Consider the following 55,279-nt stretch of genomic DNA (forward strand, 5'->3'; position numbering starts at 1 on the left):
ATGCTGGCGGCTGGCGATACCTTTCGCGCGGCCGCCGTTGAACAGCTCAAGATCTGGGGTGAGCGGACCGGCGCCGAGGTGATCGCCAGGGATACCGGTGCAGATGCCGCCGGTCTTGCCTTCGACGCCATGAAAGAAGCGCAGGAGAAGCAGGTTGACGTCCTGCTCATCGATACGGCCGGCCGGCTGCAGAACAAGACGGAGCTGATGGATGAGCTTGAGAAGGTCATCCGCGTCATCCGGAAACACGATCCCGAGGCTCCTCACACCGTTCTATTGACGCTCGATGCGACAACCGGCCAGAACGCGCTGAACCAGGTTGAGATTTTCGGCAAGGTGGCCGGCGTCACCGGTCTCGTCATGACCAAGCTCGACGGAACCGCCCGCGGCGGTATTCTGGTTGCGATTGCAGCCAAACACGGCTTGCCAGTGCATTTCATCGGCGTCGGTGAGGGTGTCGAAGACCTGGAACCATTCTCCGCGCAGGACTTCGCCAACGCAATCGCGGGTCTCGCCTGACAAGCGTTGACCAGGCGATTGGGGTTTCCAAAAGCTGATCCGCTCTTTGTTCTGTCGTCGCAGCTCTCGGCGCGAGCTAGTACATATGTAGCCCGTCGAAATCCGCCTTTCCAATCTTCAGGCCTGCATGACGCAAACCGGCATAGGCCTGCGTGAAGTGGAACAGCATGTTTGGAAAGGCAAAACACGCAACATAGTCCGTTGCGCGTTGTGTCAGCTCCGCTTCACCTGCGGTGTGCGTAACGTTGCTGTCCCAATCGATCGCCGGGACCCGATTGATCGCGCTCAGGACATCCTCATGCAAAGACCGGAGGCTCTGCAGGCTGCAAGGCTCAACGATTTCCGGCACGGGGTCCCCCGTCGGCAGGCACAACGCGCGCGCTGCGAACTGAATGGCGACCGCGAGGTGAAACCCTGTATCGAATGCATCCGGCGCAAGTTGAACAGCGAGCAACTCATCGCTGTTCGGCTGCTCGGAAACAAGATTCAGGAGCTTGCCTGACTGTTCCAGGTAGTGTCCGATTGCAGCCACGAGCGCTTCGCCGGGTCCGTTGTCCTCACTCATCCCGTTCTCCGTATTTTTCTACCTCGTTGGCGAATGCCTGAAATGGGTCGTACACACTCTTGCAATCCGTTCGTACCAATGCCCGTTTCGAGCTTACACGGGCGACAGGCCGACGACGTCACTTGAGCCTGTAGAACAATTCTCTTTCGTTGCTGAAATTCAGTTGATCCGCGTATCCGATCTCGTCCGCCTCAACCTTTTTAAGGAGCGATTGCATCGCAATGTTGTTTGCTTCGGTCGAGATATACAATCGAACATATCTGTCGTCCTGGATGGCGTGCTCGATCAACTGTCTTCCCACACCGTGATTGCGAAACTCCGATTTCACGCAGAGGTAAGCGACAAAAGGCCAGTTCAAAAAGCCTTTTGGTGAAATGCGGAGATACCCGATCGCTTCTGAGCTTTCGGCGTCGGCGACACGCAATTCTCCGGCTTGCAGGTCAAGGCGCCGGTCTCCCATGAATTCATCGTACTGACGGATAATGGGATAGTCGGAAAGGCGTCCGGATCTAATGCGGTACATGCTTTAACGATCCACGAAATCCTGTTCAGATGCAATGATCGCGCTGTTTGCGACGTCGCAAATACAGGCTTTCCTCAAGCTTGTTTCTTGCGTTCTCTGAAGGCGGCGGTCTTGGCGCGATTGCCGCAGATCTTCATGTCGCACCACCGGCGTTTCTTGTTTTTTGTAATGTCGGAGAACCAGAACGTGCAGGTTGGCCCACCACAATTTCGCGTCAACCGGCAATCCGTTTCGCTCAAAAGAGCTGCAATCTGATGCGCAATCGGAACCAGCAGGTCTTCAGCCTTCGTGGTCTCATATCCGCTGGAAAGTTGAAGCTGCGCTTCGTCGGGGTCTCCCGGTTGGAGCTGAAACCGATAGGTGCCTTTCGACAGGATCCGGCCGATCAGATCGATTTCGTCCGGTGCCAGCTGCCAACCGGAGAGTCCGTCTTGACGGACAATGAGATCGCGAAACCATTCACGCAGTTCCCGCGCGTGCGCCGCGGTTTCGTCGAGATCATTCGGGCTGGTTCTTTCCGCGATGCCAGACGCCTCGGCTTCGCTTAACAGGCCCGCCGCCGTCATCCACGACAGCAAAGCTGTGCCATCGCTGATCCACTCGATCTGGGTGCCGTGCGGGGCGCCCACGCTATTGAGAAAATCCAGCGCCGGGTGGTCGGCGATGAGGATTGGGGGCGGATTTTTAGGCTCGCTCAAATGCTTTCCTGACATCTTCACGGGTTTTTGAAACCTGCAAACAGACATTTTGATGGTTATCGATATTGTTTGTAACCGTCAAACATGTATTTAGATGGTTGTCTAGTTTCGATATCTCATCGCAAGGAGTTTTCCGTAATGACCAAGATCCTGCATATCAACGCGTCGCCGCGCGGTCCGAAATCTCAGTCGGCTCTTCTGGCTGACGCCTATCTCAGGGCGCGCGCGCTAAGGGAGCCGGCGGTCCAGGTCGACAGCCTGAACCTTTGGTCGGAAGATCTGCCGGAATTCGACGGCGACAAAAACGCTGCCAAACTGTCCTTCTTCGGCGTTGGAGAAATGGATGCTGCGGGCAAAAGCGCGTGGGACCAGGTTGTTGAGGTCACGCAAAGGTTCATCGAGGCGGACGAATATGTCTTCAACGTTCCGATGTGGAACGGCGGTATTCCCTACAAACTGAAGCACTATATTGACGTGATCACGCAACCGGGTCTCCTGTTCGGATTTGAACCGGAACGGGGATATTTCGGGTTGCTGGAGAACAAGACGGCACATGTGTTTTACAGTTCAGGGGTTTATGCACCCGGCGCCGACAAGAAGTACGGCGAAGACTTCCACTCGGCCTACATGGATTGGTGGTTTGGACTTGTGGGCATTGAAACCGTTGTGACCACGCGGCACCAGCCAAGCATTCTGACCATGACCCCGGACGCTGATCTCGAGACCGCCATCGCGCGCGCGAAGGCGGCTGCCTGATCCGGCGCGTTAGAGACTTCTGTTGCCCCGGAAGACCATTGTGCTGTCCGGGGTGACCGGCGGTCAGTCGAAGACGTTGATTTGCTTATGTAAATCCTCCGGTCGCTTGCCTGCCTTCCGGCCTGCAAACCACCAGTAGGCGCAGCCGGAGGCGATGCCACTGGGTAGAAAGACAAGAGACTGCGTGAGTATTTGCAGGTCCATACGCAGTGAGATTACCGGAAGTACGAAAATGCTCAGCAGACTTGAAAATGCGACATAGAACAGCGGATTTCTGATCGCATTCCTCTCGGACGCCATGATCAGGAAAATCGATGGAATGATTGTGAGTGCCCCGGTGACCAAGAGAACAACCCCAAAGATCAGCAAATGCGCAGCATTTATGCCCCCAGGGCCGCCGGGCTGAACGAAGTTCAGCGTCAGGATGATCGTTGCACTCGCGACGGCCAGGCTAATCAGATATCCGCGAACGGTTCTGCCACGCACGGAACGACCTCCTATGAACCGCCCGGTTCCCATCCATTCGGGGCCATTTCAAATCCCTCGAACTGAAAACCGGGCGCAACCGTACAGCCAACCAGCGTCCAAGCGCCCAGGGATCGGGCCTGCTGCCAGCCGGCACGTGGCACAATGCCTTGAGGGCGCTCGCCGGCGACAAGGTCATTTCCGAGCTGGACGACGCTCTTGATCTTGCCATCGGCACTGATCGACAGTTCCAAAGGAGCGCCTGCGTACCAGTGCCAGGTTTCCACGGCATCGACCTTGTGCCACCGCGACAGCACGCCTTCGGGGAGGAGAAAGTAAATCAGGGTGGAGGCTGCCCTGCCGTGGGCGTCGGTCTGGTCGTCCCGGAATGTCTCGACAAAATACCCGCCTTCCGGATGAGGCTGCATTTTCAGTAGGTCAACGACCTCATTGGCGGTCAGACTGGATGAAAGTGACATTGGAATGATGAATTCACCAAGAGATAAAACGGGTGGCTGCCCGCAATTGATACAGAAAACTCACGTCTCGGAACAATAGGCAAGATCGTCAATCGTTTCCCGAAGCGCGGCCACGACCTCATCATAAAGGAGTTGCATGTCAAGCTTGTGGCCGCCGCCGTGATGCATTGGAATTGCCTCTGCCTGGCTGACAATGCGATGTACGACGTCCTGCGCACGCTGTTCGGCCGTGCGCGACGTGGACGCCGGAATGTTTGCGGGTGTCATGGTATCTGCCCTCACATGATCACAATGGGAACCATATGGGGACACAAACCTGGGTTTTAAGGCTTAATGCGCAGAAATGGTTTGAGTATTTTTGCCGATTGAACGATTGGCAAAGAAACAGGCTTACGCATTATCTTTTCGTGTGCGGATCTCCGTAAAAACATCTGCGGCAGATTTACCCGACATCCCGAGTGCCTCCGCAACGGATGCTTCACCTGCTCTCAAAAACGGGTTTGTTGCCTTTTCCAGGGCCATGGTCGTCGGCAGGGTCGGTTGGTTGCCGGCCCGCAATTGTTTCACCTCTTCCGCTCGTGTCTTCAGGTCCGCGTTGCCTGGTTCTATTGTGAGTGAAAAGGCGGCGTTTGCTTCGGTGTATTCGTGGCCGCAATAGATATTCGTGTCGTCGGGGAGTTCCTGCAAGAGCTTGGCAAGGGACGACCACATCATTTCCTTGTCGCCTTCAAACACCCTCCCGCACCCGAGAGAAAACAGGGTGTCGCCCGTGTGAGCCATCCTGATCGACGGAATGTACCAGGAAATCTGATCGAGCGTGTGGCCCGGCGTTGCAATCGCCTTGATCTCGTAAGGACCGCATTTAATGTGATCGCCGTCTTCGACGAAGCGGTCCAACTGGGCAATTTTCTGGCGAGACCTGGCAGGGCCATAGACTGACGCACCTGTCTTTTGCTTCAACTCACCCAGCCCCTGCACGTGATCCCAATGGTGATGCGTGATGAGAATGTGGGTAAGCGTCCAGCCCTTCTTCTGGAGCGCCTTTTCATAAGGCCCGCTGTCGGGGACATCGAAAGCGATCGTCGTGCCACTCTCGCTGTCGTGAACCAGCACGCCGAAATTGTCGCTAAGGCAGGGAAACTGGTGGATCTCGGTTGTGTCGTTCAAGGTCATGACGAAGGCTTCCGAAGTGATTGACTTGTTGATTGCCACAGTGGCAAACAGGAAGCCGGAGGGCAAGACGGGAAGCCTGTGCTTTCGGTCCTCGCAGAGGAGCAGTCCGCCTCAAGCCAGTTCGAACCCGATTTTAGGCCCGTGCCCCTATGTATCTCGACGTCGTTCATTTGCGCGCATTTTACGATTTACCGCTCGGGCGCCTGCTCAGAAGCCTGATCGGTGCACCTATTCGGGACATGTGGCCGGACCTGAACGGGCAAAGGCTCTTGGGGCTTGGATATGCCGGGCCGTTCATGCGTCCCTATCTCGATATGGCGGAACGCGCAATTGCGGGCATGCCGGCCCCGCAAGGTGCCGTACCCTGGCCACGGGAACGTGACAGCGCTTGTGCGCTGGTGGAAGACGGGGCGCTTCCGTTTCCGGACATTTCCTTCGACCGGGTCATAATGGTGCATGCGCTCGACCATTGCTCGGATCCCGAGGCGATGCTCAAGGAGGCCTGGCGCCTGCTGTCGCCCGGCGGCAGGTTGATCGCCGTCGTACCGAACAGGCGCGGACTTTGGGCGCAATCGGAACTCTCGCCATTCGGATACGGCCGGCCCTATTCCAGCGGCCAGTTGAAGGACCTGCTCAAAAGCTGTCAGTTCAACGTCGTCGACGACAAGGAAGCCCTGTTCATGCCGCCGTCGAAAGCGCGCCCGATCCTTCGTGCGGCTAGGACCTGGGAAGGGATCGGCCGCCGGATCTGGCCTGTTTTCGGCGGGGTTTTGGTGGTGGAAGCGGAGAAGGTCGTCTTCCAAAGCCTACCGGCCGACGGCAAACGGAGCCGTTTCAGAGTGCTGCGTCCGGTCTTCATTCCCGAAGGCGTTGCCACCGGGCTGAAGCCTGTCCGGGCCGTGCGTCCGCAGAGCGTGCAGCTGTCGCGGGATGCTCCGGAATGGCCTTGAGGTCTTGAAGTGGCGTCCGCCCCGACCTTTCGGAAAAAGGCTCCTGTCGGCCATTCAAACATCGGGCGATCGTAAAACAGTGCAGGTCACCGTTTCAGGAGAAATACGGCCTGTTCCGCTACGATGTTCCACACCCACCAGGGCGCGTTGACCGGGATCTTGTTGCCAGTTGCGCTCAGAGCAATGGCCTTTTCCACATCCGCATCCAGCGCGTGGCAAAGTTCGACAAAGTCACGCAGTGAACAGAAGTGGATGTTCGGGGTGTCGTACCACTCATAGGGCAGGTACTTCGTGACCGGCATGCGGCCGCGGAACAGCAACTGCATCCTGTTGCGCCAATGCGCGAAATTCGGGATCGACACGACCACCTGTTTGCCGATGCGCAGGAGTTCGCGCATCACTTTCTTCGGCTCGCGGGTTGCCTGCAATGTCTGGCTCAAAATGACGACGTCAAATGCATCGTCCGGATAGTCCGACAGATCCTTGTCGGCATCGCCCTGGATGACTGAAAGTCCGCGTGCAACGCAGCGGTTCACGCCTGCCTGGCTCAACTCGACACCGCGGCCGTCGACCTGACGCTCATGCACGAGGTGATCGAGCAGCGCACCGTCCTCCGAGCCGATGTCGAGAACGCGCGCGCCGTACGGCACAAGGGAGGCAACAACCTTGTGATCACCCCGAACTTCGCCGGGGCGCGTCTGCCTGGGAGCAAGGTTCATGTCAGCGGGCCTCCCCCGGCGCCGGAATGCCGCGCGCGTGGGCGGCGCCGATCATGAAGCCCTGGATGGTCTCAAACATTTCCGGCACGTCCAGAAGGAACGAGTCGTGGCCACGATCGCTTTCGATCTCGACAAAGGAAACATTTGCGGCAGCTGCATTGAGCGCCTTCACCACGCTGCGGCTTTCCGATGTCGGAAACAGCCAGTCCGAGGTAAACGACATCACGCAAAATCGTGTCTTCGTGTTTGCGAAGGCATTTGGCAGCGTGCCGCCAAATTCCTGAGCGAGATCGAAATAGTCCATTGCACGCGTGACATAAAGATAGGAATTGGCATCAAAGCGATCGACAAATGTCATGCCCTGATGGCGCAGATAGCTTTCGATCTGGAAATCGGCATCGAAGCCGAAGGTGAGGTTTTCGCGGTCCTGAAGATTGCGTCCAAATTTCTGGTGCAGGGACTCGTCGGACATGTAGGTGACGTGAGCCGCCATGCGGGCAATCGCAAGACCTTTGGTCGGCCGGACACCGCCAACAATGTAGCTTCCACCCCGCCAGTTTGGATCGGCCATAATCGCCTGACGGCCGACTTCGTGAAAGGCGATGTTCTGAGATGTGTGCCGGGCCGCAGCGGCGATCGGTATGGCGGCAAACACGCGCTCCGGATAACTGGCTGCCCATTGGAGCACCTGCATTCCGCCCATTGAGCCGCCGATCACTGCAAACAGTGTGTCGACACCGAGGTGATCGACGAGACGCGCCTGCGCACGCACCATATCGCGGATGGTAACCACCGGAAGATCGAGGCCGTAAGGAGCACCTGTCTCTGCGTTGAGGGTCGCCGGACCCGTCGTGCCGAGGCAGCCACCCAGCACGTTGGCGCAGATAACGAAATAATGATCCGTATCGATAGGTCTGCCGGGCCCGACCATCAGATGCCACCAGCCCGGCTTGCCGGTCACGGGATTGGTGGAAGCGACATATTGATCACCAGTCAACGCGTGGCAGATCAGGATGGCATTCGAACGGTCAGCGTTTAATGTGCCGTAGGTTTCGTAAGCAATCTGCCAGGGTCCGAGCCGGATGCCCGAATCCAGCTCCAGCGGCTCTTCCGCCGGAAACCGCACGAGCTTGCTGGACGGCGTCTCCGCTTCATTCGCCTTCACAGTATCGCGTGCTGCCGGATTGTGACTGTCAGCTGGCATGATCAATTGGGCAATCTTGTTGTTTCGACTCTCAAAACGCGCCGATTGTGTCAGTTTGCAGCTGTCTGCGTTTGAGGATCCGTATGGAAAAGCGGTTCGGCACTACAGACAGACTGGCGACCTAGCCGCGCCTTGCTTGCCGAGTCAATGATTTCTTTTGCGTTTGGGCGATCACATGCCTATGACTATGCGCCGCTGACGAACAAACCAAGGCTGGAACCCCACATGCCGCAAACACCGGACGGTGCAACGACCGATGTTGACCTGCGCGCGCGCGTTGACGAAATCGACACGCGCATTCATCAGGCGTTGATGGAGCGTGCAGAGCTGGAGACGGCAATTCAAGCGGCTCATGGATCTGGTGGCGTAAACGCGGATTTTTTTGATCCGGAGCGGGATGCGGACAGTGTCCGGCAAATGGTGGAGCGGCACCAGGGATCATTGCCCCTGGCTGCGGTCGAACACATCTGGCGGGATATGATCGGGGCATGCTCTGCAGCGCAGACCAGACCCGTTATCTATCTGGATGGCGGAGCCGAACTGACCGAGATGCTCGATCTTGCCCGGTTCAATTTCGGATTTGCGGCTGAACTTGATCCTTGCAGCGATACTGCCGACGTCGTCGACGCGGTCGGCCTGTCGTCAGAAGGGGCTATTGGTCTGGTCGCTTTGACAGACCGGGCGGAACTGCCCTGGTGGCGCGGCTTGAGCGAAGCAGGAGCACGTGTGCGGGCAAGGCTGCCTTTTGTTGTGCTTGACGAACGGCCGGCAGATCTTCCGGCTCTCGTTCTTGCCAGATCGGGAAGTCTTGCGGAAACTGCGGATGTTGCCGTTTATGACGCGCGCTGGTCGGACGTGCTGCCGGGCCGGCTGATGGATCAGGGTATCGAGGTGCTCAGCTTCTTCCGGTCTGCAAACGGCGTTGATGCCCTGCTGGCCATATCCGGGGAATTGACGGAAGAAGACGTTCGGCGCGCCTGTGCTGCTGCGGGCGCCGAACCGGATGTTTTGCGGCGTGTCGGCGGATATGCTGCGCCAATCGATGCCGACGGCGACGCAGATGACGAGTTTGGCGGCGAGGAGCTGCAACGATGAACGAGATGACGCAAATGACGCAAGCCGAGAACAGCAAGCCGGATCGCCCCCAGCCGCGCGCCGGTGTCATGGACATAGCCGCATACGTGCCCGGAAAATCCAAGGGATCGCACGGTAAAACAGTCCACAAGCTTTCCTCCAACGAAACGCCGCTCGGTGCGAGTCCGGCAGCCAAGGTGGCGATTGAAACAGTTGCGAGGAACCTGGAACTCTACCCCGATGGCGCTGCCAATGAACTTCGCGACGCGATCGCGGAAATCTACGGTCTGCACCCCGACCGCATTATCTGCGGCGCCGGATCCGACGAAATCCTGAGCTTTCTTGCCTACGCCTATCTTGGCCAGGGCGACGAGGCGATTTATTCCGAACACGGCTTTCTGATTTACGACATCGCCATAAGGGCCGCGGGTGCGACCCCGGTTGTTGCCCCTGAAACGAACTTGAAGACCGATGTCGATGCCATCCTTGCAAGGGTAACAGACAAGACCAAGATGGTCTTCATCGCCAATCCGAACAATCCGACGGGTACTTACCTGCCGTTTGAGGAAGTCAAGCGACTGCACGAGGCGCTGCCTGCACATGTCCTGCTGGTTCTTGACGCAGCCTATGGGGAATATGTGCGCAAGAACGACTACGAGAGCGGGATCGAGCTGGCCGCAACGGCGCAGAATGTTGTGATGACGCGGACCTTCTCGAAGATCTACGGCCTTGCCAATCTCCGGATCGGCTGGGGCTTTGGCCCGAAACACATTATCGATGCGCTGAACCGGATCCGGGGACCGTTCAACGTTTCGGGGATGGCAATTGCAGCGGGGATCGCAGCGGTCAGGGACCGGGAGTTTGTCACCAGGGCAGTTGAACACAATGACGAATGGCTCCCCTGGGTCAGTCAGGAGCTGGAAAAGCTCGGCTTGAAGGTGACGCCTAGCGTTGGCAATTTCGTGCTGGTGCACTTCCCTGACGAGTCCGGCAAGCGCGCGGCAGATGCCGATGCCTATCTTTTGAAACATGGATGTGTGTTGCGCCAGGTCAGGAACTACGGTCTGCCGAATGCACTGCGCATGACGGTGGGCTCGGAAGAGGCGAACCGCGCCGTTCTCCAACTTCTGAAAGACTTTTTGGGACAAGCCTGAAGGCAGAACAACGACACATGACCGGTGCTCCCCTTTTTGAACGGATGGCCCTGATCGGAATTGGCCTGATCGGATCGTCTCTTGCCCAGGTTGCCCGCCAGCGTGGCCTCGTGAAAGAAATTTCCATCTCGACACGCTCGCCTGCGACCTTGCAGCGTGCAGAAGAACTTGGTTTGGGCGATCATTATTCACTCGACGCTGCGGTCGCCGTTGAGGGGGCCGACCTCGTCGTGTTGTGTGTGCCAGTGGGGGCCAATGAAGCCGTCGCCAAGTGGATCGCGCCCGCGTTGAAACCAGGGGCAATCCTGACCGATGCGGGCTCGACCAAGGAATCCGTTGTTGAACAGGTCAGCCCACATGTTCCCGATGGCGTTCATTTCATTCCGGGTCACCCGATCGCCGGTACCGAGCATTCCGGCCCCGATGCCGGCTTTCCGACCCTTTTCGATCAGCGCTGGTGCATTCTGACGCCTGGCGAAGGTGTCGATGCGGTTGCTCTGGAAAAGCTCAAGGCGTTTTGGCAGGGTTGCGGGTCGGATGTGGATCTGATGGAACCCAAGCACCACGACCTGGTGCTGGCGATTGTTTCCCACCTGCCGCATCTGATCGCCTACAACATCGTCGGGACTGCGGATGACCTTGCCACCGTGACCAAGTCTCAGGTGATCAAGTATTCCGCCTCCGGTTTCCGCGACTTTACGCGTCTCGCTGCATCCGATCCGACCATGTGGCGCGATGTCTGCCTCAATAACAAGGAAGCGATCCTGGAGATGCTGGCACGGTTCTCAGAAGACCTGTCCGCCATGCAACGCGCGATCCGCTGGGGCGACGGGCAGATGCTGTTCGATCTCTTCACGCGCACCAGAGGCATCCGGCGCTCAATCATCGAGGCGGGCCAGGAAACGGACGCTCCGGACTTCGGACGCCACGTTGCAGGAAACCCGGTCAGTTCGAACGATTGACGATGAAGTCTGCCAGCGCCGATAGCGTCTGCGCACCCTTTTCATAGGGCGCGAGCAGCTTTTCGGATTCCACGAGCAGTTTGTTCAATTCGTCACGTGTCCTTTGAGCGCCCCACAAACCGACAAGCGTTGCCTTGCCGGCTTCAGCGTCCTTTCCGGTCGCCTTGCCCATAATTTCCGGGTTGGCTTCGACATCCAGCAGATCGTCTGCGAGCTGGAACGCGAGGCCGATGATCTCGCCGAAACGGCTCATCCGCTCCACGTCTTCTGCAGGTGCGTCGGCAAGGATTGCGCCCGCGCGGCAGGCATAGCGCAGAAGCGCGCCGGTTTTCATGGATTGCAGCAAGCGGATTTCGGTCTCGGTGCGTTCCCGGTGCTCAGATTCGAGATCGAGCATCTGTCCGCCTGCCATGCCGCCAGTTCCCGAGGCGCGTGACAAATCCCGTGAGAGCCGCAGCCGCACGGCGGGGTCGCCATGAACGGTCTCGCCGCCAATCACGTCAAAGGCAAGCGTCAGGAGCGCATCGCCCGCCAGGATCGCCGTTGCCTCGTCGAAGGCCTTGTGCACCGTCGGTTGGCCGCGGCGAAGGTTATCGTCGTCCATGGCAGGCAGGTCGTCATGGATCAGCGAATAACAGTGTATCAGCTCCAATGCGCAGGCCGCCTGAAGAATACCGTCGTCGTCGCGCGCGAAGAGCCTGGCGGTTTCGATGACGAGAACGGGTCGCAGACGCTTGCCGCCGTTGAGCGCACCATGGCGCATGGCAGAAAGGAGGCGTGGCGGGCGCGCGATTTCTTCCTCAAGCGCATTTTCTTGCAGGAGCTGGTCCAGAGCGGCTTCGACGCGGCTTGCTTGCGCTGCCAGATGCTGCTTGAGGTCAAATGTCACAGTAATCTCCAGGCGGTCTTATGCCATTGCCGTCGTTGGTTGGGGCGCTGAGGGATCCAAGTTTCCTGTTCATGCCCCAGGTCCGGTTTCCCTGAAACCAATTCTCTTTGTCGTCAAGGCTGGAAATTAAAAAATTGATCAGTAAAGCCTTTTGTCCGACGGTGGGGCCCACACCGATCGGACGTTAATCCCGGAGACCTGTCCATGAAATTGCTGTCGAGCCTGTTGCGTTCCTTTATCAAGCGCGGACGTATGCGTGTGATTGATGCCGATGGCGGGGTGCATGAGTTCGGTTCCGGGCAGGACGGCCCGACGGTTACGATCAGGCTGCATGACAAGAAGCTTTACCGATCCCTGTTTCTTAACCCCGAGCTTGCTGCGGGGGAGGCTTACATGGACGGCACGATGACAATGGAAGAAGGGTCCACGTGCTACGACTTCATGTTCCTGTTTTCCATCAACCGGGCACCGTTAGGGGCTCACCCGGTTCAGGGGCTCCTTCGCAAGGGCTGGAAAGCGCTGAGGCGCCATCATCAAAAGAACAGTGTCGAACGTGCGAAAAAGCAGGCCCAGCATCACTACGATCTTTCCACCGAGCTTTATCGGCTGTTTCTCGATGACGGATTGAACTACAGCTGTGCCTACTACACATCCGAAGACGCAAGCCTTGAAGCCGCGCAGGACGCGAAGCTGACCCATCTCGTTGCCAAACTGGATCTTGAGGACGACATGGAAGTGCTCGAAATCGGCGGTGGCTGGGGCTCGCTCGCAATCCGCATGGCGCAGGCCGGTGCGCGCGTGACCTCACTGAACGTCTCGCCCGATCAGATGAAGATTGCACAGGAACGCGTCGAGGCAGCGGGCGTGGCGGACCGCGTTACGTTCGTTTTAAAGGACTATCGCGAGTTCGAGGGTCAGTTCGACCGCGTGATTTCCGTTGGAATGATGGAGCATGTCGGCATCGGCCATCTCGACGCCTATTTCGGCAAGGTGCGCGATTGCCTGACGGAACGGGGCTTTGCTGTCATTCATTCGATCGGCCGGATGACACCGCCCGGAACAACAGGCCCCTTCATCCGCAAATATATTTTCCCCGGTGGATACGTGCCTGCCTTGTCGGAAGTTTTTGCGTCCACCGAACGCCTCGGGTTATGGGTCTGCGACGCGGAAATCCTGCGGCTGCATTATTACTATACGATCCGTGACTGGCGCGTGCGATTTGAAACGCAGCGTCAGGCCGCGTCCGAGCTTTACGATGAGGCGTTCTGCCGGATGTGGGAGTTTTACCTGTGTGCCGTTGAACTCGGCTTTCTGCATGGATCGAACATGGTGTTCCAGCTGCTTTTGTCGAAAGAACGCGATGCCGTGCCGATCATACGGGACTTCATCGTCGACAACGAACGGAAGTTGAATGGCGCGACGTAAGACTGTGACGGGAAAGGGAACGGGTGCCAGGTCCTCAGGGTCACGCACGTTCTGGCAGCTGCTTCGCAGACGTGCGCTGCAGCTGCTCCTCGTTCTGGTCCTGCTTCCGCCCGTTCTGACAGTCATTTATTCCGTCGTGCCACCTGTCAGCACGCTGATGATTGCCCGGTATGTCCAGTTTTTGTGGGTCGACCGGCAATGGGTACCGCTGGACGAGATCTCGCCAAATCTGGTCAGGTCGGTCATTACTTCCGAGGACAGCGGGTTTTGCACCAATAACGGTGTCGAGTGGGACGCGCTCCAGGATCAGGTCGAGGCCTTGAGCGAGGGAGAGCGGCCGCGAGGTGCCAGCACGATCACCATGCAGACGGCAAAGAACCTTTATCTATGGGGCGATCGCTCCTACGTCCGCAAAGCGCTGGAGCTGCCGCTTGCTTTGATGCTGGATGCGATCCTGTCCAAGAAGCGGGTTCTGGAAATCTATCTCAATATCGCGGAGTGGGGCGAGGGCATCTTCGGCGCCGAAGCCGCGGCGCAAGCGTGGTTCGGCAAACCCGCAAAGGACCTGACGCGCACGGAGGCGGCCCGCCTTGCAACCGCGCTGCCCAATCCGCTGGGCCGGAATCCCGCCAGACCGTCAGCCGGGCACAGACGGCTGGCGGCGACCAATCTTGCACGTGTTCGTTCGGCAGGACCGATTTTCGGCTGTGTTTTGGCCAATTAACCATCGGGGATTCCATTCACCGTTGCGAATGACCCAAATCAGCAAAGAAAATTTTGTCTTTGGGGTGGCAAAACGCGGAGGTTGCCTGTATAACGCCGCGCATTCCAACACGTTGCGTGACGCCACGCCCCGGGCTAACCCGGTCCGGGCCGCGCGGTTATGGACCACGGAGAAAAAACAAAATGGCCGTTCCAAAGAGAAAAACCTCGCGCATGAAGCGCGGTTTTCGCCGTTCAACGGACGCCCTGAAACAGCCGACTTACGTCGAGGACAAGGATTCTGGCGAACTGCGTCGCCCGCATCACGTCGACCTGAAGACCGGCATGTACCGGGGCCGTCAGATCATTGCCCCGAAGGACGACGCATAAGCGTTTTCAGGGTGGATCGCCCGATGGCAAACCAGGATTGAGGCTGGCCTTGTTTCGACAGGCCGGCCTTTTTCTTTTGCCTTGAAATCGCTCATCTGATCGTGTCATGTCGCCGCACTTCGCCCTCATCGGGCTATTTTCATCGGGAGCCGCGCCATGCGCCTTTTTTCGGCAATTCCTTTCACGCTTTTCTCGCTGCTGATCTATAACGGCTTTGCTTTTACCGCCGGAGCCGAAAACCCCCTGTTCTGGTCGCAACCCGTGATTTCGATTGCGATGGTGTCCGGGGCGACCTTCGAGTTGCTGGCCAGCGATATTCTGATCACGCTTGGGCTGTTTTTTCTGTTCATCGAAATTCTGAAGGCAACCCGCATCGGTACGACCGCGCTGCTCGACCACATGTTTTCCGTCGTGGTCTTCGTCGCTTACCTCGTCGAATTCCTCGTCCTGCAAGAGGCCGCGACGTCGCTGTTCTTCATCCTGATGGCAATTTCGCTGATCGATGTGATTGCCGGCTTTTCGATCTCCATCACCGGCGCCCGCCGCGACGTCTCGTTCGGGCACGAGGGACACTAGTTTCAAGCGGAGAAAAACCTAAGCGTCCTTGGCCTCATCTGTAATCGCGTATTTCTGGATCAGCGGAAGCTGGGTCAGCGTGAACACCAGGGTGATCGGCATGATGCCGAAAACCTTGAAGTTGACCCAGAAATCGGTCGAGAAGCTGCGCCAGACGATTTCGTTGATAATCGCGAGCACGAAGAAGAAAATGCCCCAGCGCAGGGTCAGCTTGCGCCAGCCTTCGTCCGTCAACTTGAACGCGCTGTCAAACACATAGCCTAGGAGCGCCTTGCCGAACAAAAGACCGCCGAGCAGGACTGAGCCGAACAGGCAGTTGACGATTGTCGGTTTCAGCTTGATGAAGAGTTCATCGTGCAGCCAAAGCGTCAGGGCACCGAAGACAAGGACGACGACACCGGAGACAAGCGGCATGATCGGCAGGCGGCGGGTCAGCCAAAGCGAGACCGTGAGCGAAATCGCAATGGCGACCATGAAAGCCGCCGTCGCCAGGAAAATCGGTTCGCCGACGGTTTGAAGCACTGGAAACGCCTCGGCAATTTGTTCGCCGCGCGAGTTGAACAGGAAAAACACCGCCAGAGGACCGAGCTCCAACGTCAGCTTCAAAAGCGGTGAGAGTTCCTTGCGCGTCGGATCGTTCGGGGCGTGTTCTAATTCCATATTGCCAGAAGCTCCTGATCAGGTGTTCCCGGGAAATAGGGGCAAGGGGGGGGCGAGGTCAAGGCTCAAAGGATTGCAGGTTCGCAAAATTCCGCCGATCTTGTGTTTTCTTCCGGCGCCCACATCAATGTTCAGAAGCGCGAAAAAGCGATGGTTTGTTACGCTCCATCAGCTACCGGCAGGTCTCAAGTTTGGCGGGGTTGGCGGCACTGTCTACCTGTCTGAAACTGTCTGCGAGAAAGGTCACGTTTCATTCCTTACGCTGAAGTGACATGCCTAGCTGGCGTGAATCTGTTATCAGATTGGTATTCGGTTTGAAAAGAACACACAGGTCCTCGAAATGCGGGCTGTCCTTTGCCTCACACTGCTGATGCTGCTCGTGCACCCTTCCTGGGCGGCAAAGCAAGTTGCGTGGGACGATCTGATCGATGCCGAGGCTGCTGAATTTGACGATCCCTTTGCAGCGTTGAGTATCTTCGAACTGAGATCGCTCGGGACTGTGATCCGCTTGCGGAAACAGCTCACTGCACAAGGCATCGACGACGAAAAACGCCGCCGCATGAAGGAAAGGCTCGATCGGGAAGAGGCCAAGCTGGCGGTTTCCGGGGTCGAGACGGACTGGCTTCTTTCGCAAAGAAAGCGGATTGCCAGGAAACGCGCGGCTGCATCTTTGGCAGGAAATCAGGATCTGGACGGCCAAAACATCGTGATACCGGGCTATGTCATTCCCGTTCTCGACGCCGGCAGCGAGACATCGGCAACCGGCTATCTGGTGCCTGAGCGCGGGATGTGCAGCCACATGCCGGCCCCCGATCCGAACCAGATGATCCGCTATAAACTCGCAACCGACTGGCAGGCGGATTCAATTTACGAGCCGGTTCAGCTCAAGGGAACACTCAGCATCCGCCCGACCAGACAGGAAATCACCCTGCTTGACGGTCAAATCGAAATGATTGCCGTATTCGATATGACCGTGACCGAAGTCGTCCCGCTTGCCGGGAAAGGACCGCAGCCGGATGCGCGGTCCTTCCTGAATTTTTTGCATCCCGACACGCGGGCGGAGTGAGCACCGGCGGAAACCTGGCCGGTGCTCGACAGTTCGCGAAAATCACTCTTGTGCGGCGTGCTGATGCCACATGTCCGTAACGACTTTCCAGCCGTCGTCACTTGGCTTCAGCACGTAGAGATAGGTACCGGTCGCATCCAGTCCGACGCTCTCCATCTTGGCATCGACAGATCCGATCATAACGGCAAGCGTGCCGTCATCGGATACAAACAGTGTGTCGACGGAGTGGGTCACCTCGCCCTTGTTGGTTGCCACGAATTCAAAGAGCTTGCGCGGTTCTTCCAGTCCCTTGACGGCAGGTTTGCCCTGCTCGATCCAGATCGTGTCTTCCGCATAAAGATCGAGGACGGCGCTGGCATCGTGGGTTGCGATCGCCTCGTTGAAACGATCATTGAGGGTGTGGAGTTCAGAAACAGCATCACTGTCCTGCGCGGTCGAGGCCGTTGCGGCGGCAAAAAGGGTTGCGGCGCAGGCGATGCCCGCGATTGTTTTCCTGATGGTCATGTTGATGTCTTTCGGAAGGGTTTTAATGCGGTCCGGAGTCGGGGTCCCGGACCAGTGCGGCAACTTCAGGCAGCGTCAGACAGAGGTCTTGTCAGAATGACTTCGCGTGTAATTTGCCAGCGGCCCTGCAAAAAGGTCAAATCGATCCCAAGCGTGATTTGCATATCCGGCCCTGTCAGCTCGTTCCGCCGTGAGATGAGAACGTGGGCATTCTCGCCCTCGACCGTTATGTGATGGAACTTCGCCCAGGTTCCGATTGACCCGTTGTTTTCCTTCAATGCGGACAGGACAACCTCTTTGAACGCCGCCTTGTCTGACACGCTGACTTTGTCATCCGGGCTCAGCATGATGACCTTCATGTCGTCGTGATAGATTTCGTCGAGAATGACCGTGTTGTTGTTGCCAACGTTGTGGATCAGGGTCTCGATGACCGCTTTGACTTCGCCCGTCCGGGCATTGGTATCAGCCATGGTGGGTTCCTCGCACTGGATAGTTGTTGTCCGGGTTCTTGATGAAATTCAGACCCATAAGCAATGACGGCAGCGCTGGCCGAGCGAATGGGGCGTTTGAGATATCGACCACTTGCAGCTTGCCGCTGCTGTTGACGACAAATACGCCGGGTTCGGCGAATGGCCGGTCTGTTTCCGCGGCGGACCGGGGGTCGGAGACATATAGGCCCAGTTCCCGCATCTGAGATACGCTCAGATCTATGCCCACGGGGAATGAAACGCCGGCTTCCACCGCCTGGTCCTTCGCCTTGTCTGCCGGGTCTGCGGAAACGGCGACGACATCGATGCCGATTTTGGCGAGTTCCGGGACAATGTCGTCGAGCTCTTTCAAGTAGCGCGTGCAGATCGGGCAATGCTTGCCTCGATAGACGACAACCAATTGCCAATCGTGTCCATTCCCCGGGCTGCCAAGGTCCAGTTGTCCGCCGCCCAGTTGCGGGACGGTGATTTTCGGGAAAGTCTCGCCTACAAGAGGCTTTGGATTTGTCATGAACGGCTCCGTGATATATATAATGATCGATACATAAATATCGCGGAGCAGCAGAGTCAAGAGTTATATATTGAACGATACAAAAAAAATGGGCCGCCCACGAACATTTGATAGCCGTCAGGCGCTGATGGCTGCCATGAATGTGTTCTGGGCAAAGGGTTATGACGGTGCGTCGCTCAAGGATCTCACCCGTGCGATGGGCATCAGCGGGCCGAGCATGTATGCGGCGTTCGGCGACAAGCGCGAACTCTTCCTCAAGACGATCGATCTTTATGGCGACGTCGACGGGTGCGCGCCGGTGGTCGTGTTCGAGGGCGAAGAGGATGTCCGCAAGGCCGTCCGCGGGTTCCTCGAAGAAGTCATCCTCTATGCAACAGCGCATGAGAGCGGCGCCAAGGGCTGCTTTCTGGCGTCAAGCGTTTCGGCAAGCATCGGCGAAGTCGATGGCGTCAAGGAACGCGTGGAAAAGGCGATCGACGACACTGACCGGCGTCTGGCGGCGCGGTTTGACCTGGAAAAGGACAAGGGCGTCCTGCCTGCAGACTTTCCGTCGCTGGAACGGGCGCGGCTGCTCTATGACATCCGACAGGGCTACATGTTTCGCGGAAGAGCGGGCTGGACCGCCGAGGCAATGCGACAGGATCTGGATGACCGCGTCAGCATGATTCTTGCGTTGCCCGGGTCAGATTAAAAAAGGGTGCCACGAAGGCACCCTTTTGAAACCATGAAGTCGCGGATATGAGCGATATCAGCCGTTCGCGACGTACTGACCGCCGTTGATTGTCATCACGGCGCCTGTCATGAAGGCAGCGGCGTCGGATGCCAGATAGACGACTGTCTGGGCAATCTCTTCAGGATGACCGAGCCGGCCGACCGGGATGTTCGACACGATGGATTCCAGAACCTTTTCCGGCATCGCCGCGACCATATCCGTGTTGATGTAACCCGGGCAGACGCAGTTGACCGTGATGCCCTTGAAAGCGTTTTCCTGGGCAAGTGCCTTGGTAAAGCCGATGACCCCCGCCTTGGCAGCCGAGTAGTTCGTCTGGCCCATCTGGCCCTTCTGGCCGTTGATCGACGAAATATTGATGATCCGGCCTGATCCGCGTCCGCGCATGCCGTTGATGACCGGATGGGTCATCGTGAACATGGAATCCAGATTGGTGGACAGAACCGTACGCCACTGGTCGAAATCCATCTTGTGGAACATGCCGTCACGGGTGATGCCGGCATTGTTGACCAGTACTTCGACCGGACCGAGTTCGCTCTCGACCTGGGCAATCCCTGCAGCACAGGCTTCCGGGTCGGAGACATCCCATTTAAAGACATGGATTCCGGTTTCCGCCTTGAAGGCTTCCGCCTTTTCCGTGTTGCCGGCGTAGGTGGCTGCCACAGTGTAGCCGGCGTCCTTCAGACCGCGCGAGATTGCCTCGCCGATACCGCGTGTTCCGCCTGTGACCAGTGCGACCTTGCTCATTCACCTTCCTCCTGACTTCCAGTTGGCCCTTTGGAGCTTCCGCTCCCGGCTCTTCAACAGAGTGTTTTCTTCAAAAAAACTTCAGTGCTTGGATCACGGCAGGATGGTTCCGGCCATGATCCTGATCAATTCGCGCCTATCAGCGTTCCAGGCACATGGCAACGCCCATGCCGCCGCCGATGCAAAGCGTCGCCAAGCCCTTCTTGGCGTCGCGGCGGTTCATCTCATGGAGCAGCGTCGTCAGGACACGTGCACCGGACGCGCCAATCGGATGTCCGATGGCGATCGCACCGCCGTTGACATTGACGATATCCGGGTTCCAGCCCATGTCCTTGTTCACGGCACAGGCCTGTGCGGCGAAAGCTTCGTTGGCTTCGACAAGATCGAGGTCGGCTGCGGCCCAGCCTGCTTTCTCAAGCGCCTTGCGCGATGCCGGGATCGGGCCCGAACCCATGATCGCCGGATCGACACCGGCCGTTGCCCAGGACGCGATGCGTGCAAGCGGGGTCAGGCCACGCTTTTCCGCTTCGGCCGCGCTCATGACCACCAGCGCAGCAGCGCCGTCATTGATGCCCGATGCATTGGCCGCGGTGACCGAGCCTTCCTTGGTGAAAGCAGGGCGGAGCTTGGCGACGCTTTCCAGGGTCGCGCCGTGCCGGATATATTCGTCGTCTTCGACCACTTTCTCGGACTTGCGCTCCTTTACGGTGATCGGCGTGATTTCGTCCTTGAACTTTCCGGCTTTCTGGGCAGCCTCAGCCTTGTTCTGGGATGCCACGGCGAATTCGTCCTGCTGATCGCGGCTGATTTGCCACTTCTGGGCAACATTCTCGGCGGTCTGACCCATATGGTACCCGTTGAACGCATCCCAGAGGCCGTCCTTGATCATGGTGTCGATCATCTTGTAATCGCCCATTTTGTAACCGCTGCGCATATACGCTGCGTGCGGCGACAACGACATGTTTTCCTGTCCGCCGGCCATCATGATCGTCGCGTCACCCGTCTGGATCTGCTGCGCTGCGATGGCAACGGTGCGCAGGCCGGAGCCGCAAACCTGGTTGAGGGTCCAGGCTGTCGATCCGTCGGGGATGCCGGCGTTGATTGCAGCCTGGCGCGCCGGGTTCTGGCCCTGGGCCGCGGTCAGAACCTGGCCGAAGACAACCTCGTCGATGTCACCGCCTTCGACACCGGCCTGCTCCAAGGCCGCCTTCATGACAGCAGCGCCGAGATCATGGGCCGGTACATTGGCGAAGGAACCGTTGAAGGATCCGACAGGTGTGCGGGTCGCGCTGACAATAACGATATCGGTGGAAGCGCTCATACTACTCTCCAGGACTTTAGGCCGAACGGCCGTAAAAGGTTGGTACTTCGAAGGCACCTTACGGTCCTTGACTATGGAAGGACTAGAAACTGACCGTCGTATCGTGTCAACCGTATCACTCCTTATCTGAGCGGTCTTTTCGCATTTGCGGCATAATCCTTTCGTCGGCGCACATAAAAAGAGTGGCAAGATCCGATACGATTGGCTTAGTCTCTTATTTGGAGGAGATGACGGGTCTGCGAAGGTCTTGTCGTCACATCGAAAAACTAGCCGTAAGGCTGATAGGCGGAAATGACGAATGGCTAAGACAAGCGAGCCGACAATCATCAAGAAATACGCCAACCGGCGGCTCTACAACACGGGCACCAGCACCTATGTCACGCTTGAGGATCTGGCGGTGATGGTGAAGGGAGAAGAGGATTTTGTGGTCTATGACGCCAAGACCGGGGATGACATCACCCGCTCCGTGTTGACCCAGATCATTTTCGAGCAGGAAGGCAAGGGGCAGAACCTGCTGCCGGTTACCTTTCTGCGCCAGCTGATCCGGTTTTACGGAGACAGCATGCAGGGGCTCGTTCCGAGTTTTCTCGAATACTCCATGACCTCGCTCACCAAAGAGCAGGAGAAACTCCGATCGCAAATGAGCGAGGCCTTCGGTGCGACCGCATTCGAGGCAATCGAGGATCAGGTCAAGCGCAACACGGAAATGTTCGAGCGGGCCATGAAGATGTTCATGCCCTTTCCCGCAGGCGAGTCCGGCGGGGCGACAAATTCCGGCTCGGATGCCAGCGCTGCCAAGAAGGGCCAGTCCGAATCGGGCGAGCTGGATGACATGAAACGGCAGCTTGAAGAAATGCAGAAGAAAATCAATCAGCTGACCGACAAAAGCTGAGTTCGTCGAAGACGGCGCCAAACCGCCGTCTTGCCTGCGCAAATTGATGAGGCCCGGCTTTTTGTGCCGCGCCGCGTTGCTGCCTGGTACCGCCGGACAGGACGAACGGCGTTTCGACGGGCGAGACTGCTAGCCGCAATCCGGGATCAGGCCGACCGTTTCTATACCGGCAACCGCGCAGACTTCGTCATTTTCCGATGTATCGCCGGTGATGCCGACCGCGCCGAGCGTATCACCCGCATTGTTTTTGACCAGAACTCCGCCAGGGACAGGAATGATATTGCCTCCAGCGACGCCATTCAGGGCGTTGACGAAGTGCGGACGCGTCTCGGCGTTGGCGTTCAGCCATCTGGTGCCGGTTCCAACGGCCAGGGCGCCGTTTGCCTTGCCGGTGGCGATTTCAGGTCGCAGGTTGGAAGATCCGTCCTGGCGCTTCAAAATGACCGTATGTCCACCGGCGTCGAGGACCACAACCGTCAGCGGCTTCAAACCCAGTTCGGCCGCTTTTGCAAATGCGGCAGAAGTGATGGTCTCTGCCGTTGAAAGTGATATGCCGTTTGCCATTGTGCGTGTTCCTTCCGGTGTCCCTGTCAACATTCGACTAATTATTTGAAATCAATCAGATTTCGTTTAAGCCGCATAGCAGGTCTTTGGGCCCGATGTACGGCTTGTTCCAAAGCCCGCCGATTTGCGCATTTGCAAGCTTCTCCTTAAGGTGCTGCCCGCAATCATGATTTGCTAGCAGAACAGGGCAATGGCGAATAGGTGGCATCGCTGACAAACTTTTGCGGCGAGACGGAAAAAATGAGCATCGGCTCGGGCAGGAGGAACTCAGTGAAGCGTGATTTTCAGGCACCAGGCCGGTCACCCGTCTATGTGCGCACGGCGGCGGCGGCAACGTCCCATCCCATGGCGACCAGTGCCGCGCTTGAAGTTCTGCAAGATGGTGGCAATGCGGTCGATGCGGCCATTGCTGCCGTTGCGGTTCAGTGTGTTGTCGAGCCACACATGACAGGGATCGGCGGCGATTGCTTTGCTATTGTCACCGAACCCGACGGACGCCTCACGGGTTTCAACGGCTCGGGTGCAGCGCCCAAGGCGGCGACCCCCCAGAAGCTTGCCGAGCTCGGCGTAAGCGAGATCACAGAGACGTCAGTGCATGCAGTGACAGTGCCTGGAGCGGTTCGCGCGTGGGAGACCCTTCTCAAGGCGCACGGGACACGTTCATTCAAGGATCTCTTCAAACGGGCGATCGGGTATGCACGGGACGGGTTTCCGGTTGCTCCCCGTGTTGCCAGGGATTGGGCGCAGGACGTTGAGAAACTGCGCTCCGACGAGATTTCGGCAGCCCGCTATCTGATACACGGCAACGCACCGGAAGCCGGAACCATCTTGAAGTATCCGCATCTTGCGGAAACGCTTGAGAAGATTTCCGAGGGCGGAGCGGACGCGTTCTACATCGGAGACATTGCCCGCGACATTGTCGGGACACTTCAGGACCGCGGCGGTCTGATGACCGAGGACGACCTTGCAGCGTGTCACACAACTGCCGTGGCGCCCGTCATGCGCGATTACAAGGGTTATTCGATTGCGGAGTTGCCGCCGAACGGACAGGGTGTGATTGCGCTCGTCATGCTCGGTATTCTGGAGCATTTCAACCTGGAGCAGCTTGATCCGTTGGGGCCGGAACGTTTCCACCTGGAAATGGAGGCGGCGCGGATTGCCTATGCCGTGCGCGACCAATTCGTCACGGATCCGAACTACATGGATGTCTGCCACACGCGCCTGATCGGTTCGGACTATATCGATCAGCTGGCAAGCCAGGTCGCCGTCAGTTCAAGAATAGCGTCGCTGCCAGAGGCCAATCTGGCGCCGCAAACCGACACGGTTTATCTGACTGTCGTCGATGAAGACGGGCTTTCCGTCTCCTTTATCAATTCGCTGTTCGCCGACTTCGGCTGCGGGATCGTCGCGCCCGAAAGCGGTGTGTTGCTTCACAGCCGTGGCAAATCCTTCAAGGCGGAGCCCGGACATGCGAATTCCATCGATGGCGGCAAACGGCCGATGCACACCATCATTCCGGCGATGGCACTGAAAGACGGCGCGCCCTGGCTGTCGTTCGGTGTCATGGGAGGCCAGTATCAGGCCTGCGGGCATGCACATCTTCTGACGAATATCATTGACTACGGTATGGATGTGCAGGCGGCGATCGATTTCCCGCGCATGTTCTTCGACATGGCCAGTCACGATCTCCAGGCGGAAAGACTGATCCCGGCTTCGACAATCGACGGATTGAGGGCGCTTGGACACAAGGTTGGTCCGGCGCCGGGCCCGATCGGCGGAAGTCAGGCAATCATGATCGACAAGGCCCGTCATCTCCTGACAGCGGGGTCCGATCCGCGCAAGGACGGCCACGCGGCGGGATACTGACCTGCGTCATTACGGATCTTGCCTAAGCCATCAATCAGGTGTTCAGTGCGCCCGGACGCGCCTGAACTCATGAGGTAAACCATGTCATGTATATCGCGCCGGGAGCTGCTGGCCGGTGGTGCGGGCATGCTGGCGACGTTTTCAGCCGGTGGCTTGGTGGCGCACCAGGCACATGCAGCCAGCCACACCCTGAAGATGTCCCGTCTCGACCACAGTATTCTGCCCGGGACGATAACGAAGGACATGATGAGCTTTTCGCCGGACGGGTCTCCACCGGTGCTCCGCTTCAGGCAGGGTGAGAAGGCAACCATCTCGGTTGCCAACACCCTCAACGAAGCGTCTGTTGTGCACTGGCACGGCTTCAGGATCGCAAATGCGATGGATGGCGTGCCTTACCTGACCCAGTATCCGATCGAACCCGGGCAAACGTTTCGATATGAATTTGCGCCACCGGACGCCGGGACCTTCTGGTATCACCCGCATTGCAACACGCTGGAGCAGATGGCGCGCGGCATGACTGGTGTGATGGTGGTCGAAGAGCCGGAAGACCCCGGCTTCAACCAGGATCTTCCGCTCAACATTCGTGATTTCAGGCTTGGCGGTGACGGTCAGTTCATTTCCCTGTTCAAGGCACGAAGCGCCGCAAGGGGTGGCACGCTCGGGACCGTGTCGACGGTCAATTGGCAGGTGGATCCTGACTTTGAGTTGGAGGCTGGAAGTCTTGTGCGGCTGAGGCTTGCCGTTACAGATGTCACGCGCGTTGGGAAATATGAAATTGATGGCGGTGAGGCCGAGGTCATTGCGATCGATTCAAATCCGCTGCCATCCCCTGTCCCGGCCAGGGACATCGAGCTGTCACCGGGACAGCGCGCGGACATCGCGCTGCGCATGCCCGATGAGGACGGCTCCGCTGTGAACCTTGTCCTGAAAAAGAAATTCGATCAGAAGGTTCTGGCGCGCTTTGTCGCCAAGGGCACCAGCCTAAGGCGGGACCTGCGCGAGTTGAAGCCGTTGCCTCCCAACCCCGTCCCGCAACCGGACCTCAACAATGCTGAAGTGATCGAGTTCGTCTTCGGTTGGTCACCGGAAGGCGATGCGCCTCAGGCCAGCATATGCGGTACGCTTGGCTACACCTTCTGGTCGATCAACCGGAAGGCCTGGCCGGGCGATCTCCCCGGTCCGCTGGATCCGTTGGCAACGCTGAAGCTTGGAAAAACCTATATTTTACGGCTACGGAACGAAACGCCGAACGCCCATCCGATCCACCTTCATGGCGTCTCGTTCACGTTGCTGCGCTCGAACAAACGCAAGCTGGCACCGCTCGTGACCGATACGGCGCTGCTGCTTTCCCAGGAAACAATGGATGTCGCTCTGGTTGCGGATAATCCGGGAGACTGGGCGTTTCATTGCCACGTCATCGAACACCAGAAAACCGGCCTTGCCGGTTTTCTAAGGATAGCTGGCTGACGACAGAGTGTCTCAGGCAGACAGGGAGATCGTGTGGCTCCGCTCGTCGTCTTCATACGCCGTTAATGCACTGTAGTGCTGCAGCTGGTTCTCGCGTTCCAGGGGTGTTTCAGCGTGAGTCTCGCCATTTGCCAGCAACTGTGTCGCATATTCAGCATGCGCACCATGGTAGGTCTCGCGCAATGCAGCTGACGCCACATGAAGCGGAACCATTGCCATGTCGGCAAATTGCCTGCTGCCGGTCGACGCAGCGTCTGTTTCGATTGAATGCGTTTCCTGCGGTTTTTGACGGATACGCAGTTCGTGAATGGCAGATACGGGTGTTACTTGCATCTTGATGTCTCCGTGGCGGGCCAGTCCGTGGCCAATCGGGTCGGAGGTCCGGGGTCTTCCGGAACTTCATTCAATATAGGTACCCGTGCAGCAGAAAACTGTGCCGTGCATCACATTTGATGCGTGTTCACGCACGAGTGCTGACGGCGTGAAAAAAAGACCCGGAGCAAAGCTGCTCCGGGCCAGGAACTCCAGTGGTACATCTGGAAACCGAAAAACTTGAAAGCACCGTCGCTAGCGGTGGGTCTTGATCAGGTGTCCCGCCAAACGCTGGCGCGGCAGCGCCGCGGTCGCCCGATAGGCTTCTGAACAGATTTCAGGAACTGTCTTTCTGCGCGGGCGTGGGTAAAGTTCACCGTCGCGGGTCGCAATCAGATGCGCCAGAAACACAGAGTTCGGATGATAGTGCGTAAACAGGGCATCCTGGCTCCGGCCATGCTCCGGCTCCGTCGAAGGCGGCGGTGGCAGATACCCGGCAAAGTCCGGCTGAGCTTCGGCGCGTGCCTCTCCCGTTGCGGGACGCCTGCGCCTCACATTGGAACGGCTTGTTGCACTGACCGGGTTTACTCGCACAAATCTACGCCTCGTTGTTTCAGAATGGCACGCTCGGTGCCGTCATGACTGAAACGTCGCAATCACCATGCCAATATAGGTAGGCGTTAACCTTTTGTCCGCGGAATCCGGCCAAATCATGGTCACAAAAGTTAACGGATTGGTGCGCTACCGGACAGATTTATGTGAGCCGGCGTGATGATAGGCAGCCGGCTTTTGCATTATTGGAAGTATGAATGGGCGAATGCGCCGAGAACGGCGCCGACAAATGCGGTCGCGGCGCTGATTGCGGGAATGGCCCACCAACGCAATTCGCGTTTGTGTTCTATTGCCCTGGAATGCAGCTGAATGGCGGAAGCGATCAGCGTCTCGATCTGGCTGCTGGTGAGGGGTTCCCGCGTGAGCTTCTTTTTTTCGCCTGCCGACAAGGACGAGATTTCGTCAGGTGTCATGTTTCGGTCAGCGTCCGGAGAAAACGTTCGCCCGGTTGCCCATCGCCAGCGAATGCCAACCCAGTTTGCGTCTTCACCATCGTCTTCCGTTGTATTGGTCCGAAAGAACTCGGGATGTTCCCGGCATACCTCAAACCAGTCCTCTCCGCTTTGAGGCAGGCCGAGTTGCGCGGACCAAAGGTCGGCTTTCCGGCTGGTGTGCCTGTCATATGCCCCCATGACCTGGATGGCGGCAATGACGTCCTGCAATCGGTTTTCTTTCAGATAGGGTGACATTGACCAACCCTATTCGATCAAGGAGCTTCTCATCAATTCGCTTCGGGATCCTTCCCGGTCCAGGCCGTTCGGTCGATATCCAGATCCTTGAACTTGTCCGGATCAAGAACCGGCCGGGCAACACCCGCGTTCACCTGTTCCTTGAAGTCGTCAAGAATACGCTTTGCGGTTGGAAACAGCATCATCAACGCGAGCAGGTTCACCACCGCGAGAACTCCCATCAACGGATCTGAGAAGAAGAACACCGCTGTTGCGCCGGGTGCCGTCGCGCCCAGGAAAACCACGCCCATGACCAGAACGCGCAAGATCTGGATTGCAGCGGAATTTCCTGTCATCGACGTCAGGGCGTTTTCGCCGAGATAGTAGTTGTAGATGATCGAGCTGAATGCAAACAGCAGGATCGCAAGCGTCAGGAAATAGCTCGTCCAACCGCCCAGATGCGAGGCGAGCGACTGTTGTGTCAGCACGATCCCGTCGACGGCTTCATCACCGGGCGTATAGACATCGCCAAGCAGAATGATCAGGGCCGTGCAGGTACAGATGATGATTGTGTCGATAAAGACGGAGAAGGACTGGGTTATCCCCTGGCTGATAGGGTGGCGGACATCGGCGGTTGCTGCGACGTTTGGCGCTGAGCCGAGCCCGGCTTCATTGGAAAACAGCCCCCGGCGCAGGCCTTGTGCAAGTGCGGCGCCCATGCCGCCACCGACGGCTTCTTCGAGCCCGAACGCGTTTGCCACAATCATGTAAATGGCGGCCGGCACCTCCGTGACATTTACAAGGATCACGATCAGCGCCATCGCGACATAGCCGACAGCCATGATCGGAACGATCACGTCCGCCACCTTCGCGATCCGGTGAATGCCACCGAAGACGATCAGGCCGGTTACGGCGGTCAGGCCAACCCCCGTCCAAAGGCGGTCGATCCCGAGGCTTTCTTCCGCCGCGCCTGCGACCGTGTTGCCCTGGAACGCGTTAAAACCGAACGCGAAAGACGCGATCAGGCAGATGGCATACAGAACCGCGAGCCAGCGATAGTCCGTACCCAGACCGTGGATGATGGTGCGCGCTGGACCGCCGCGAAATGTTCCATCGCCTTCGGAGCGTTTGTAAAGCTGCGCCAGCGAACACTCGATCAGGCTTGTGCACATGCCGACGAGCGCGACGGCCCACATCCAGAAGACAGCCCCCGGACCGCCAAGAGTAATCGCGACGGCGACACCCGCAATATTTCCGCCTCCAACCCTGCCTCCGACGGACAGAAGCAGCGCTTCACGTGCCGAAATCGCGTTGGGGTCACCGGTCTGGTTCTTAGAAGAAAGGACCCGGAACATTCTTTTGAAAAACCGGATCTGAACGAAGCCCGTCACGACGGTGAAGAAGACACCGATAATCACCAGGAACGGAATGAGCGCCCATCCCCAGGTCAGTGTTTCAATCAAGCCAAAAAAAGACTGAACGAATTCCATGGATCTACCCCTCCATTGAATCGCGTCGGCGCATTTGTTGTCGCGCTCGTACCTGATAGATCCAACAGCGTAGGACCGTCGTGAAGGGTTTTGCAATAAAAAAGGGAAGTGTTTTTAAAAATACAACTCTTGAGTGGCTTCCGGTTCAATCGTTGAGATTGCCTGATGCCAGGTCCGATGAGACGCCAATCATCCGCAGTCAAAGCAAAAAAGCGCGGTCGATGGACCGCGCTTTCTGAAAATCTATTTCGCAATGACCTTAGGCGGCCAGTGCGCCCTGTGCCTTGTCGACCAGGACCTTGAACGCGTCAGGCTGGTTGATGGCGATGTCGGACAGAACCTTGCGGTCGACTTCGACGCCGGCCTTGTTCAGACCGTCAATGAAACGGCCATAGGTCATACCGTGCTGGCGTGTTGCCGCGTTGATGCGCTGGATCCAGAGCGACCGGAACGTGCGCTTCTTGGCCTTGCGGTCGCGGTAGGCGTATTGTCCTGCCTTCTCGACGGCCTGCTTGGCAACGCGGATGGTGTTCTTGCGGCGGCCGTAATAGCCTTTTGCTGCCTTCAGAACTTTTTTGTGGCGAGCGTGGGCGGTTACGCCCCGTTTGACGCGTGACATTTAGATGATCTCCTTCGGGGCTGGCGTTATGCGTACGGCAGGAACTGCTTCACGATGCGGGCATCCTGATCGCTCAGCGTGGTTGTTCCACGGGCGTTGCGGATGAACTTGTTCGTGCGCTTGATCATGCCATGGCGCTTGCCGGCCTGCGCGGTTTTCACCTTGCCGGTCGCGGTCACCTTGAAGCGCTTCTTGGCGCCGGATTTCGTCTTCAGCTTGGGCATTTTGCATCCTTTCCTTGGCGTATCCGCTGAAAGCAGACACTTTCTTTGTTGGAGCATTCAGAGCCGACACGGCATGCCCTTTTCTGCCGGGAGGACCTGCATCGGAATGCAGTAATCCAGTCCACGACGAGCCGGACGACTCTGGACCGGGCGCTTATATGGGAGGTTTCGGCGGATTGCAACCGGATTCAGAGCGGTAACCGCGACTTTTGGGGCCGCGGTTCGCGACAGGAAGGCACACCGTGCCTGCGCCTATTCGCCAATGCTTGGTATCACGCAGCCAGTCTGCATTCCTCCTTGGCTGCCGCTATCCGTTCCGCAACAGTTTCAGCATCGCTCGTCGTGCCCTGCACCGAGATGAACCGGATATCCTCTATCCCTAGAAATGTGAGCAGAAATTTCAAATAGGGTTCAACAAAATTGGCAACGGCAAAAGGTTGGCCTTCAAGATACCCTTCAGCGCCATAGGCACAGACAACGACCGCGCGGCGCGTCCTTGCCAGACCCTGGAACGACCCGTCTTCATAGGAAAAGGTATGCCCCATCCTGACGATCTGGTCGATCCAGGCCTTGAGCGCTGCCGGGACGCTGAAGTTGTAGATAGGGGCGGTGATCAGAAGCGTGTCGGCGTCCTGAAGTTCTGAGATCAGCGCGTTGGAAAGCGCTGTCGCTTCCCTGAGGCCATCTGTCATGTCGGCGGATGGCGTATAAAAGCCTTCGATAGTTCTCTGACTGATCAGTGGGATGGATCCGTCGGCCACGTGCCGGGAAATCACGCGGCAGTCCGGATGTTTTTCGCGAAAGCAGGCTTCAAAGTGGTCTGCCACCGCCGTGGAGTGCGAGCCGGATTGGCGTGAACTGGAATTGATGCGCAAGAGCAGTGTCATTGGAAATCTCCGTTGTGAGATGCCCAAGGCTATTTCTGCGCCTGGTGAAGAAAAACACGATGTCGCGCAGCAGAATCGTGCGTAAACTGCATGAATGGATATTCAATCTCTCAAGACGCTGCTTCTTGTGCGCGATCTCGGCAGCATCGCCGGGGCTGCGCGTGCGCTGAACGTCGATGCGTCCAGCGTGTCGCGGATCGTTGCCAATGTGGAGCGCAGCCTCGGCGTCAGGATCTTCCAGCGCAGCACACGGAAACTGGCACTGACCGAGGAGGGTGGGCGATACCTTGACAGGATCGCGCCGCTGCTCGAGGAGCTTGAAACAGCCGGGGAGGAAGCGGCATCACAAGGAGCGCTGCCTAGGGGAACGCTCAAGATGACCGCATCGGTTGCCTTTGCGCAGGAAGGCATCATGCCTGTGCTGCCTTTGTTTCAGGAGCGCTATCCGGATCTGTCGGTCGAGCTCTATCCGTCCGACTACAACATGGATTTGCTCGCAGAAGGCCTTGACCTGGCGATCCGGCTGGCTGCCGCGCCGAAGGGAGATCTGATTTCCACCAAACTGTTTGCCTCACATTACCGCGTAGTCGCGTCGCCGTCTTATTTGGAGCATTTTGGGCCGGTTGAGGCTCCAGAGGACCTCAAGGATCACAATTGCCTTTGTTTTGCGTTGCCGGGTTTTCGAAGCAGCTGGAAGTTCCGGCAAAGGGGTGCCGCGCCGTTTCAGGTTGATGTCTCGGGCAAGACAGTGATCGCGAGTGCATTGTCGTTGCGCGAAGGCGCGCGCCTCGGCATGGGCGTTGCGCTTCTGGCCAACTGGTTGATCCGGAGCGATCTGAAAGAAGGCCGGCTCATCGATCTTTTCCCGAATTACGACTGCGCGGCGACTGATTTCGATACGGCCGCCTGGATCCTTTACCCGAGCAAGGCCTATTTGCCGCGAAAGGTCCGCGTTATGGTCGACTTTCTGAAAGCGGAAATGCGGTGACTATCGTCGGGCGCAGATGAAACCCCTGTTCTCCGTAGGTGCGATGCTTTGGAGCATCCACCAGCGTAACGGGGTTCAGGAATATCGTCATCCCGGCCAAGCGTAGCGCGAGCCGGGATCGGCGAGGCAAAGACCCGTCGGCTTCTTGAGTGGCCTCCCGGCAGACCCGGGCTCTCCGGCCCCGGATCTCCGCTGCGCTGCGTCCGGGGTGACGAAAGAAGAGTCAAGTTTCGGGGTTTTGGAAGGTGCGGCCAGTTCCAATTTTCTTGTCATCCCTGCGCAGGCAGGGATCCAGTAATCTCTTGTCTGGTCGCTATTATCATTTGCGAGCCACACATATTACTGGTTCCCGGTCTTGCCGTTTGTACGGCAAACCGGGATGACAACCTTTGGATGAACGATCGTACTCCGTTACGGTCCAAGTGAAGAGAAAATAACCTCATCCTGAGGTGCGACGCGCAGCAGAGCCTCGAAGGATGGGCTACACGGGTAGAGTGCTCGCCGCTGATCCTTCGAGACGGGCCTCTGGCCCTCCTCAGGATGAGGCCGTGGCAGAACAGACTTTTTGCCCAATCGACCAGGCACATTAGCGAAGCCGTCTTTGCCGCACGGCGTACAAATTTCCCGGCGTAATCCCGGCCAAGCGTAGCACGAGCCGGGATCGGTGAGGCACAGACCCGTCGGTTTCTTGAGTGGCCTCCCGGCAGACCGGGGCTCTCCGGCCCCGGATCTCCGCTGCGCTGCGTCCGGGGTGACGGAAGCAGAGTTAAGTTTCGAGGCCTGGAAGACGCGGTTAGTCTCAATTTCCTTGTCATCCCTGGGCAGGCAGGGATCCAGTAATCTCTTGTCTGGTCGCTATTATTATTTGCGAGCCACACATATTACTGGTTCCCGGTCTTGCCGTTTGCTCGGCAAACCGGGATGACAAGCTTTGGATGAACGATCGCACTCCGCTACGGCTCAACTGAGGAGAATATAACCTCATCCTGAGGTGCGACGCGCAGCAGAGCCTCGAAGGATGGGCTACACGGTAGAGTGCTCGCCGCCGATCCTTCGAGACGGGCCTCCGGCCCTCCTCAGGATGAGGCCGTGCCTGAACGACCTGCGGTTCAACCTCAGGCGTTCACATCAACGACGACGCGGCCCTTTACCTGGCCCTTGAGAATGTCGGCGCCGAGGCCGGGTAAGTCTTGCAATGTTGCCGGCTGGATCATGGCTTCGAGCTTGTCCATCGGCAGGTCCTTTGCGAGACGCTCCCAGGCGGGAAGGCGGGCTTCGTAAGGCCGCATGACGCTGTCGATGCCGAGCAGGTTGACGCCCCGGAGCAGGAACGGAATGACCGTTGCCGGAAGCGCTGCGCCACCTGCGAGGCCGACGGCTGCGACGGAGCTGCCGTATTTCATCTGGCCGAGCACGCGCGCCAGCATCGCGCCGCCGACCGCGTCGATGCAGCCGGCCCATGTTTCCGCTTCCAGCGGGCGCTTGACGGTCTCGTTGACATCGTCACGGGGCACGACCCGGCTGGCGCCAAGCGATTTCAGGTAGTCCCATGTGCTTTCGCGTCCGGTAACGGCGGCAACCTCATAGCCGAGATTGGCGAGAATGGCCGTTGCGACCGAGCCGACACCGCCGGCAGCGCCTGTCACCAGAACTGGGCCATCTTCCGGCTTCAGGCCGTGGTTTTCCAGAGCCATGACGGCGAGCATTGCGGTGAACCCTGCGGTTCCAATTGCCATGGCATTGCGGGTGGATAGGCCCTCCGGCAGGGGCACAAGCCACTCGCCTTTGACGCAAGCTTTCTGGGCGTAGCCGCCCCACCACGCCTCACCGACGCGCCAGCCGGTCAGAACCACCTTGTCGCCCGGCTTGTACCAGTCATCGGAAGACTCCAGGACCGTGCCGGCAAAATCGATGCCCGGAACATGAGGATAGTTTCTGACCAAGCCGCCGCCCGGCCCGACACAAAGCCCGTCCTTGTAGTTCAGCGTCGAATACTCGACGGCAACGGTAACGTCACCTTCTGGCAGCCGGCTGTCGTCGAGATCCTGAACTGACGCCGACGTTTTGCCTTCGTCATCCTTTTCCACGAGGAGTGCTTTGAAAGTCATAATCTAACTGCCCTGTTAGCTGGAGTTTTCGGTCATTGCCCTGGCATCCTGGCGCAGGACAAATTTCTGGATCTTTCCGGTTGCCGTTTTGGGCAACTCGGTAAAGATAATTTTCTTCGGCCGCTTGAACCCGGCCATGTGCTGGCGGCAGAAATCGATCAGAGCTTCCTCGGTGACCGTGCTGCCTTCTTTCAGTTCAACGAACGCACAAGGGACTTCTCCCCATGTCTCATCCGGCAGCGCGACGACAGCCGCCAGAACCACATCCGGATGGCGGTGCAGAACGCCTTCCACCTCGACGGAAGAGATGTTTTCGCCGCCTGAGATGATGACGTCCTTCAACCGGTCCCGGATCTGTACATATCCGTTCGGGTGACGGACAGCGGCATCTCCCGACTTGAAGGAGCCACCCGACATGGCTTCATCGGTTGCTTCCGCGTTCTTATAATAGCCTTTCATGACGGTGTTGCCGCGAATGACAATCTCGCCCTGGGTTTCGCCATCCCACGGAACGGAAGCGCCGGTCTCCCGGTCCACAACGTCCACCGTTTCGGTCATCGGGAAGCCGACGCCCTGCCAGGACTGCAGTTCGGCCTGTTCGTCCGCCGAAAGATCTTCCCATTCCTCGCGCCACAGGCACTGGACCACATGGCCGTAGGTTTCGGTCAGGCCATAGACCTGCATGACTTCAAACCCGAGAGACTTTGTTGCAGCCAGCACAGCCGCCGGAGGAGGCGCACCAGCCGTCATAATCTTCACAGGCCCGGAGAGCGGTTTTCTGTCCTCTTCTGGCGTGTTCACCAGCATCGACAACACTATCGGTGCACCGCCGAGATGCGTGATGCCAAGCTTGCCGATCAGGTCGAAGACGGCCTTGCCCGTGACCTGGCGAATGCAGACAATGGTTCCGGCCATGAGCGTCAAGGTCCAGGCATGACACCAGCCGTTGCAGTGAAACATCGGCACCGTATAGAGATAGACCGGATGCCGCGGAAGCTCCCAGGCAACCGGTGTTCCCATTGCCATGAGATAGGCGCCGCGATGGTGATAGACGACCCCCTTCGGGCGCCCCGACGTCCCCGACGTATAATTGAGTGCCAAAGCCTGCCACTCATCTTCCGGACCCTGCCAGTCAAAGGCGTGATCGCCGGTGTCGATCAGATCCGAATAGGTTGCGTCTCCGATCCTCTCACCGCCCGGTCCATCCGGGTCGACGATATCGACGACGGGAAGCGACTGGCCGTTGATTTCGAAGGCCTTGCTGACAACACCGGAAAACGCCGTGTCGGCAATGACAAGACGTGCGTCGCTGTGCTCGAAAATATAGGCGACCGTCTCCGGCTCGAGACGGATATTGATGGTGTTGAGTATCGCTCCGGTCAGCGGAACCGCATAGTGAAGCTCAAACAGCTCCGGGGTGTTGGCGGCCAGGACCGACACCGTGTCGCCCCGTCCGATACCTCTCTTTTGAAGGCTTGAAGCAAGGCGGCGCACCCGTGTGTGCACTTCGCCCCAGGTCCGTTCCAGGTCGTTGTAAACAACAGCGGTGCGATCCGGGAAGATAGTCGCCGTGCGTTCCAGGAACGAGAGTGGTGATAGCGGAACATGGTTGGCATCTTGTTTGGAAAATGCCTCGTAGTGCTCCCGCATGTCAGCCTCCCTGACTGGTGAAGGATGTTTCCCAGACCGTCGCGCTCCGCATGCCGTGCGGCGTGTCGACCTGTACCCTCGTGCCGTCGTCCCAATGGGTCATCCGCACCATGCCGATGGCGACATTGGTCCGGTAATCCGGTGAGTAGGCTGCTGAGCTGACCGTGCCGACCTGTTTGCCACCTGCGATGATAGGCCAGAGTTCGTCGCAGGGCGGAACCGGGTCGCCGTCGATCGCAATACTGCGTATCTGCCGGACCGGACCTTCAACGGCAACACGCAGCAAAGCGTCGCGGCCAATGCAGCCGATGGCTGCCTGGGTCTGGCAGAACTTGCCAAGACCGCATTCATGCGGCGTGTTGTTGCGGGTCATATCATTGCCGTAGGACAGCAATTGCCCTTCGATCCGTTCAATGATGTTCGGGCAGCCTGCGCGGACATCAAGATCCTGTCCGGCATCCATGAGGGCGTCCCAGATGGGCTCGCCCAGATGAGACCCGTCGACATAGAGCTCAAACCCGTCCTGCTTCGAATAGCCTGATCTGGCGAGAACGAGCTTTTTTCCCTGAAAGTCGACATACTTGTAACGAAAGAAGCGGATCGACCTGATCTCTTCGCCAAATACCCGCGCGACCAGTTCCTCCGCCTTCGGCCCCTGGATCGCGAGCGGTGACACATCCGGCTCGTCGACATCGACTTCCAGACGCAGTGCGTGTGCAAGGCCCTTGATCCAGAACAGCAGATCGCTGTCGGCAACCGACACCCAGAACTTGTCTTCCGCAAGCTTCGTGGTCACCGGGTCATTGAGCATGCCGCCGGTCTCATCGACCATGGGCGTGTAGTAGCACTGTTCTTCGGTCATCGTGGACAGGTCGCGCGGCGTCAGCATCTGGACCAGGCGTGCGGCATCGGGACCCCAGAGTTCGACCTGCCGCTCGCAAGCGACATCCCAGACCTGAACTTTGGTCTTCAGATGTCGGTAATCGTCTTCGACGGAGTTGAACACCGTCGGAAGCAGCATGTGATTATAGACTGTGTACGCCTTGACGCCTGCTGCCTGTACCCTGCGCGAAAACGGCGTGTATCGCGTACGGCGGGAAACTGAAAGAGCCGGGACCTGCATGCCGGATCCTCCCTATGCGGCCTGTTCGGCGGCTGGTCCGGACCAGTCGATCTGACAGATCTCGGCGCTGCGGCCATCAAAATCCCAAACCCGGCCATAGGCGCGCACGCGGCCCTGCGTGGCCGTTGCGACCGTGATGTCCGGCCCCATCCAGTATTCTGTGTTCGTTACGACGATATCCTCGTCCGGGTTTCCGCCTGGAACCGGCTCGACTTCCCCCTTGATGGCGCGGCCGACGATCAGCCGGCGCTTCTTGCCTTCGTTGGTATAGGAGACAGGCGCGCGTTCCGCGCCGAGGAACTCGCTCACCAAAACGCGGAAGAGGCCCGTCGTGCCCTTTGCCTGGCCTGAAAAGATCTTCAGGAGACCGTCATAGGCGGCATCGCTTGCGCGTTCGTCGATATAGGCGGCAGCCTTCCAGTTTCCCCGTGCCATGAGACCGGGGATTTCCAGCACCAGACCCGCGTTCAGTCCCGAAAGATCTTCGCCCTCGTAATGGCCTTCGTCGATGCGCACGCCGGCCCAAGCCTGACAGTAGCCTTCCGTTGGCGGATGCTTGCCGAGGGAAACCACACAGGGACAGAAGACGGTGCAGTTGCAATTCAGTATCAATTCGCCGCGAATGGACCATCCGGACATGAGATTTCTCCCTGACTAAAGATTCACAAGTGAGAGGACGATCACAACCGCCCCGCCAATTCCAAGAAAGACCCCGAGCGGTGCGCTCAGCCGTGCACCGATCCGGGGAAGCTTTTCGAGCGTCATCAGCACCATGGCCAGGCCCATGAAGGCGAGGTTCATCGTGCCGGCGACGAATGCGAGCAGCATCAATGCCCAGCAACATCCGAGACAGACCGCACCAAGCCGGAGCCCCAGCTGAAGCGCGCCCCGCAGTCCCGGGTTCCAGTGATTGAAGAAAAACGTCATCGGGTTCTGACATGCCGAAAGACAGGCGTTCTTGAGGCTGCTGAACTGGTATAGGCCCGCCAGCGCAATCAAAGCGCCGTTGAGCAGCCCAGACGTCGAGCGGCCCGCCTGGTCGAGGAACCCCATTTGGGCGAGCTGAACCTGCAGAAAGGCTGCCGGCACCGAGAAGCCAACCCACACGGCAAGATATCCGATGACGAGGACCGCAAGTGACTTTCCGCTCGCAGCGTCCGTATGCGTCAGATCCGCGTAGGTTCTGAACGCTGGAAATGCGGTTGGCGCCATCATCGCCAGAGACATCAGCGACCACATGAAGACCGCGGATAGAAAACCGGTATCGGCCACGGTCTGCGTACAGAGGGAAATGAGATAGGCCAGCCCGAAGGCTTCATCGGGCGCGGCAACAGGTACATGCGTTGCGAAGAGAACACCCCACGCAATCAGGACGCTTGCAAAAAACGTCAGCCACAGCGCGCTGTGGCCGGGCAAAAGACGTGCGATTGCCTTCACCCGCTCCTCCCATTTTTATTTGCCGGTTACGCTGCGCTTCCTTAAATTAAAAGTCAAACATTTAATTGTCCGACATTTGTTTTTTTACAATTGACCGCACCGAGGCCTCCCTCTAACGTGTCGGGGTTTCGGTCGAAGAGCATGCGAGGATCCCCGTTGGCGATTGAATTCAATACAATTCAAAAAGAAGGACTTTCGGTCCAGATTGCCAACGCAATCCGAGATGCGATTCTCGAAGGGCGGCTCGCTGGCGAAGAACGCCTGCCGAGCGAAGCCGATCTTGCGGAACGGTTCGGCGTTTCCCGGTCGACCGTCCGGGAAGCTCTGAAACGCCTGGCAGCCCAAAACCTGATCAGAAGCGAGCGCGGATCATCCGGTGGTGCGTTTGTCAATCGGATCACCTGGCCTGAGGCACAGGACAATCTCGTGACCATGACGCGGCTGTTGATCGGCATGAACGACATTCCGCTGGAAGATGCCATTGAGGCACGGTTCGCGCTGGAAACGTCAGCTTTGCCGCTCGCCGCCGATAAATGCTCGGAAATCGATCTGGAAGGCCTTCGCGCGGAGATCGACCGGCAGCGTGACCCGCTGACCAGCGATGAGGCTTTTTGCGCATCCGACGTCGCCTTTCATTCGATCATCGCACAGGCGACCGGCAACCCGCTGTTGACCTTCCAGCTTTCGGCCGCCTTCGAGGCCATGCAGCCCCTCATGAACATGCTTGTCTACCGGCTGAGAGACCGGGAGCGGATCGCCGAACACCATGAAGCACTCTGCGAAGCATTGAAAAGGCGGGATTGCGCTGGCGCGATGGCCAGCCTTGAATCTCTGTTTGCCTATACCAGGGAGCTGGCGGCGCAGCGACGTAAACCCAAGGCCGGTTAAGTGCAAAGAGCATCAAGATGCAGTGCAAAGCCATGCTGGCAGCAGTTGCTTGATGGTGGGCAAATCTGTGTCTGAGCAGGTCCGAACATCTTGGCGCTTATTTTACGAAATGTAATTTGACGCCTTTAACCAATAATTTTCTCAATTTCTCTATTCTTACCATAGACCGACTGAGTAGCGGCGGGGGCTATTGTGAATACTGCTTAGTAACGATACTGCAGTAGTTTACCCCTGACAGAGTATAAGCGGTGTGGGTGAGAGACAATGTGGTTGCGTAAACGGTTCTCTGCTTTAGCGATGTCGGCATTTTTGCTGACAGGCTGTCAATCCGGCGATCTGGCGAACCTGTCCACCTATGGGGACAGTGCCGCGTCGAACCAGGATCTTTCCAAGGTCGCCTACTATCCCGACGATGAGCTTCTGACAAAAGCGAAAGTCCAATTCCGCGAAAAGAACTACGGCAAGGCCTACGCGATCTATAAACGCGCCGTCGAAGTCTATCCAAAAGATCCGGTTGCCTGGATCGGCTACTCGGCATCCGCTGACATGATCGGGCGTTTCGACAATGCAGATGTCGGTTACAAGCGCCTCGCCCGCATGATACCGAACCGTCCCGAATACCTGAACAATGTCGGGTACTCGTATCTTCTGCGTGGCAACCTCGTAGCGGCGAGACGCTATTTCCTGAAAGCATACGACGTCGACCCGAGCAACCAGACGACGGCGAATAACCTGGAACTTCTGCGCAACAGCACATCCTTTGCCAATCGGGGCTGAGCAAAGGATGAGCGCCAAGGTGAACACTGAAAATTCAGCTGATGACGGCGCAGGTGCCACCACGCTGGCGAAAAGCGCGCGGTCAGCGTCTGTCAACTCGTCGCTGACAGCCTTCTTGCAGCGCAATGTCCGTGTGCTGATGGCGCTGAACGCGATTTCCGTGGCAGTAACCGTGCTCCTGTTCGTCGGCCTGTTCTTCACGTGGTCCGCGACGGCTGAACTCAATCAGATCCGTCAGCATCTCAGCGGTCTGCAGGAATTCGAAAAGCGGATTTCCGGCAGTGTCAGCCTGATGAACACGGGAGTTCAGAACCGACTTTCGAAGATCGACCAGCGCCTGAGCCAGATCCAGTCCGGTGTCAGGTTGATGCGGATTGAAAGAGGCGACTCCGACATTCCGATCGACAAGCTGAAAACAAAGATCGACAGAGATATCGACTTTTTCCATTCCACGACTGCCGCGGCCATGTTTTCTCCAGCCTTGTCGGCTCAGGCCGTCAACCGCTTTGAAAGCGCTCGTACAATTCCGAGGGTTACATTCGCACGCCAGCCGGAAGAAGCGCAGGGGTCTGCTCTTTTCCGCCGCGTCGTCACTTCTGACGGCAAGGTCAGGTACGAAAAACGCCAGGGCTCTTCCAACTGACCGGTCGGCCGCCCGGAATCCGCTCAAGCTCCCCCTCCGATCTCCCGTCAAACGCACTTTTATGGTGTGTGCCGGTTGAATATTGATACTTGTTGCAAAGATTCTGCAGGTAAGAAAACTGATGGCCGATGTCTTAATATAGTTTCGGAGTGATAGTTTTCAGTTTTCAGATTTTTTTCACGAGCCGTTAATCGTCAGCATCTTAGTATTGAGGTCAGTAGGGCGGGGGCAATTTCAATATCTTTGTTATTTGTGCTGAGATGTGGAAATAAAAGTGACCTTGCGTGACCTTAAAATTTGCGAATGCCAAAGACGAGGCACGACGTGAAGATATCGTCCATTTTGACAGTAGTGATCTGCGTGATCGTACTTGGCCTTGCAGGCGCTCAGGAATCCAGCGCGCAAGTCGATGAAATGACACTCGTCGTAAACGGCGGAAGTGTTTCAAGGATCACGATGCAGCCCGGAACAACCCGGACCGTCAGAACGAACAGCAAGTTTTCGGATCTCGTTGTCGGCAATCCCGAAACGGCGGACATTGTGCCGCTGTCCGAACAGGTCCTTTACATTCAGGGCAAAGCGCCCGGCCTGACGAACATTTCCATCTATGATGCCTCGAAAACACTTCTTGGCGTTATTGAAGTCCGTGTGCAGTTGAATTTCGATGATGTGGTGCGCGCCATCCGGGCGGTTGCGCCGACCTCTCAGGTGTCCGTATCCAATGTTGGCGACAAAATCCGCTTGAGTGGGGCAGTCAACAATGCAGTCGAACTGACCAAGGTTCTGGAGGTCGCCCAGCAGTTTTCGGAAGCACCGGTGATCAACGCCGTCAGCGTGCGCAGCCCGGGGCAGGTTGCCCTTGAAGTCAGGGTCCTGGAGGCGAGCCGTTCGATTGGCCGGGATCTCGGGGTCAACTGGGTCGGCCGGTCCGACAATGGCAATGTCAGCACGAGCGGTTCGCGCGCTCAGGTCGGGACGGACGGTGACGGTGGTCTGGTCGCGCTCCTGGGGTCCGGTGCCAGCGTTGCGCAGCAGGGGGCGCTTCCGTTCGGAACACTTATCGGAAAGGTGCTGGAAACGGCTGGAATTCGGATCGACACGATTATCGATGCGCTGGAAGGCAAGGGCCTGGTGCGCCGGCTGGCGCAGCCGAACCTCACCACGATCAGTGGCGAGACGGCCCGTTTTCATGTTGGCGGTGAAGTTCCCATCCAGACCGCGGTCTCCAACGCGGGTGGCGTCGCGTCGTCGACGGATTACCGGCCTTTCGGCGTTCGCCTGGAATTCGTGCCCACGGTCCTCGATGCCAGCCGCATCAATCTGCGCGTGATGACCGAAGTCAGCGATATCGACAACTCGATCAATGTGAACGGGAACCCCGGCTTCACCTCGCGGCGGGCCGAGGCGGTGATCGAACTCAAGGACGGCCAGAGCTTTTCAATCGCGGGTCTTCTAGAAAATGTCGACACCCGCGATATCAGTCAGCTTCCCTGGCTTGGCCAGGTGCCGGTACTCGGCGTGTTGTTCCGGTCAACCAGCTTCCAAAAGCGCGAAACCGATCTTGTCATTGTTGTAACGCCCCGGTTGGTGCGGCCCGCTCGTCCCAATGAACCGCTGGCCTCGCCTCTTGATCAGACGCGCCCGACAAATGACGTTGAATTGTTCGCGCTCGGTCTTCTGGAAGTGAACAAGGACATGCTGCGCAAATACAAGGAAGGCGACGGCCTGATCGGTCCCTACGGTCATATTGTCGATCTGGAACTTGAGGATGGTTATGTTTACTCGAAGAACTGATCGGCTGGTTGTGCTTGCGGCTTTTTTGCTGCTGGGCGGATGCGCCGACTACATGAGCCACCGCGACACGGTAACGGTGGGCGCAGGCAACGCAATGGATGCCAATATGGGCATTCATACGATTCAACCCTTCCCTCGGCAGGCCTATAACACGAACCTTCCCGGTGACGGCAAAAAAGCGGTCCAGGCGCAAGAGCGTTACCTGGCGCCTGGCGATCCGGACGTCGTGACCGCCGCCGGTTCCGAAGCGGCAATCAGCGGCGGTTCCTGACGACATCTTGCAACATGCATTCAAATCGAGCCCGGAGACTCTTGTGGTCAAGGTCCCGGCCAGATAGCGCGTTTGTCGACCCGATCCCTCATTCCATCAGCCCGAGATCGACCGCTCTAAACGCACGTGCACTGCAATAGTAAAATTACTTATCCATAATTCGGAATAGTCCAAGGTATGGACAATCGCCGCGGCGACCTGTCTTGTTGTCCGTCCAAAGTCTGACATTCTGCCCAAAACACACCAGACGCAGCACGCTGCCGGGGTGATTTGGGAGGATCAAATGACACAAACCGTTATCCAGGGTGCCATGATTTGGAACGGTGTTGCGGAAGCAGCTTTTCCGGGTACCGTTGTGGTCGAAGGCAATCGTATTGCAAAGGTTATCGAACGCGCGGACCTGCCATCCGGATTGTCCGACAACACGATTGACGGCACTGGAATGACGCTCATGCCAGGCATGGTCGAAGGCCACTGCCATCCTTTTGATGCGGTGGCGGAACAGCGGCCCGTGATTGTCCCCATTTCGGAAAGAGCGGACCGGCAGTGCACTGCTGGTGTCTTGCTTCCCGGAACTCGCGAGGTGACCGGTCTTGAGCTGCGCTCTGGGCTTGCCAGAGCAGCTGATCTTCGTTGTGCGCATTCGGAGAAACCCGCATGACTGACTTAGACGAGCGCAGAACCTGGGACCCTCAGTTCAGGTTCTCGGATGTCCTGGATGATTTTGATGACTGGCTCCGCTGGCGCGACGACACAAGCCGCACTGTCGGACACTCGCATTCTTTCAAACGGGTCGCCTACGGCATGCAGGAAAGACAGTGGGTAGAAATGTCGGAATGCGGTGTGGTGCAAAGCACCGTCGTCCCGGTTTTCATTCATGGAGGATACTGGCGCGGCCTGAACGCAGAGGGTCATCGGTGCGTGCTGCCGGGGCTTTCTTCTTTTGGAAGTAAATGCGCAAATGTTGAATACCGGCTTATGCCGACTGTCAGAATGCAAGACCTTGTCAACGACGCCGCAGCTGCGCTTGATACGCTTTCAGCCCATCATCCGGAAAACATGCGCTTTCTGCTTGTCGGTCATTCCGCAGGTGCACATCTGGCGGTAAGCGCTCTTCAGGGAGCGGAGAAGACCGGCCGGGTCGCAGGTATCGTTGCGGTCAGCGGGGTCTACGACCTTGAACCTGTTGCCAAATCCTTCCTGCAGGATGAAATCGGACTGACCGAGGACGAAATCCGATCTCACAGTCTGATCGGCACTGAGGTGGGTGTTCCTCTCGTTTGCGTTGTCGGCGGCGAGGAGACGGACGAATTCCAAAGACAGTCTCGTGCGATGGCCGACGGTGCCGGGGCTGGACACATAATTGTTCGTGGAGCACACCATCTCAGCATCCTCAGTGACCTGAATTCGCAAAAGAGCCCCTTGATTGATGCGCTGAGCGTCTGGTTAAACAATGCCAGCCATCCTGCAGAAGTGGACACGATATCATCATGACCTCTCAATTGAATCTGCCGGGCGACGGAGTTTTTGTGTTCCGGGCCTGGCGGCCGGACCTGTCTGGTCCCAGTCTGTGCGTATTGCGCGGCGACACCCTGATCGACATTACCTGCGCAGCCGTGCCCACCATGCGGGATCTGCTCGAACTTGACGACCCTGCAGGCTGTGCCGCGGAGTCAGACGGGGTCGCCATCGGCACGGTTGACGAAATTGCCGCCAATTCGATTGAGGCTCCCAATCCGGCGCGGCCCTGGCTGCTCGCACCTGCGGACCTTCAGGCGATCAAGGCCTGTGGTGTCACTTTTGCATTTTCAATGCTTGAGCGGGTGATCGAGGAGCAGGCGAAAGGTGATCCGGCAAAGGCCGAGAAGATCCGCGAACGCTGCTCGACCATTATCGGCGACAGTCTCAGATCCGTCACTCCGGGGTCCGAGAAAGCGGCTCAGCTCAAGGAAGCCCTGATCGCAGAAGACGTCTGGTCGCAGTATCTTGAAGTGGGTATCGGACCGGACGCGGAAGTTTTCACAAAGTCGCAGCCGACCTCAGCCGTGGGTTACGGCGCATCGGTCGGGCTGCACCCGGTGTCGAGCTGGAACAATCCCGAGCCGGAAGTGGTCCTGGCCGTTGACAGTTCCGGAACGGTCAAGGGGGCAACGCTTGGAAACGACGTCAATCTTCGGGACGTGGAGGGCCGTTCCGCGCTGTTGCTGGGCAAGGCCAAGGACAACAATGCGTCCACGTCGATCGGCCCTGCGATCAGGCTCTTCGACACCACCTTCTCGATGGATGACGTGCGCCGTCTTGAGCTTGACCTGACCGTGTCGGGGACCGATGGATTTGAACTCTCCGGTCACTCCACCATGACGGAGATCAGCCGAGACCCGGTGGATCTTGTCGGTCAGACTCGCGGGCGGCACCACCAGTATCCCGATGGCTTCATGCTGTTCCTCGGGACGCTTTTCGCACCGACCGAGGATCGTGACGCTCCCGGTGAGGGTTTCACGCACAAGCTCGGCGATATCGTCAGTATTTCATGCGCGCAGCTTGGAACGCTGCGCAACACCGTCCGGCTCTCGACCGAGTGCCCGGAATGGACGTTCGGGACAAGCGCACTCATGCGCAATCTGTCAAAACGCAATCTAATCTAAGGGACAAGCGGGATGCTAACGGGCAAGAATCTCATCAACGGAGAATGGGTCTCAGGCGAAGCGACGTTTCAGTCGCAGCCGGCTGATGGCGCTCCAAACAGTTTTTCCGAGGCTTCGGTCAACGATGTCGACCGGGCGTGCCGCGCTGCGGACGAGGCGTTCGAGGTATTCAGCACCACGAGCGATCAGGAAAGAGCTGCATTCCTGAACAAGATCGCGGACGAAATCGAGGCGCGGGGGGCGGAACTCACCGAGGTCGGTGGTCAGGAAACCGCGCTGCCCGCAGCCCGTCTTGAGGGAGAGCGTGGCCGCACGACCGGGCAGCTGCGGCTGTTCGCGGAAACGATCCTGAAGGGCGACTATCTGGACAGGCGGCACGATGGCGCGCTGCCGGATCGTCAGCCCCTGCCGCGACCGGAGCTTTTCCTGGTGCAGAGGCCGATTGGACCGGTCGCCGTCTTCGGTGCATCCAACTTTCCCCTGGCGTTTTCCACGGCAGGCGGTGACACGGCATCGGCCTTCGCCGCCGGTTGCCCGATCGTCGTCAAGGGCCACCCGGCCCATCCCGGGACTGGCGAATTGGTTGCCCAGGCTATCGATGCTGCGGTGAAGGCATGCGGACTGCCGGCAGGAACGTTCGGCTTCCTGCAGGGAACGACGCTTGCGCTTGGTCAGGGCGTCGTCCAGCATCCGCTCATCAAGGCCGTCGGTTTTACCGGGTCCTTGAGAGGCGGGCGTGCGCTTTTCGACCTGTGCGCCGCCCGGCCGGAACCGATTCCGTTTTTCGGTGAACTCGGCAGCGTCAATCCGGTTTTCCTTCTGCCGGGCGCCATGGCGGCACGCGCGCAGGCGATCGGAGAAGGTTGGGCAGGGTCTCTTACAATGGGCGTCGGCCAGTTCTGCACCAATCCCGGTGTTGTTGTCGTTCATGCCGGAGAGCAGGCCGACAGCTTTGCCGCAAGCGCCGTCAAGGCTCTTCAGGCCGTTGGCACGCAGACCATGCTGACCGACGGGATTGCGAGCGCCTGCCGTGATGGCCAGGGCCGGATCGGTGCCGTTGCCGGTGTCGAAACGCTGCTCAGTTCGGTCAGCGACAACCGGGGGGCAACGCCGGCGGTTTACCGGGCCAACGCCGAGACCTTTGTCGGAGCCCGCGACCTGCAGGAGGAGGTTTTCGGGCCCGCCGGTGTGATCGTCACCGTCAGGGATGACGGGGAAATGCGGTCCGTCGCGCGCAGTTTCGAGGGACAGCTGACGGCCACATTGCAGATGGAAGAAAGCGATGCGGCGCTGGCAAAGTCGCTCATGCCGATCCTGGAACGCCGTGCAGGCCGTATTCTGGCGAACGGCTTCCCGACCGGTGTCGAAGTGGCCGAAGCGATGGTTCACGGCGGACCTTACCCGGCCTCGACCAACTTTGGAGCGACCTCCGTCGGCACCATGGCGATCCGCCGCTGGCTGCGGCCGGTCTGCTATCAGAACCTGCCGGCTGACTTGCTGCCCGATGCGGCCAAGGGCTGAGGTCGACTGCCGCCGGATTTGGTCCGGCGGCAGTCATTGATGACTTAACCGCGGCCCACGAAAGGCATGTTCGTCGCCATTACCGTCAGGGTGAGAACATTGGCGTCGAGCGGCAGGCTTGCCATGTAGACCACGGCGTCGGCGACGTGCGCCGGATCCATGGTCGGTTCCGGTGCCAATTCGCCGTTTGCCTGGGGGACACCGCCGCTCATCTTTGCGGTCATGTCGCTGGCGGCGTTGCCGATATCGATCTGGCCGCAGGCGATGTTGAACGCCCGCCCGTCGAGCGATGTCGACTTTGTCAATCCGGTGATGGCGTGTTTGGTCGACGTGTAGGGCGCTGAATTCGGCCGGGGCGTCGTCGCCGAAATAGAGCCGTTGTTGATGATGCGTCCACCGCCGGGTTCCTGCGCCTTCATCAGCCTGAAAGCCTGTTGCGTGCACAGGAATGCGCCGGTCAGGTTTGCAGCGACAACGTTGCTCCATTCCTCGAAGCTGATTTCTTCCAGCGGAACGGGGGAATTTCCGATACCGGCATTGTTGACGAGAAGGTCCAGCCGCCCGAATTCGGCGCGCAGCTTTTCAAACAGCGCACTGACCGATCCGGGATCGCCGACGTCGCATGTCATCCAGGACACCTTGTTTCCGGTCTCGCGCTCCAACTCTTCCGCTGCAGACGCCAGAACCTGATCGCGCCGGCCCGTGATGACAACATGCCAGCCCGCGGCGCTGAGACCCTTTGAGACGGCCTTGCCGACGCCGGTGCCGCCGCCGGTTACGAGGGCAATCCTGTCGGCGGTGCTCGTTGAAGTGTCGGTCATGGGATTACGCCTTCCAGTTCGTCTTCAATGTGGATCTTGATGATGTCGTCAAAACGTGTTTCCGCCTCGAAGCCAAGGCCCAAAGCCCGGCGGGCATCGAAGTTCCTTGGCCAGCCCGCGACGATTTTCCGGATATCCGGATCCGGTTCCCGGCGGATGAGGCTGGCTGTCCTTTCGCCGGCAATCCGGCGCAAGGCTTCAATCTGTTCGCCGACCAGCGCCGACAGGCCCGGCATGGTCAGGTTGCGCCGGGCACCCAGCTCGGAGGTGTCGAGCGAGGCTGCGTGCGCGCAGAAGCCGACAGCGGCGCGCGGGCTGGCAAACCAGTGGCGGACATCCTCTTCAACGGGCAGAACGGCTTCCTCACCGACAAGGGGCTCGCGCAATATGTTTGAGAAGAAGCCCGAGGCAGCCTTGTTGGGTTTTCCGGGCCGGATGCAGATCGTCGGGAGGCGGATGCCGATCCCGTCCAGGAATCCCTTGCGGGAATAGTCAGCTAAGAGCAGTTCGCAGATCGCCTTTTGCGTGCCGTAGCTCGTCAAAGGTGTCGTGAAAAAGTCATCGCCGATCCTGTCCGGAAACGGCTGGCCGAAGACGGCGATAGATGAGGCAAAAACGACACGCGGTATGTAGGGTTCGCGGGCGCCCTCGCTACGGATCGCTTCGAGAAGATAGCGCGTTCCGTCCATGTTGATGGCATAACCCTTTTCGAATTCAACTTCTGCCTCGCCCGAAACAATCGCGGCCAGGTGAAAAACGAGATCCGGCCGCCCGGCGATCAGCGAAACGGCATCTTCCTGCCTGGCCAGGTCCACGGTCCGGACTGTCGCGACAGACTGAAGCGATGCGGGAACCGGCGGTTCTACCACATCGGCCAGTGTCAGTTTTTCAACGTCTGCCCGGAAAAGACCGGGCTCTGCTGCAAGCCGTTCCACAAGCTTGCGCCCGACCATTCCTGCAGCACCCGTGACGAGAATATGCATATCCGGTGATCCTCCCTGCCGATGCGACCCGGCATTCCTGCCAAAAAATCCGGAAGAGCTCCGGCGCTTACGGCTTCGGCGCGCAGGATATTGCCCGATCAGGGTCGTCCGCAAGTGATTGTGACAAAGGAAAAAATGCTGGTGACCCGGACAGGATTAGAATCTGTGACCCTCAGATCAGCAAATAGGTTATCGACGTTTTCGCAATTTTCCTGAAATGCGATCACTTCTTATATCTAGTTGAGTACATTGATCTTTCTTCCTGATTTTTTGGGGCCGCTTCCATAGATTTGCCTGCACTTGGAATACGTCCAGCCGAGGCAATCACCAATGAACAGAGCCAAATTGTGAACGAGGACAATTAAGGGGCAGGATATTTCACACAAGGCGCAAAACTGCGCACCGAAATCGATAGGTGATTATCAGAAACCGCAAGAAGCGCGCTTTAGGAACGACTACTTCATTCATCGGTAGTATTAGGGAAATTATTAAACCCTTGCTGGCGTCTGTGCGAATGGATTAAGCTTTAGTATTCTACCAGAGACCACGATTGTGACCAGGTTAACACTTCACCCACGCGCGGCCCCAAGGAACAAGATACGTGTCTGGCTCTGCATCGACGGTGCACCGGAGCAAAGTTCAGCGGTACCTCTTCAGTGGAAAATAAACGAAGAGGTCGTCGAGCCGGAGATCCTGCGCCCCCTCTCCACATCACATAACTCTGGAACAGTCTTGCTCACTGGGGTCTTTGAGATTTCGGTTGATGAAGACAGCGGTCCGTTCAATCGGGTATCGCTTACCACGTTTGGTGAGACAGTTGAGCTGAGGGTAAAACAAGCTCCCCGGGAGATTCCGAAGGATACCTGGTTCCGTGTGTTGCTATGTTCCTGCTTCCACCAAGCTGAAAATCGTCAAGCTCTCGTTTCGCAAACCTTTTTGAATATTCCTGCACCCGAACGTCAGGACCTGTCTTTGTTCATGGGCGATCAAGTCTATCTCGATCTTCCAACGCTCAACAACTACCCGGACAACGAGGCCGAACTGGCCGACAGGTTTGAGCGATATTATCGGACAAATTGGACCTCATATCTGGGCCTCGATACGATATTGAAAACTGCGCCAAGCGTGTTTTGCCCTGACGATCACGAATACTGGAACAACTTCCCGCATCGATCGCCAATTATTCAGAATTCGTGGAAACAAGCGTCGCGAGAGCGCTGGAAAAGCGCAGCTGATCAACTTTATGACGCCTTTCAGTGCGCGGCACCAGCTGAGCGCGGCGACAACATTGAAATCGACATCGACCCTGTTTCCATTCTGGTTTTGGATCAGCGAACGCATAGGCAAGAAGATCGTAGCGCAACCCTTACTCCCGAAGGACTCCAGCGACTGAACGATTGGGTGGACCGGCTGATTGCGGAGAAAAAATTCGGCGCTGTTGTCACGGGGCAATCGCTCCTGGATAAGCCAGTTGGTGAATTCAAGGGAGCCGTTGCGGACTGGATGCTTCCCAACTACCGCGACTACGAAAGCATTGTTAAAGCTCTTGAACGCCTATCAGATGCAGGTCGACCTGTTTTGTTGCTGACCGGGGATGTTCATTGGGGACGGGTCACTGAGGTCAGACAAGCCGGGCGCACCAAGTTCATTGAAATCATCTGCTCACCTTCGTCACTGGTCACCACGATCGGGAACGATCAGCTCAAAAGTATCGGTGCAGGATTTCGCAGATTTTTCAAAGGCGAGGAAACACGTTGGCCACGCCACTCATCCGCGCCGGATCCTGAGCCATATTTTGCTCAACGCGTTTTCGGCAAACGCTATCAGACAAAGGTCGTCTACAAACACCAAGGCAATCAACTTTCAATGCTCGCACTGCGCAGAGCTGCCAACACGCTCGAAGCAAAAGTCACCTACTACGAGGTCCATAAGCGACCGAAGGAGCCCAGGCCAGTATCTCTCGGGCTGCTTTAGATGACAGGTTTTCAGGAGAGTTCAGATGCTCAATATCATTGCCTCATCAGCCAAGGAATTGAATCCCGATTTTGTCCAGACAGCCAGGCATCGAAACGAAGACAATGTGAAATGGGTAGAGAGAAATCTCAAGAAACTTGCAGCTGAAGATGGCGCGAGGGGCATGTCCTATCTTGTTCTGATCGGCGGCACTCAGAAGTCCTACTTCCATACCCGTGTCGCACAGGGACATTTAAGAAATGACATGAGCCCAAGCCACTGGTCGCACGTTGTGCTGCTGCAAGGATCGGGACCCACCAAAAAGGGTGCGATTTGGGAGATTGCGCTGGAACCCGCAGAGGGATTTGGCTACCCGCCGTCCGACAACGCGGTCGAAGAGGCTCATCTATCCAACTACGCCAGCAAAAATATGTTTCCGAACATCGCGGTCCTGAGAGTGCCGGTGAAGTTGAGCGAGATGAAGAAAACCATTCTGCAGTTCAAGAAACAACGCGTAGATCTTGATTGCGTCGAACTACTTTTGCTTTGGCTTGGCTATGTCTGGGGAGTTGGAAGAGCCGATAACCCATTGTTCGACGGATACGGGCTTCCGTCTGCGGCATTCATCGAAGCACTTTGTTCGGCTAACGGTTACGATCTGACACCAGGTCTGGAAAGTCGAGCTAGCTGCCCTGAAGCAATTTGGCAAGCGGCACGCTGGTGGCATGAATTTCAAAAAGATCAGCAAGGTGCAGCCCCATTAAGGGGTATGTGGCACACAGAGCATTATCTCGGAAAGTAGTCTCCAACATAAATCGCGGCGCTTAGCCGGACACTACGACAGTCTTGAAATCGGCGCAGAACTGGATTCTGTCATCGGACGCAACTTGCGCTGCGTAAAATTCGTCCAGTAGCTAACCAGTTGAAAAAACTGGTGAGCCCGGCAGGATTCGAACCTGTGACCCATAGATTAGGAATTTTGAATTCTGAGATTTCGCGGGATTTACCAGGATTTTGCGAGATATCAAAAAATAGCTTGAACCAAAGGGCTTTTGTTGCGGAAACGTCTTGTGCATTCCTGTTGCTGTTGACCGCCCTCCCGACGTTGAAGAATTCAAAACCTACGCACCTTAAAACCGTGAGACGATGCGGCTAGCGCTGCGATCGTCGAAAAATCCGCGCAAAACGAATTCGTCGACCCAGACACAGGTCGCTCCGGCGATGGATCCCGCGCCTTTCATCGCCTTCGGCAAACGTCCCGAGCTGTCGTAGATCAGATAAAGCGTGATGCCAAAGAGCTTGTTTTTTCCCAAAACGGAAACCCAATGCCCAATTGACGGGCTCACCACATTGCTGAGCGCAACCATGGCAGGGGATCGCCCCGCATTTGTTCGCTCATCCAGGAATTCAATCAATTTGTCTTCAGTTGCGAAATTGCCTGGGTTCATGTCGTGCAATCGAAACCCCCCTGCGCCTAGGCTTTCCAGATACCGCGCAGCATCCAGGACATGGAGGTCTTTTCCGGTGTTTTCCTTCCCGTGGTCCTTCACATCAATCGTTTCGTCAAATTCATCGCGCGCCGCCAGCGCATCGTCGCGGTCAAAGCTGATCGAGGTCGCGCCGAGCGCGGACTTTACGGTTTCCGCAACGGCGTAGCCGGCAAAATAGCCACAATCCGCGCCACCGGGCAGACTCTGTTTTGCATGCATGAGGTTGGGTCTATTGTTAAGCGCGGCCTTCAGTATTTCGCCCTCAGCGCGCTTCATGACCACATCAAGGGCGGGCCATGTCTCTTTTGTGCCCACGATCCCGTCAATTGTCGGCAGCTTGAAATTGTCCTGAAAAATAACAACGCGCCCTGCAGTGAGACGGCCGTATTTCCCATCCGGATCCAGTAGCAGATCGCTGTCCTTCAGATCACTGAAGGTCTTATGACCCATTTTAGACAAGGCTTTGCTGCTTGGAATATAGCGTTTATGCAGGTTTTGCACTTTTGCGATCAGATTCAGATCTTTTTGGAGCAATTCGACTGTATATGACTCCGTATAGTTCTTTAGCAACGGCCAGTATTTAGGCCCATCAAACTCTGGCATTGCCCACGTCCTTTCAATCAATTCGTCTGCAATAAATTTGCGTCAATCGCTGCACCGGTCATTTGGGAACAGACTAACCTCAAGACGGGGAACATTCAGTGGAGCAGGTCACACTTTGTAGAGATATGATGAGATTTTCCAGCAGTGATTTGGTGCGGGCCTGCTTCGCTTGAGCTACGCAATGGTTCCACTCAGCAGGCCATGACCAAAAACCAAACACCGGAAAAAACGTGAACGGATCCTGCGCTTGAACAGCCCGGATCAGGGGGCTGGGTCACACCGGCCGGATTGTTCGTCTCAATCTTTTGATTTCATAACGGGCGTATGTGCGGTTTGAAGATCAAGGGCTAATATAGCGGTATTGATTTTGTTGGTTTGACGTATCGCCTTTGTGGAATTGGATCGGGACGCTGAACCAATTTTTTAGCCACGGAGCATTGTCGCATACCGTTTGAAGTCAAGACCACCAACTTCCGCTGGACCTCACTTACGCGATGTGAAATTCATCCACAGACTAAGATATTGAAAAATATGGTGACCCCGACAGGATTCGAACCTGTGACCCTCAGATTAGGAAGCTGTTTTCTTAGTATTTATTGTGTTTCTTTAAGTTTCCGTAAGTGACATACGCTATTGATATATAGAGAAATTTCGTTCAAAGAGTATCACCAACTGCCCAGAGTTTGCTTTTTCGGTGCCGACTCGGTGCCGACACAGGAAGGTAATTGGATCAGTCTGATTTTTCTAGTGGTGAATACTTGTTATGCCCAGTCACAAGCTTACCAAGCGCACGGTTGACGCAATTGCTCCGCTGACCAAAACACGCGTTCACTACGATAGCGAACTCAAGGGATTTGGCGTTCGGGTGACGCCGTCAGGACACAAGGCGTGGGTAGTGGAATACCGACCGGGAGGGGGGCGAAATACTCCCACCAAGAGGATGACCCTTGGTCGTACCGGTACACTTACGCCTGATGAGGCGCGCCGTAAGGCACGTGAAATTCTTGCTTCAGCGCTCCTGGGCGGAGACCCGGCACTTGAAAAATCTGACGCGCGGAAAATGCCAACACTTGCGCAGTTCGCTGAAACGTTCATTCGGGATCATGTTGACGTGAAACTCAAAAAATCGACGGCATCGACTTACCGCGATCATCTTGAGAGACTTATCGTTCCGGAAATTGGCTCCATAAAACTCGATCAGCTAACCCGTAAGCGGGTTTCGGCGCTACACTCAAAAATTGGCACCAAATCACCCGGCATCGCGAACAGAATGCTTGCCACGCTCTCCAGTATGTTTGGCTTTGCAGCTATCAAGGAACTTGTTCCAGAAGGCTTCAACCCAACACGGAAAATCGAAAAGTTTCCTGAAAATCAATTGGAACGGTTTCTCTCAAGCGACGAAATTCGGCGTATCGGTGAAGCCATTTGCGAGGGCGAAACGACGGGAATTCCCTGGGTTGTCGATGAAACACATCCGAAGAGCAAACACGTTGCAAAAGCCGAGAACAGGTTCACTCTCATTGATCGCTACGCGGCGGCTGCAATACGGCTTCTGTTGTTGACCGGCGCTCGTCGCGGCGAAATCCTGGCTCTCAAATGGGAAAATGTCGATGTTGAGCATGGCTTGCTGCATCTGCCGGACAGCAAGACGGGAAAGAAAACAATTGTACTGAATGCTGCTGCAGCAAAAGTGCTCGCCGACCTGCCGCGACTAGGGAGCTACGTGATCGCCGGTCGAGAGCCGGACACACCGCGCCATGATCTGAAGAAACCCTGGGCAGCGGTGTTGCGCCGAGCGGGCGTAAAGAATGTTCGACTTCATGATCTTCGGCACACGCATGCGAGTTTTGGCGTTAATGCGGGAATGGGGCTGCCGATTGTCGGGAAACTTTTAGGGCATTCGAGAAGCAGCACCACGGAACGATACGCCCATTTGGCTGATGATCCGGTGCGTCAGGCCTCAGAAGATATCGGATGCAAACTCAGCGCCGCGTTAGAAGGGAAGGGAACAGACGCAGGGTCAAGTGATCTCGAGCGGTCTCCTTAAATGGAAGGCTCGGTCCGTCGCCATCCCAAAAATGGCGATGACTGCGGGAATCTGGACGCAAATCGGCCGTACCGTGCACCTAACGCATCGGTTTTTTTAGACGCTTGCGTCACGTCCAGTGATCTTCTGAAACTCGATCAATGTTTCGAGGGGTGTCGGGCGAGATATCCCAGCCTGGTGTTTCTCCAATGGCAGTACGATGTATATGACCGTGAAATTGATCGATATTGCGGAGAATCTGCAACACAAGCTTCTCTGCCCGGTCACCAATCGCTTTTGAATATCGGGCGTTCATTCGATTGCCTCTTCCAGTCGCTCCAACGTGCTCAGAAGAAATTTTCTGAAACGAGATACCTCGAGGTCGACAACGACCCTCTCTCTTCCGGACATGATCAGGAATGCCTCTAGAACTGCGTCCGAATGATGGGAGAGCAACGCGAGATGAGGCCCACTTGGCCCGTGCTCCGCAGCAAGCCAATTTGTAACCGTGCGTTCACCCGCGCCAGTCCACCGACGCACCGTTTTGACGGCTCTATGGGTCCCTCCAAGTTCTCTTCGGAGGGCGGTCGCAATGATAGCCGCATAAGCCTCTGAACTCAGCGGTTCGATTGAACCAGCATGCAAGTTGTTGCGCATTTTCGGCGACATGTTGCATCCCCTCTCCAGATATAATTTCGCGGAGTTTT

60 protein-coding genes (1 of these 60 running past the window's edge) are annotated in these 55,279 nt (G+C 57.4%); 28 read left to right on the top strand and 32 right to left on the bottom strand.

Annotated elements, in window-relative coordinates; translation table 11 throughout:
- Nucleotides 1–519 carry the final stretch of a signal recognition particle-docking protein FtsY gene (gene ftsY / locus Q0915_RS20275; protein WP_299477894.1) on the top strand. 807 nt of this gene lie to the left of the window's left edge, so the window shows 519 of its 1,326 coding nt (coding positions 808–1,326); the start codon falls outside the window, past its left edge; it ends in the stop codon at nt 517–519.
- Nucleotides 520–595: 76 nt separating this feature from the next.
- Here ftsY and Q0915_RS20280 read toward each other — a convergent pair whose 3' ends face one another.
- The 3 genes from Q0915_RS20280 to Q0915_RS20290 all read right to left on the bottom strand — a co-directional run bounded on the left by Q0915_RS20280 (nt 596) and on the right by Q0915_RS20290 (nt 2,305).
- Nucleotides 596–1,084 carry a DUF1993 family protein gene (locus Q0915_RS20280; RefSeq protein ID WP_299477897.1) on the bottom strand — a complete coding sequence of 163 codons (489 nt, stop codon included), beginning with the start codon at nt 1,082–1,084 and terminating at the stop codon, nt 596–598.
- Nucleotides 1,085–1,202: 118 nt separating this feature from the next.
- A complete protein-coding gene (locus tag Q0915_RS20285; RefSeq protein WP_299477900.1) occupies nt 1,203–1,607 on the bottom strand; it encodes a GNAT family N-acetyltransferase in 405 nt (134 codons plus the stop codon).
- A gap of 74 nt (nt 1,608–1,681) precedes the next feature.
- Nucleotides 1,682–2,305 (bottom strand): ABATE domain-containing protein, encoded by a 624-nt coding sequence (locus tag Q0915_RS20290; protein WP_299477903.1) that lies wholly within the window; start codon nt 2,303–2,305, stop codon nt 1,682–1,684.
- 138 nt (nt 2,306–2,443) lie between these two features.
- On the opposite strand from Q0915_RS20290, the gene Q0915_RS20295 reads away from it, so the two are divergent.
- Nucleotides 2,444–3,061, top strand: coding sequence for an NAD(P)H-dependent oxidoreductase (locus Q0915_RS20295; protein WP_299477906.1), 618 nt, complete (start codon nt 2,444–2,446; stop codon nt 3,059–3,061).
- A 63-nt stretch (nt 3,062–3,124) separates the two neighbouring features.
- On the opposite strand, the gene Q0915_RS20300 is transcribed toward Q0915_RS20295, so the two are convergent.
- From Q0915_RS20300 to gloB, 4 genes are all read right to left on the bottom strand, one after another.
- Nucleotides 3,125–3,547, bottom strand: a complete 423-nt coding sequence (locus Q0915_RS20300) for a hypothetical protein (RefSeq protein WP_299477908.1) — start codon at nt 3,545–3,547, stop codon at nt 3,125–3,127.
- An 11-nt stretch (nt 3,548–3,558) separates the two neighbouring features.
- The gene (locus tag Q0915_RS20305; RefSeq protein WP_299477911.1) at nt 3,559–4,005 is read right to left on the bottom strand and encodes a cupin domain-containing protein; all 447 of its coding nucleotides are present in this window, start codon (nt 4,003–4,005) and stop codon (nt 3,559–3,561) included.
- A 60-nt stretch (nt 4,006–4,065) separates the two neighbouring features.
- The gene (locus Q0915_RS20310; RefSeq protein WP_299477914.1) at nt 4,066–4,272 is read right to left on the bottom strand and encodes a hypothetical protein; all 207 of its coding nucleotides are present in this window, start codon (nt 4,270–4,272) and stop codon (nt 4,066–4,068) included.
- A gap of 123 nt (nt 4,273–4,395) precedes the next feature.
- Nucleotides 4,396–5,178 (bottom strand): hydroxyacylglutathione hydrolase, encoded by a 783-nt coding sequence (gloB, locus tag Q0915_RS20315; protein ID WP_299477917.1) that lies wholly within the window; start codon nt 5,176–5,178, stop codon nt 4,396–4,398.
- Between the two features lie 149 nt (nt 5,179–5,327).
- On the opposite strand from gloB, the gene Q0915_RS20320 reads away from it, so the two are divergent.
- Nucleotides 5,328–6,128: a class I SAM-dependent methyltransferase gene (locus Q0915_RS20320; protein WP_299477920.1), complete on the top strand. Its 801-nt coding sequence runs from the start codon at nt 5,328–5,330 to the stop codon at nt 6,126–6,128.
- Between the two features lie 86 nt (nt 6,129–6,214).
- On the opposite strand, the gene metW is transcribed toward Q0915_RS20320, so the two are convergent.
- Together metW and Q0915_RS20330 are read right to left on the bottom strand one after the other, a co-directional pair.
- Nucleotides 6,215–6,847, bottom strand: a complete 633-nt coding sequence (gene metW / locus Q0915_RS20325; RefSeq protein ID WP_299477923.1) for a methionine biosynthesis protein MetW — start codon at nt 6,845–6,847, stop codon at nt 6,215–6,217.
- A 1-nt stretch (nt 6,848) separates the two neighbouring features.
- Nucleotides 6,849–8,051 (bottom strand): homoserine O-acetyltransferase, encoded by a 1,203-nt coding sequence (locus tag Q0915_RS20330; protein WP_299479125.1) that lies wholly within the window; start codon nt 8,049–8,051, stop codon nt 6,849–6,851.
- 225 nt (nt 8,052–8,276) lie between these two features.
- Here Q0915_RS20330 and Q0915_RS20335 point away from each other — a divergent pair, with 225 nt between their 5' ends.
- From Q0915_RS20335 to Q0915_RS20345, 3 genes are read left to right on the top strand one after another with little or no spacing between them, the layout of a single operon-like run.
- The gene (locus tag Q0915_RS20335) at nt 8,277–9,146 is read left to right on the top strand and encodes a chorismate mutase (RefSeq protein WP_299477926.1); all 870 of its coding nucleotides are present in this window, start codon (nt 8,277–8,279) and stop codon (nt 9,144–9,146) included.
- Nucleotides 9,143–10,279: a histidinol-phosphate transaminase gene (hisC, locus tag Q0915_RS20340; RefSeq protein WP_299477929.1), complete on the top strand. Its 1,137-nt coding sequence runs from the start codon at nt 9,143–9,145 to the stop codon at nt 10,277–10,279. Before Q0915_RS20335 ends, hisC begins: the two co-directional genes overlap by 4 nt.
- A gap of 17 nt (nt 10,280–10,296) precedes the next feature.
- Nucleotides 10,297–11,241, top strand: a complete 945-nt coding sequence (locus Q0915_RS20345; RefSeq protein ID WP_299477932.1) for a prephenate/arogenate dehydrogenase family protein — start codon at nt 10,297–10,299, stop codon at nt 11,239–11,241.
- Here Q0915_RS20345 and Q0915_RS20350 read toward each other — a convergent pair.
- Entirely contained in the window at nt 11,225–12,130 is a 906-nt protein-coding gene (locus Q0915_RS20350; protein WP_299477935.1) for a polyprenyl synthetase family protein, read from the bottom strand. The two genes, Q0915_RS20345 and Q0915_RS20350, sit on opposite strands and share 17 nt — an antisense overlap.
- Before the next feature lie 204 nt (nt 12,131–12,334).
- On the opposite strand from Q0915_RS20350, the gene Q0915_RS20355 reads away from it, so the two are divergent.
- The 4 genes from Q0915_RS20355 to Q0915_RS20370 all read left to right on the top strand — a co-directional run bounded on the left by Q0915_RS20355 (nt 12,335) and on the right by Q0915_RS20370 (nt 15,223).
- Nucleotides 12,335–13,555 (top strand): cyclopropane-fatty-acyl-phospholipid synthase family protein, encoded by a 1,221-nt coding sequence (locus Q0915_RS20355; protein WP_299477937.1) that lies wholly within the window; start codon nt 12,335–12,337, stop codon nt 13,553–13,555.
- Complete coding sequence (mtgA, locus tag Q0915_RS20360) at nt 13,542–14,279, top strand: monofunctional biosynthetic peptidoglycan transglycosylase (RefSeq protein ID WP_299477940.1); 738 nt, start codon at nt 13,542–13,544, stop codon at nt 14,277–14,279. Before Q0915_RS20355 ends, mtgA begins: the two co-directional genes overlap by 14 nt.
- A 182-nt stretch (nt 14,280–14,461) precedes the next feature.
- A complete protein-coding gene (gene rpmF, locus Q0915_RS20365; RefSeq protein ID WP_299477943.1) occupies nt 14,462–14,647 on the top strand; it encodes a 50S ribosomal protein L32 in 186 nt (61 codons plus the stop codon).
- Nucleotides 14,648–14,803: 156 nt separating this feature from the next.
- Nucleotides 14,804–15,223, top strand: coding sequence for a hypothetical protein (locus tag Q0915_RS20370; RefSeq protein WP_299477946.1), 420 nt, complete (start codon nt 14,804–14,806; stop codon nt 15,221–15,223).
- An 18-nt stretch (nt 15,224–15,241) separates the two neighbouring features.
- Here the strand turns inward: Q0915_RS20370 and Q0915_RS20375 are convergent, their stop codons facing one another.
- A complete protein-coding gene (locus tag Q0915_RS20375; RefSeq protein WP_299477949.1) occupies nt 15,242–15,883 on the bottom strand; it encodes a septation protein A in 642 nt (213 codons plus the stop codon).
- Nucleotides 15,884–16,223: 340 nt separating this feature from the next.
- Between Q0915_RS20375 and Q0915_RS20380 the strand changes: the two genes are divergently transcribed.
- Nucleotides 16,224–16,949 (top strand): DUF3299 domain-containing protein, encoded by a 726-nt coding sequence (locus Q0915_RS20380; protein ID WP_299477952.1) that lies wholly within the window; start codon nt 16,224–16,226, stop codon nt 16,947–16,949.
- Nucleotides 16,950–16,991: 42 nt separating this feature from the next.
- Here the strand turns inward: Q0915_RS20380 and Q0915_RS20385 are convergent, their stop codons facing one another.
- The 3 genes from Q0915_RS20385 to Q0915_RS20395 all read right to left on the bottom strand — a co-directional run bounded on the left by Q0915_RS20385 (nt 16,992) and on the right by Q0915_RS20395 (nt 18,452).
- Nucleotides 16,992–17,453, bottom strand: a complete 462-nt coding sequence (locus Q0915_RS20385) for a nuclear transport factor 2 family protein (protein ID WP_299477955.1) — start codon at nt 17,451–17,453, stop codon at nt 16,992–16,994.
- Between the two features lie 65 nt (nt 17,454–17,518).
- Nucleotides 17,519–17,923 carry a hypothetical protein gene (locus Q0915_RS20390; protein ID WP_299477958.1) on the bottom strand — a complete coding sequence of 135 codons (405 nt, stop codon included), beginning with the start codon at nt 17,921–17,923 and terminating at the stop codon, nt 17,519–17,521.
- Nucleotides 17,916–18,452, bottom strand: a complete 537-nt coding sequence (locus tag Q0915_RS20395) for a peroxiredoxin-like family protein (protein WP_299477961.1) — start codon at nt 18,450–18,452, stop codon at nt 17,916–17,918. The genes Q0915_RS20390 and Q0915_RS20395 overlap by 8 nt, the downstream gene beginning before the upstream one ends.
- 70 nt (nt 18,453–18,522) lie before the next feature.
- Here Q0915_RS20395 and Q0915_RS20400 point away from each other — a divergent pair, with 70 nt between their 5' ends.
- A complete protein-coding gene (locus Q0915_RS20400; protein WP_299477964.1) occupies nt 18,523–19,143 on the top strand; it encodes a TetR/AcrR family transcriptional regulator in 621 nt (206 codons plus the stop codon).
- Nucleotides 19,144–19,200: 57 nt separating this feature from the next.
- Here the strand turns inward: Q0915_RS20400 and phbB are convergent, their stop codons facing one another.
- The gene (gene phbB, locus Q0915_RS20405; protein ID WP_299477967.1) at nt 19,201–19,929 is read right to left on the bottom strand and encodes an acetoacetyl-CoA reductase; all 729 of its coding nucleotides are present in this window, start codon (nt 19,927–19,929) and stop codon (nt 19,201–19,203) included.
- A gap of 139 nt (nt 19,930–20,068) precedes the next feature.
- Nucleotides 20,069–21,250 (bottom strand): acetyl-CoA C-acetyltransferase, encoded by a 1,182-nt coding sequence (locus Q0915_RS20410; protein WP_299477970.1) that lies wholly within the window; start codon nt 21,248–21,250, stop codon nt 20,069–20,071.
- A 298-nt stretch (nt 21,251–21,548) separates the two neighbouring features.
- On the opposite strand from Q0915_RS20410, the gene phaR reads away from it, so the two are divergent.
- Nucleotides 21,549–22,142 carry a polyhydroxyalkanoate synthesis repressor PhaR gene (gene phaR / locus Q0915_RS20415; protein WP_299477973.1) on the top strand — a complete coding sequence of 198 codons (594 nt, stop codon included), beginning with the start codon at nt 21,549–21,551 and terminating at the stop codon, nt 22,140–22,142.
- A 129-nt stretch (nt 22,143–22,271) separates the two neighbouring features.
- Here phaR and Q0915_RS20420 read toward each other — a convergent pair whose 3' ends face one another.
- On the bottom strand, nt 22,272–22,706 hold the full coding sequence (locus Q0915_RS20420) for a heme-binding protein (protein WP_299477976.1): 435 nt from the start codon (nt 22,704–22,706) through the stop codon (nt 22,272–22,274).
- A gap of 270 nt (nt 22,707–22,976) precedes the next feature.
- Between Q0915_RS20420 and ggt the strand changes: the two genes are divergently transcribed.
- Together ggt and Q0915_RS20430 are read left to right on the top strand one after the other, a co-directional pair.
- A complete protein-coding gene (ggt, locus tag Q0915_RS20425; RefSeq protein WP_299477979.1) occupies nt 22,977–24,572 on the top strand; it encodes a gamma-glutamyltransferase in 1,596 nt (531 codons plus the stop codon).
- Nucleotides 24,573–24,653: 81 nt separating this feature from the next.
- On the top strand, nt 24,654–26,039 hold the full coding sequence (locus Q0915_RS20430; protein WP_299477982.1) for a multicopper oxidase family protein: 1,386 nt from the start codon (nt 24,654–24,656) through the stop codon (nt 26,037–26,039).
- A 12-nt stretch (nt 26,040–26,051) separates the two neighbouring features.
- On the opposite strand, the gene Q0915_RS20435 is transcribed toward Q0915_RS20430, so the two are convergent.
- From Q0915_RS20435 to Q0915_RS20465, 7 genes are all read right to left on the bottom strand, one after another.
- Nucleotides 26,052–26,372 carry a hypothetical protein gene (locus tag Q0915_RS20435; RefSeq protein WP_299477984.1) on the bottom strand — a complete coding sequence of 107 codons (321 nt, stop codon included), beginning with the start codon at nt 26,370–26,372 and terminating at the stop codon, nt 26,052–26,054.
- Nucleotides 26,373–26,606: 234 nt separating this feature from the next.
- On the bottom strand, nt 26,607–26,945 hold the full coding sequence (locus tag Q0915_RS20440; protein WP_299477987.1) for a hypothetical protein: 339 nt from the start codon (nt 26,943–26,945) through the stop codon (nt 26,607–26,609).
- 200 nt (nt 26,946–27,145) lie between these two features.
- Nucleotides 27,146–27,652, bottom strand: coding sequence for a hypothetical protein (locus Q0915_RS20445; RefSeq protein WP_299477990.1), 507 nt, complete (start codon nt 27,650–27,652; stop codon nt 27,146–27,148).
- Between the two features lie 32 nt (nt 27,653–27,684).
- Nucleotides 27,685–29,121, bottom strand: coding sequence for an alanine/glycine:cation symporter family protein (locus Q0915_RS20450; protein ID WP_299477993.1), 1,437 nt, complete (start codon nt 29,119–29,121; stop codon nt 27,685–27,687).
- 259 nt (nt 29,122–29,380) lie between these two features.
- Nucleotides 29,381–29,740, bottom strand: coding sequence for a 50S ribosomal protein L20 (gene rplT, locus Q0915_RS20455; protein WP_299477996.1), 360 nt, complete (start codon nt 29,738–29,740; stop codon nt 29,381–29,383).
- Nucleotides 29,741–29,766: 26 nt separating this feature from the next.
- Complete coding sequence (gene rpmI / locus Q0915_RS20460; RefSeq protein WP_145345317.1) at nt 29,767–29,964, bottom strand: 50S ribosomal protein L35; 198 nt, start codon at nt 29,962–29,964, stop codon at nt 29,767–29,769.
- 272 nt (nt 29,965–30,236) lie between these two features.
- Nucleotides 30,237–30,851, bottom strand: coding sequence for an NAD(P)H-dependent oxidoreductase (locus Q0915_RS20465; protein WP_299478000.1), 615 nt, complete (start codon nt 30,849–30,851; stop codon nt 30,237–30,239).
- A gap of 94 nt (nt 30,852–30,945) precedes the next feature.
- Between Q0915_RS20465 and Q0915_RS20470 the strand changes: the two genes are divergently transcribed.
- On the top strand, nt 30,946–31,839 hold the full coding sequence (locus Q0915_RS20470; protein WP_299478003.1) for a LysR family transcriptional regulator: 894 nt from the start codon (nt 30,946–30,948) through the stop codon (nt 31,837–31,839).
- 1,115 nt (nt 31,840–32,954) lie between these two features.
- Here Q0915_RS20470 and acuI read toward each other — a convergent pair.
- From acuI to Q0915_RS20495, 5 genes are read right to left on the bottom strand one after another with little or no spacing between them, the layout of a single operon-like run.
- Nucleotides 32,955–33,947, bottom strand: a complete 993-nt coding sequence (gene acuI, locus Q0915_RS20475) for an acryloyl-CoA reductase (protein WP_299478006.1) — start codon at nt 33,945–33,947, stop codon at nt 32,955–32,957.
- Between the two features lie 15 nt (nt 33,948–33,962).
- Nucleotides 33,963–35,597 carry an AMP-binding protein gene (locus Q0915_RS20480; protein WP_299478009.1) on the bottom strand — a complete coding sequence of 545 codons (1,635 nt, stop codon included), beginning with the start codon at nt 35,595–35,597 and terminating at the stop codon, nt 33,963–33,965.
- Between the two features lies 1 nt (nt 35,598).
- Nucleotides 35,599–36,720 (bottom strand): dimethylsulfoniopropionate demethylase, encoded by a 1,122-nt coding sequence (locus Q0915_RS20485; RefSeq protein ID WP_299478012.1) that lies wholly within the window; start codon nt 36,718–36,720, stop codon nt 35,599–35,601.
- Between the two features lie 12 nt (nt 36,721–36,732).
- The gene (locus Q0915_RS20490) at nt 36,733–37,359 is read right to left on the bottom strand and encodes a DUF1326 domain-containing protein (protein WP_299478015.1); all 627 of its coding nucleotides are present in this window, start codon (nt 37,357–37,359) and stop codon (nt 36,733–36,735) included.
- A 15-nt stretch (nt 37,360–37,374) separates the two neighbouring features.
- The gene (locus tag Q0915_RS20495; RefSeq protein WP_299478017.1) at nt 37,375–38,157 is read right to left on the bottom strand and encodes a DUF2182 domain-containing protein; all 783 of its coding nucleotides are present in this window, start codon (nt 38,155–38,157) and stop codon (nt 37,375–37,377) included.
- A 156-nt stretch (nt 38,158–38,313) separates the two neighbouring features.
- Between Q0915_RS20495 and Q0915_RS20500 the strand changes: the two genes are divergently transcribed.
- The 9 genes from Q0915_RS20500 (at nt 38,314) to Q0915_RS20540 (ending at nt 46,696) form a co-directional block, all read left to right on the top strand.
- The gene (locus Q0915_RS20500; RefSeq protein WP_299478020.1) at nt 38,314–39,045 is read left to right on the top strand and encodes a FadR/GntR family transcriptional regulator; all 732 of its coding nucleotides are present in this window, start codon (nt 38,314–38,316) and stop codon (nt 39,043–39,045) included.
- Between the two features lie 264 nt (nt 39,046–39,309).
- Entirely contained in the window at nt 39,310–39,822 is a 513-nt protein-coding gene (locus Q0915_RS20505; RefSeq protein ID WP_299478023.1) for a tetratricopeptide repeat protein, read from the top strand.
- 19 nt (nt 39,823–39,841) lie between these two features.
- Nucleotides 39,842–40,465 carry a hypothetical protein gene (locus tag Q0915_RS20510; RefSeq protein WP_299478026.1) on the top strand — a complete coding sequence of 208 codons (624 nt, stop codon included), beginning with the start codon at nt 39,842–39,844 and terminating at the stop codon, nt 40,463–40,465.
- Between the two features lie 324 nt (nt 40,466–40,789).
- Nucleotides 40,790–42,259, top strand: a complete 1,470-nt coding sequence (locus tag Q0915_RS20515) for a type II and III secretion system protein family protein (protein WP_299478029.1) — start codon at nt 40,790–40,792, stop codon at nt 42,257–42,259.
- Nucleotides 42,240–42,530: a pilus assembly protein gene (locus Q0915_RS20520; RefSeq protein ID WP_299478033.1), complete on the top strand. Its 291-nt coding sequence runs from the start codon at nt 42,240–42,242 to the stop codon at nt 42,528–42,530. Before Q0915_RS20515 ends, Q0915_RS20520 begins: the two co-directional genes overlap by 20 nt.
- 283 nt (nt 42,531–42,813) lie before the next feature.
- The gene (locus tag Q0915_RS20525) at nt 42,814–43,191 is read left to right on the top strand and encodes a hypothetical protein (protein WP_299478035.1); all 378 of its coding nucleotides are present in this window, start codon (nt 42,814–42,816) and stop codon (nt 43,189–43,191) included.
- Complete coding sequence (locus Q0915_RS20530) at nt 43,188–44,024, top strand: alpha/beta hydrolase (RefSeq protein ID WP_299478038.1); 837 nt, start codon at nt 43,188–43,190, stop codon at nt 44,022–44,024. Before Q0915_RS20525 ends, Q0915_RS20530 begins: the two co-directional genes overlap by 4 nt.
- Nucleotides 44,021–45,175, top strand: coding sequence for a fumarylacetoacetate hydrolase family protein (locus Q0915_RS20535; protein ID WP_299478041.1), 1,155 nt, complete (start codon nt 44,021–44,023; stop codon nt 45,173–45,175). The genes Q0915_RS20530 and Q0915_RS20535 overlap by 4 nt, the downstream gene beginning before the upstream one ends.
- Before the next feature lie 12 nt (nt 45,176–45,187).
- Nucleotides 45,188–46,696, top strand: coding sequence for an aldehyde dehydrogenase (NADP(+)) (locus Q0915_RS20540; protein ID WP_299478044.1), 1,509 nt, complete (start codon nt 45,188–45,190; stop codon nt 46,694–46,696).
- A gap of 44 nt (nt 46,697–46,740) precedes the next feature.
- Here Q0915_RS20540 and Q0915_RS20545 read toward each other — a convergent pair whose 3' ends face one another.
- Nucleotides 46,741–47,517 (bottom strand): SDR family oxidoreductase, encoded by a 777-nt coding sequence (locus tag Q0915_RS20545; RefSeq protein WP_299478047.1) that lies wholly within the window; start codon nt 47,515–47,517, stop codon nt 46,741–46,743.
- Nucleotides 47,514–48,500, bottom strand: coding sequence for a D-erythronate dehydrogenase (gene denD / locus Q0915_RS20550; protein WP_299478050.1), 987 nt, complete (start codon nt 48,498–48,500; stop codon nt 47,514–47,516). The genes Q0915_RS20545 and denD overlap by 4 nt, the downstream gene beginning before the upstream one ends.
- Nucleotides 48,501–49,052: 552 nt before the next feature.
- On the opposite strand from denD, the gene Q0915_RS20555 reads away from it, so the two are divergent.
- Both Q0915_RS20555 and Q0915_RS20560 read left to right on the top strand, forming a co-directional pair.
- Nucleotides 49,053–50,474, top strand: coding sequence for a hypothetical protein (locus Q0915_RS20555; RefSeq protein ID WP_299478053.1), 1,422 nt, complete (start codon nt 49,053–49,055; stop codon nt 50,472–50,474).
- Nucleotides 50,475–50,499: 25 nt separating this feature from the next.
- Entirely contained in the window at nt 50,500–51,255 is a 756-nt protein-coding gene (locus Q0915_RS20560) for a hypothetical protein (RefSeq protein WP_299478056.1), read from the top strand.
- Between the two features lie 328 nt (nt 51,256–51,583).
- Here Q0915_RS20560 and Q0915_RS20565 read toward each other — a convergent pair whose 3' ends face one another.
- Nucleotides 51,584–52,402 carry a hypothetical protein gene (locus Q0915_RS20565; RefSeq protein ID WP_299478059.1) on the bottom strand — a complete coding sequence of 273 codons (819 nt, stop codon included), beginning with the start codon at nt 52,400–52,402 and terminating at the stop codon, nt 51,584–51,586.
- A 907-nt stretch (nt 52,403–53,309) separates the two neighbouring features.
- Here Q0915_RS20565 and Q0915_RS20570 point away from each other — a divergent pair.
- Nucleotides 53,310–54,593, top strand: coding sequence for a site-specific integrase (locus Q0915_RS20570; RefSeq protein WP_299478062.1), 1,284 nt, complete (start codon nt 53,310–53,312; stop codon nt 54,591–54,593).
- Nucleotides 54,594–55,279 lie beyond the last annotated feature (686 nt).

It is taken from the genome of uncultured Roseibium sp. (assembly GCF_947494555.1).
Classification (GTDB): domain Bacteria; phylum Pseudomonadota; class Alphaproteobacteria; order Rhizobiales; family Stappiaceae; genus Roseibium.

Bases quoted from the DNA above. Each gene is read 5' to 3' on its own strand.
- Q0915_RS20525 (WP_299478035.1), top strand. From the start codon at position 42,814: ATGACACAAACCGTTATCCAGGGTGCCATGATTTGGAACGGTGTTGCG.
- Q0915_RS20465 (WP_299478000.1), bottom strand. From the start codon at position 30,851: ATGACACTGCTCTTGCGCATCAATTCCAGTTCACGCCAATCCGGCTCG.
- rplT (WP_299477996.1), bottom strand. From the start codon at position 29,740: ATGTCACGCGTCAAACGGGGCGTAACCGCCCACGCTCGCCACAAAAAA.
- Q0915_RS20355 (WP_299477937.1), top strand. From the start codon at position 12,335: ATGAAATTGCTGTCGAGCCTGTTGCGTTCCTTTATCAAGCGCGGACGT.
- rpmF (WP_299477943.1), top strand. From the start codon at position 14,462: ATGGCCGTTCCAAAGAGAAAAACCTCGCGCATGAAGCGCGGTTTTCGC.
- Q0915_RS20450 (WP_299477993.1), bottom strand. From the start codon at position 29,121: ATGGAATTCGTTCAGTCTTTTTTTGGCTTGATTGAAACACTGACCTGG.
- acuI (WP_299478006.1), bottom strand. From the start codon at position 33,947: ATGACTTTCAAAGCACTCCTCGTGGAAAAGGATGACGAAGGCAAAACG.
- Q0915_RS20295 (WP_299477906.1), top strand. From the start codon at position 2,444: ATGACCAAGATCCTGCATATCAACGCGTCGCCGCGCGGTCCGAAATCT.
- Q0915_RS20335 (WP_299477926.1), top strand. From the start codon at position 8,277: ATGCCGCAAACACCGGACGGTGCAACGACCGATGTTGACCTGCGCGCG.
- Q0915_RS20410 (WP_299477970.1), bottom strand. From the start codon at position 21,250: ATGAGCGCTTCCACCGATATCGTTATTGTCAGCGCGACCCGCACACCT.
- Q0915_RS20420 (WP_299477976.1), bottom strand. From the start codon at position 22,706: ATGGCAAACGGCATATCACTTTCAACGGCAGAGACCATCACTTCTGCC.
- Q0915_RS20380 (WP_299477952.1), top strand. From the start codon at position 16,224: ATGCGGGCTGTCCTTTGCCTCACACTGCTGATGCTGCTCGTGCACCCT.
- Q0915_RS20345 (WP_299477932.1), top strand. From the start codon at position 10,297: ATGACCGGTGCTCCCCTTTTTGAACGGATGGCCCTGATCGGAATTGGC.
- phaR (WP_299477973.1), top strand. From the start codon at position 21,549: ATGGCTAAGACAAGCGAGCCGACAATCATCAAGAAATACGCCAACCGG.
- metW (WP_299477923.1), bottom strand. From the start codon at position 6,847: ATGAACCTTGCTCCCAGGCAGACGCGCCCCGGCGAAGTTCGGGGTGAT.
- Q0915_RS20535 (WP_299478041.1), top strand. From the start codon at position 44,021: ATGACCTCTCAATTGAATCTGCCGGGCGACGGAGTTTTTGTGTTCCGG.
- Q0915_RS20540 (WP_299478044.1), top strand. From the start codon at position 45,188: ATGCTAACGGGCAAGAATCTCATCAACGGAGAATGGGTCTCAGGCGAA.
- denD (WP_299478050.1), bottom strand. From the start codon at position 48,500: ATGCATATTCTCGTCACGGGTGCTGCAGGAATGGTCGGGCGCAAGCTT.
- Q0915_RS20470 (WP_299478003.1), top strand. From the start codon at position 30,946: ATGGATATTCAATCTCTCAAGACGCTGCTTCTTGTGCGCGATCTCGGC.
- phbB (WP_299477967.1), bottom strand. From the start codon at position 19,929: ATGAGCAAGGTCGCACTGGTCACAGGCGGAACACGCGGTATCGGCGAG.
- Q0915_RS20530 (WP_299478038.1), top strand. From the start codon at position 43,188: ATGACTGACTTAGACGAGCGCAGAACCTGGGACCCTCAGTTCAGGTTC.
- hisC (WP_299477929.1), top strand. From the start codon at position 9,143: ATGAACGAGATGACGCAAATGACGCAAGCCGAGAACAGCAAGCCGGAT.
- Q0915_RS20545 (WP_299478047.1), bottom strand. From the start codon at position 47,517: ATGACCGACACTTCAACGAGCACCGCCGACAGGATTGCCCTCGTAACC.
- Q0915_RS20485 (WP_299478012.1), bottom strand. From the start codon at position 36,720: ATGCAGGTCCCGGCTCTTTCAGTTTCCCGCCGTACGCGATACACGCCG.
- Q0915_RS20320 (WP_299477920.1), top strand. From the start codon at position 5,328: ATGTATCTCGACGTCGTTCATTTGCGCGCATTTTACGATTTACCGCTC.
- Q0915_RS20370 (WP_299477946.1), top strand. From the start codon at position 14,804: ATGCGCCTTTTTTCGGCAATTCCTTTCACGCTTTTCTCGCTGCTGATC.
- Q0915_RS20390 (WP_299477958.1), bottom strand. From the start codon at position 17,923: ATGGCTGATACCAATGCCCGGACGGGCGAAGTCAAAGCGGTCATCGAG.
- mtgA (WP_299477940.1), top strand. From the start codon at position 13,542: ATGGCGCGACGTAAGACTGTGACGGGAAAGGGAACGGGTGCCAGGTCC.
- Q0915_RS20560 (WP_299478056.1), top strand. From the start codon at position 50,500: ATGCTCAATATCATTGCCTCATCAGCCAAGGAATTGAATCCCGATTTT.
- Q0915_RS20505 (WP_299478023.1), top strand. From the start codon at position 39,310: ATGTGGTTGCGTAAACGGTTCTCTGCTTTAGCGATGTCGGCATTTTTG.
- Q0915_RS20375 (WP_299477949.1), bottom strand. From the start codon at position 15,883: ATGGAATTAGAACACGCCCCGAACGATCCGACGCGCAAGGAACTCTCA.
- Q0915_RS20445 (WP_299477990.1), bottom strand. From the start codon at position 27,652: ATGTCACCCTATCTGAAAGAAAACCGATTGCAGGACGTCATTGCCGCC.
- Q0915_RS20570 (WP_299478062.1), top strand. From the start codon at position 53,310: ATGCCCAGTCACAAGCTTACCAAGCGCACGGTTGACGCAATTGCTCCG.
- gloB (WP_299477917.1), bottom strand. From the start codon at position 5,178: ATGACCTTGAACGACACAACCGAGATCCACCAGTTTCCCTGCCTTAGC.
- rpmI (WP_145345317.1), bottom strand. From the start codon at position 29,964: ATGCCCAAGCTGAAGACGAAATCCGGCGCCAAGAAGCGCTTCAAGGTG.
- Q0915_RS20305 (WP_299477911.1), bottom strand. From the start codon at position 4,005: ATGTCACTTTCATCCAGTCTGACCGCCAATGAGGTCGTTGACCTACTG.
- Q0915_RS20520 (WP_299478033.1), top strand. From the start codon at position 42,240: ATGTTTACTCGAAGAACTGATCGGCTGGTTGTGCTTGCGGCTTTTTTG.
- Q0915_RS20435 (WP_299477984.1), bottom strand. From the start codon at position 26,372: ATGCAAGTAACACCCGTATCTGCCATTCACGAACTGCGTATCCGTCAA.
- Q0915_RS20430 (WP_299477982.1), top strand. From the start codon at position 24,654: ATGTCATGTATATCGCGCCGGGAGCTGCTGGCCGGTGGTGCGGGCATG.
- Q0915_RS20330 (WP_299479125.1), bottom strand. From the start codon at position 8,051: ATGCCAGCTGACAGTCACAATCCGGCAGCACGCGATACTGTGAAGGCG.
- Q0915_RS20395 (WP_299477961.1), bottom strand. From the start codon at position 18,452: ATGACAAATCCAAAGCCTCTTGTAGGCGAGACTTTCCCGAAAATCACC.
- Q0915_RS20490 (WP_299478015.1), bottom strand. From the start codon at position 37,359: ATGTCCGGATGGTCCATTCGCGGCGAATTGATACTGAATTGCAACTGC.
- Q0915_RS20385 (WP_299477955.1), bottom strand. From the start codon at position 17,453: ATGACCATCAGGAAAACAATCGCGGGCATCGCCTGCGCCGCAACCCTT.
- Q0915_RS20285 (WP_299477900.1), bottom strand. From the start codon at position 1,607: ATGTACCGCATTAGATCCGGACGCCTTTCCGACTATCCCATTATCCGT.
- Q0915_RS20310 (WP_299477914.1), bottom strand. From the start codon at position 4,272: ATGACACCCGCAAACATTCCGGCGTCCACGTCGCGCACGGCCGAACAG.
- Q0915_RS20480 (WP_299478009.1), bottom strand. From the start codon at position 35,597: ATGCGGGAGCACTACGAGGCATTTTCCAAACAAGATGCCAACCATGTT.
- Q0915_RS20280 (WP_299477897.1), bottom strand. From the start codon at position 1,084: ATGAGTGAGGACAACGGACCCGGCGAAGCGCTCGTGGCTGCAATCGGA.